Source organism: Aestuariivirga litoralis (genome assembly GCF_003234965.1).
Classification (GTDB): Bacteria; Pseudomonadota; Alphaproteobacteria; order Rhizobiales; family Aestuariivirgaceae; genus Aestuariivirga; species Aestuariivirga litoralis.
The window spans coordinates 1-51,385 of record NZ_QKVK01000014.1 but is presented as its reverse complement, the minus strand read 5'-3'; the positions used below and the strand labels follow the sequence as shown (position 1 = coordinate 51,385).

At 66.0% G+C, this 51,385-nt stretch carries 45 protein-coding genes and 1 pseudogene; 21 read left to right on the top strand and 25 right to left on the bottom strand.

Annotated elements, in window-relative coordinates:
- The 4 genes and pseudogenes from DK847_RS19625 to DK847_RS19610 all read right to left on the bottom strand — a co-directional run.
- Positions 1-327: pseudogene (locus DK847_RS19625) on the bottom strand (transporter); the annotation flags it as partial.
- 52 nt (positions 328-379) lie between these two features.
- Positions 380-2,170 carry an amidohydrolase gene (locus DK847_RS19620; RefSeq protein WP_161957397.1) on the bottom strand — a complete coding sequence of 597 codons (1,791 nt, stop codon included), beginning with the start codon at positions 2,168-2,170 and terminating at the stop codon, positions 380-382.
- 106 nt (positions 2,171-2,276) lie between these two features.
- A complete protein-coding gene (locus DK847_RS19615) occupies positions 2,277-3,818 on the bottom strand; it encodes a trimethylamine methyltransferase family protein (protein WP_111200243.1) in 1,542 nt (513 codons plus the stop codon).
- Positions 3,815-5,851, bottom strand: coding sequence for an oxidoreductase (locus tag DK847_RS19610; protein ID WP_111200242.1), 2,037 nt, complete (start codon positions 5,849-5,851; stop codon positions 3,815-3,817). The genes DK847_RS19615 and DK847_RS19610 overlap by 4 nt, the downstream gene beginning before the upstream one ends.
- A gap of 308 nt (positions 5,852-6,159) precedes the next feature.
- Between DK847_RS19610 and DK847_RS19605 the strand changes: the two genes are divergently transcribed.
- The 7 genes from DK847_RS19605 to DK847_RS19575 are packed head-to-tail and all read left to right on the top strand — an operon-like array spanning position 6,160 to position 14,184.
- Entirely contained in the window at positions 6,160-8,178 is a 2,019-nt protein-coding gene (locus DK847_RS19605) for a CocE/NonD family hydrolase (RefSeq protein WP_111200241.1), read from the top strand.
- 37 nt (positions 8,179-8,215) lie between these two features.
- Entirely contained in the window at positions 8,216-9,166 is a 951-nt protein-coding gene (locus DK847_RS19600) for an ABC transporter permease (RefSeq protein ID WP_111200240.1), read from the top strand.
- Complete coding sequence (locus DK847_RS19595; RefSeq protein ID WP_111200239.1) at positions 9,159-10,013, top strand: ABC transporter permease; 855 nt, start codon at positions 9,159-9,161, stop codon at positions 10,011-10,013. Before DK847_RS19600 ends, DK847_RS19595 begins: the two co-directional genes overlap by 8 nt.
- On the top strand, positions 10,010-10,981 hold the full coding sequence (locus DK847_RS19590; RefSeq protein WP_111200238.1) for an ABC transporter ATP-binding protein: 972 nt from the start codon (positions 10,010-10,012) through the stop codon (positions 10,979-10,981). The genes DK847_RS19595 and DK847_RS19590 overlap by 4 nt, the downstream gene beginning before the upstream one ends.
- On the top strand, positions 10,978-11,985 hold the full coding sequence (locus DK847_RS19585) for an oligopeptide/dipeptide ABC transporter ATP-binding protein (RefSeq protein WP_111200237.1): 1,008 nt from the start codon (positions 10,978-10,980) through the stop codon (positions 11,983-11,985). Before DK847_RS19590 ends, DK847_RS19585 begins: the two co-directional genes overlap by 4 nt.
- Positions 11,975-13,531: an ABC transporter substrate-binding protein gene (locus tag DK847_RS19580; protein ID WP_111200236.1), complete on the top strand. Its 1,557-nt coding sequence runs from the start codon at positions 11,975-11,977 to the stop codon at positions 13,529-13,531. The genes DK847_RS19585 and DK847_RS19580 overlap by 11 nt, the downstream gene beginning before the upstream one ends.
- Positions 13,532-13,581: 50 nt before the next feature.
- Positions 13,582-14,184 carry a TetR/AcrR family transcriptional regulator gene (locus DK847_RS19575; protein ID WP_161957396.1) on the top strand — a complete coding sequence of 201 codons (603 nt, stop codon included), beginning with the start codon at positions 13,582-13,584 and terminating at the stop codon, positions 14,182-14,184.
- Here DK847_RS19575 and DK847_RS19570 read toward each other — a convergent pair.
- From DK847_RS19570 to DK847_RS19535, 8 genes are all read right to left on the bottom strand, one after another.
- Positions 14,181-15,191 (bottom strand): phosphotransferase enzyme family protein, encoded by a 1,011-nt coding sequence (locus DK847_RS19570; protein ID WP_111200234.1) that lies wholly within the window; start codon positions 15,189-15,191, stop codon positions 14,181-14,183. The genes DK847_RS19575 and DK847_RS19570 overlap by 4 nt on opposite strands.
- A 70-nt stretch (positions 15,192-15,261) precedes the next feature.
- On the bottom strand, positions 15,262-15,795 hold the full coding sequence (locus tag DK847_RS19565; protein WP_111200233.1) for a hypothetical protein: 534 nt from the start codon (positions 15,793-15,795) through the stop codon (positions 15,262-15,264).
- Between the two features lie 65 nt (positions 15,796-15,860).
- Entirely contained in the window at positions 15,861-16,613 is a 753-nt protein-coding gene (locus DK847_RS19560) for a sulfotransferase-like domain-containing protein (protein WP_111200232.1), read from the bottom strand.
- The gene (locus DK847_RS19555; protein WP_111200231.1) at positions 16,610-17,920 is read right to left on the bottom strand and encodes an aspartate aminotransferase family protein; all 1,311 of its coding nucleotides are present in this window, start codon (positions 17,918-17,920) and stop codon (positions 16,610-16,612) included. Before DK847_RS19555 ends, DK847_RS19560 begins: the two co-directional genes overlap by 4 nt.
- A 13-nt stretch (positions 17,921-17,933) precedes the next feature.
- The gene (locus tag DK847_RS19550; RefSeq protein WP_111200230.1) at positions 17,934-20,330 is read right to left on the bottom strand and encodes a GcvT family protein; all 2,397 of its coding nucleotides are present in this window, start codon (positions 20,328-20,330) and stop codon (positions 17,934-17,936) included.
- On the bottom strand, positions 20,327-22,723 hold the full coding sequence (locus tag DK847_RS19545) for a GcvT family protein (RefSeq protein WP_111200229.1): 2,397 nt from the start codon (positions 22,721-22,723) through the stop codon (positions 20,327-20,329). The genes DK847_RS19550 and DK847_RS19545 overlap by 4 nt, the downstream gene beginning before the upstream one ends.
- Entirely contained in the window at positions 22,723-24,258 is a 1,536-nt protein-coding gene (locus DK847_RS19540; protein WP_111200228.1) for a trimethylamine methyltransferase family protein, read from the bottom strand. The genes DK847_RS19545 and DK847_RS19540 overlap by 1 nt, the downstream gene beginning before the upstream one ends.
- 52 nt (positions 24,259-24,310) lie before the next feature.
- Complete coding sequence (locus DK847_RS19535) at positions 24,311-25,507, bottom strand: serine hydrolase domain-containing protein (protein WP_146256199.1); 1,197 nt, start codon at positions 25,505-25,507, stop codon at positions 24,311-24,313.
- A 150-nt stretch (positions 25,508-25,657) separates the two neighbouring features.
- On the opposite strand from DK847_RS19535, the gene DK847_RS19530 reads away from it, so the two are divergent.
- On the top strand, positions 25,658-26,356 hold the full coding sequence (locus tag DK847_RS19530; protein ID WP_111200226.1) for a Crp/Fnr family transcriptional regulator: 699 nt from the start codon (positions 25,658-25,660) through the stop codon (positions 26,354-26,356).
- A 4-nt stretch (positions 26,357-26,360) separates the two neighbouring features.
- Here the strand turns inward: DK847_RS19530 and DK847_RS19525 are convergent, their stop codons facing one another.
- Positions 26,361-26,573 carry a DUF1858 domain-containing protein gene (locus DK847_RS19525; protein ID WP_111200249.1) on the bottom strand — a complete coding sequence of 71 codons (213 nt, stop codon included), beginning with the start codon at positions 26,571-26,573 and terminating at the stop codon, positions 26,361-26,363.
- Between the two features lie 168 nt (positions 26,574-26,741).
- On the opposite strand from DK847_RS19525, the gene DK847_RS19520 reads away from it, so the two are divergent.
- Together DK847_RS19520 and DK847_RS19515 are read left to right on the top strand one after the other, a co-directional pair.
- Positions 26,742-27,257, top strand: a complete 516-nt coding sequence (locus DK847_RS19520; RefSeq protein WP_111200225.1) for a hemerythrin domain-containing protein — start codon at positions 26,742-26,744, stop codon at positions 27,255-27,257.
- A 17-nt stretch (positions 27,258-27,274) separates the two neighbouring features.
- On the top strand, positions 27,275-28,468 hold the full coding sequence (locus DK847_RS19515) for an NnrS family protein (RefSeq protein ID WP_111200224.1): 1,194 nt from the start codon (positions 27,275-27,277) through the stop codon (positions 28,466-28,468).
- Here DK847_RS19515 and DK847_RS19510 read toward each other — a convergent pair.
- From DK847_RS19510 to DK847_RS19480, 7 genes are all read right to left on the bottom strand, one after another.
- Complete coding sequence (locus tag DK847_RS19510; RefSeq protein ID WP_111200223.1) at positions 28,465-29,418, bottom strand: ABC transporter ATP-binding protein; 954 nt, start codon at positions 29,416-29,418, stop codon at positions 28,465-28,467. The two genes, DK847_RS19515 and DK847_RS19510, sit on opposite strands and share 4 nt — an antisense overlap.
- Positions 29,415-30,386, bottom strand: coding sequence for an ABC transporter ATP-binding protein (locus tag DK847_RS19505; RefSeq protein WP_111200222.1), 972 nt, complete (start codon positions 30,384-30,386; stop codon positions 29,415-29,417). The genes DK847_RS19510 and DK847_RS19505 overlap by 4 nt, the downstream gene beginning before the upstream one ends.
- On the bottom strand, positions 30,383-31,330 hold the full coding sequence (locus DK847_RS19500) for an acetamidase/formamidase family protein (protein ID WP_111200221.1): 948 nt from the start codon (positions 31,328-31,330) through the stop codon (positions 30,383-30,385). The genes DK847_RS19505 and DK847_RS19500 overlap by 4 nt, the downstream gene beginning before the upstream one ends.
- Positions 31,331-31,392: 62 nt before the next feature.
- A complete protein-coding gene (locus tag DK847_RS19495; RefSeq protein WP_111200220.1) occupies positions 31,393-33,009 on the bottom strand; it encodes an ABC transporter substrate-binding protein in 1,617 nt (538 codons plus the stop codon).
- A 43-nt stretch (positions 33,010-33,052) separates the two neighbouring features.
- Positions 33,053-33,973: an ABC transporter permease gene (locus DK847_RS19490; protein WP_111200219.1), complete on the bottom strand. Its 921-nt coding sequence runs from the start codon at positions 33,971-33,973 to the stop codon at positions 33,053-33,055.
- Complete coding sequence (locus DK847_RS19485) at positions 33,973-34,824, bottom strand: ABC transporter permease (RefSeq protein WP_111200218.1); 852 nt, start codon at positions 34,822-34,824, stop codon at positions 33,973-33,975. Before DK847_RS19485 ends, DK847_RS19490 begins: the two co-directional genes overlap by 1 nt.
- 86 nt (positions 34,825-34,910) lie before the next feature.
- Positions 34,911-35,447, bottom strand: coding sequence for an A24 family peptidase (locus DK847_RS19480; RefSeq protein WP_111200217.1), 537 nt, complete (start codon positions 35,445-35,447; stop codon positions 34,911-34,913).
- Between the two features lie 553 nt (positions 35,448-36,000).
- Here DK847_RS19480 and DK847_RS19475 point away from each other — a divergent pair.
- From DK847_RS19475 to clcA, 11 genes are all read left to right on the top strand, one after another.
- Positions 36,001-36,198: a Flp family type IVb pilin gene (locus DK847_RS19475; RefSeq protein ID WP_111200216.1), complete on the top strand. Its 198-nt coding sequence runs from the start codon at positions 36,001-36,003 to the stop codon at positions 36,196-36,198.
- 127 nt (positions 36,199-36,325) lie between these two features.
- Complete coding sequence (cpaB, locus tag DK847_RS19470) at positions 36,326-37,276, top strand: Flp pilus assembly protein CpaB (RefSeq protein ID WP_161957395.1); 951 nt, start codon at positions 36,326-36,328, stop codon at positions 37,274-37,276.
- Positions 37,273-38,718, top strand: coding sequence for a type II and III secretion system protein family protein (locus DK847_RS19465; RefSeq protein ID WP_111200214.1), 1,446 nt, complete (start codon positions 37,273-37,275; stop codon positions 38,716-38,718). The genes cpaB and DK847_RS19465 overlap by 4 nt, the downstream gene beginning before the upstream one ends.
- Positions 38,699-39,124, top strand: a complete 426-nt coding sequence (locus tag DK847_RS19460) for a hypothetical protein (protein WP_146256198.1) — start codon at positions 38,699-38,701, stop codon at positions 39,122-39,124. Before DK847_RS19465 ends, DK847_RS19460 begins: the two co-directional genes overlap by 20 nt.
- A 211-nt stretch (positions 39,125-39,335) precedes the next feature.
- Positions 39,336-40,490, top strand: a complete 1,155-nt coding sequence (locus tag DK847_RS19455) for a CpaE/TadZ family protein (protein ID WP_111200212.1) — start codon at positions 39,336-39,338, stop codon at positions 40,488-40,490.
- A gap of 2 nt (positions 40,491-40,492) precedes the next feature.
- Positions 40,493-41,911, top strand: coding sequence for a TadA family conjugal transfer-associated ATPase (locus DK847_RS19450; RefSeq protein ID WP_111200211.1), 1,419 nt, complete (start codon positions 40,493-40,495; stop codon positions 41,909-41,911).
- Position 41,912: 1 nt separating this feature from the next.
- Positions 41,913-42,875 (top strand): type II secretion system F family protein, encoded by a 963-nt coding sequence (locus tag DK847_RS19445; protein ID WP_111200210.1) that lies wholly within the window; start codon positions 41,913-41,915, stop codon positions 42,873-42,875.
- Positions 42,876-42,882: 7 nt separating this feature from the next.
- Entirely contained in the window at positions 42,883-43,842 is a 960-nt protein-coding gene (locus DK847_RS19440) for a type II secretion system F family protein (RefSeq protein ID WP_111200209.1), read from the top strand.
- Between the two features lie 93 nt (positions 43,843-43,935).
- Entirely contained in the window at positions 43,936-44,376 is a 441-nt protein-coding gene (locus tag DK847_RS19435) for a tetratricopeptide repeat protein (RefSeq protein ID WP_111200248.1), read from the top strand.
- Complete coding sequence (locus tag DK847_RS19430) at positions 44,376-45,170, top strand: hypothetical protein (RefSeq protein ID WP_111200208.1); 795 nt, start codon at positions 44,376-44,378, stop codon at positions 45,168-45,170. The genes DK847_RS19435 and DK847_RS19430 overlap by 1 nt, the downstream gene beginning before the upstream one ends.
- Before the next feature lie 105 nt (positions 45,171-45,275).
- Entirely contained in the window at positions 45,276-46,589 is a 1,314-nt protein-coding gene (gene clcA / locus DK847_RS19425; protein WP_111200247.1) for a H(+)/Cl(-) exchange transporter ClcA, read from the top strand.
- Between the two features lie 149 nt (positions 46,590-46,738).
- On the opposite strand, the gene cysK is transcribed toward clcA, so the two are convergent.
- The 5 genes from cysK to DK847_RS19400 all read right to left on the bottom strand — a co-directional run.
- Complete coding sequence (gene cysK / locus DK847_RS19420) at positions 46,739-47,695, bottom strand: cysteine synthase A (protein WP_111200246.1); 957 nt, start codon at positions 47,693-47,695, stop codon at positions 46,739-46,741.
- A 62-nt stretch (positions 47,696-47,757) separates the two neighbouring features.
- Entirely contained in the window at positions 47,758-48,645 is an 888-nt protein-coding gene (locus tag DK847_RS19415; RefSeq protein WP_111200207.1) for a polysaccharide deacetylase family protein, read from the bottom strand.
- Between the two features lie 5 nt (positions 48,646-48,650).
- Positions 48,651-49,712, bottom strand: coding sequence for an ABC transporter ATP-binding protein (locus DK847_RS19410; RefSeq protein ID WP_111200206.1), 1,062 nt, complete (start codon positions 49,710-49,712; stop codon positions 48,651-48,653).
- Positions 49,712-50,512, bottom strand: coding sequence for an ABC transporter permease (locus tag DK847_RS19405; protein ID WP_111200205.1), 801 nt, complete (start codon positions 50,510-50,512; stop codon positions 49,712-49,714). The genes DK847_RS19410 and DK847_RS19405 overlap by 1 nt, the downstream gene beginning before the upstream one ends.
- Positions 50,509-51,385 (bottom strand): ABC transporter permease (locus DK847_RS19400; RefSeq protein ID WP_342634768.1); only part of this gene is annotated, 877 nt, incomplete at its 5' end. The genes DK847_RS19405 and DK847_RS19400, both read right to left, overlap by 4 nt.

Here is a 51,385-nt window from a genome sequence, read left to right as displayed (position 1 = left end):
GCCGTGGGTGGGCTTCGACGGCGAGAGGAACAGGCTCTGCTGGGTGTTGCCGAGGCCCCACTGGTTGCCGGATGGGCCCGCAATGTCGTTCTGCGAGGTGACCGGCAGGATGGTGCGCGAGATGAGGTTCCAGTCGTCGTTCAGCTTGATGGGAATGACCGGCTGGACGTTGAGATAATACTGGTCGCCGTCATCGGGTCCGATGCCGTGGTTCCAGTTGCCCTGGAAGGGCACGCTGATCAGGTTCGCCACCGGGTTGGTCAGTTCCTGGGCCAGGTCAGCGGTGTCGTCGGCCTGGGCCGGTGTCGCCAGCGCCAGCCCGAGCATCGCCCCCGCGACCAGTGTCGTCTTCATCATCTCGTCCCGTCCTTTTCGATCTTCAGCCAAACTTCTTGTCGCCCGCCACCCAGGTCTCGCTGACCTTGATGGTGTCGATCTTGGCCGGGTCGACGGTGAAGGGGTTGTCCTCGAGGATGGTGAAGTCGGCCTCCTTGCCGGCCTCCAGCGAGCCCAGCCGGTCGGGCTGGCCCACCTGGCGCGCGGCGTCGATGGTGATGGCTTCCAACGCGCGCTGCACGCTCACCGCCTGGTCGGCACCGATCACCGAATTGTCGATCTGGCAGAGACGGGTCACCGCGGTCTTGACCAGGCGCAGCGGCCCGATGGGCGAGCAGGGCGAGTCGGTGTGCAGCGTGAAGCGCAGGCCCGCCTTGTCGCAGGCGCCCGCCGGATCCATGAAATTCGCCCGCTCCGGGCCGAAGATCTGGTCGCGGTAGGCCGCACCGTAGAGCGTCACGTGGTTCATCAGGAAGCTCGGCTCGACATTGAGCTTCTTCATCCGGTCGATCTGGTCCTGGCGGGCCATGGTGGCGTGCTCGATCCGGTTGATGCCGAGTTCCGTCGAGCCCGCATAGGCCCCCTCCAGCGCATCGAGGGCGATGTCGATGGCGAGGTCGCCATTGCAGTGGATGAGGCTGGGCAGGCCCGCCGCCTTCACATTGGCCACCATTTCCTTCATCGCCGCCGCATCGAAGTTCGGCTTTCCGGAGGAGGTGCTGTTGAGATAGGGCTTGGTCTGGGCGCCGGTCTCGGTCTGGTTCGACCCGTCGCCGATCAGCTTCACGCCATAGAGCGTGAACAGCGTATCGGGAAGCTGTGTGGCCTTGGCGCCCACACCGTATTTCCGGTAGTCGTCATAGCCCTTCATGTCCTCATACATCAGGCTCGCCGAGGTGCGCAGCGGCGCCTGGGCGGCAAGCTTCATGAAGGGCGCGATCCAATCGGCCTTCAGTGTGCCGGGCTCATGCAGAAGCGTGTTGCCGGCGGCGGCGCAGGCAGCCACGAACTTGTTCACCGCGCTGATGGCGATGGCTGGCGTGATCGTCGGCAGGCCGGGCTTGATCGTCTTCAGGAGGGCGGCTTCCTCATAGACGAGGCCGTTCAGCTTGCCATCGGGGCCACGGCCGAAATGGCCGCCGCCCGGCAGTTCGCCGATGTCCTCGGTGATGCCCGCGGCCTTGAGTGCCGGGCTGTTCACGCAGGCGTCATGGCCATTGGTGTACCAGACGAAGATCGGCGTGGTGGACGAGATCTTGTCCAGCTCATCGCGCGAAAGATCGCCGCCCTGCAGCAGGTTGTCGAAGTTCGAGGCCAGCACCCATGAGCCTTCCGGCGTGATGGAGACGAGCAGCTTGAGATTGGCGATCAGGTCCTCGCGCGTCTTGTTCTTGAGGTATCCCACATCGGTGAGAAGCTCGAGATAAATCGACGACAGAACCGTGTGATTGTGGGGGTCGATGAGGCCCGGCAGCAGCGTGCGGCCCTGGAGGTCGATCACCTGGGTCTTGGCGGTGGCCATCGACATGATGTCGGAGGCAGCGCCCAGCTTCACGATCTTGCCGCCGCTCACCGCAATGGCTTCGGCCGAAGCGGGGCCGACGATCGGGATGATGTTGCCGCCCTTGAAAATGGTGTCGATCGAGCCATCACTCGTCGCGGCGCGCGCCGAACCGCCGCCGACGGCAGGCAGGCCTGCACCCAGAAGGGCCGCGGTCGACAGGGCCATGAAACCGCGGCGGTTCGGCGTGACGGCGCCCAGGGGGGTAAAGGCGACCGGGCTTTCAAACAGCGAAGGGTGGTTCAGGACGGGGCTGACACAGGCGCGGCACATGGGACGGTTCTCCAATTGATAACGCATTCAATAGTGCGCCGGGACGACAAGTCGACAGCGTAAAAATACGTGGTTCGGGAAATGTGATCAGGCCACGGATGCCCGCTCAATTCAAGGGTGCGCCGCCCTCTAACTTGCGCCGCGCGATGAAGGCGTCGATCGCCTCCAGCCGGCCGGCATCGATCGCCGGCTGTTCGTAGTCGCGCAGCAGCTGCTTCCAGATGGTGTTGGCCCGCATGCGCGCATCCACCGATCCGCGCTCCAGCCAGTTGGGATGGTTGTCCCAGTTGGAGAGCAGCGGCGAATAGAAGGCCGTCTGGTAGCGCTCCATGGTGTGCGGCGTGCCGAAGAAATGCCCGCCCGGCCCCACGTCGCGGATCGCCTCCAGCGCCAGGCTCTCGGTGTCGACCACCACGGGGTCGCAATAGGCCGCCATCATCTGCAGGAGTTCGGCATCGAGGATCAGCTTCTCGAAGCTGGCGGTGAGTCCGCCATGCATCCAGCCCGCCGCATGCTCGATCAGGTGCGCACCTCCCATGACGGAGCCCCACAGCGACATCTGGCTCTCATAGGCCGCCTGCGCGTCGACCTCGTTCGCCGCATTCACGTTGGAGGAGCGAAACGGCACGCCGATGTGTCGCGCCAGCTGGCCCGAGGCCTGCGCCGCCTTGGCATATTCGGGCGTGCCGAAGGCGGGGGCGCCCGAGCGCATGTCGACGTTCGAGGTGAAGCCGCCATACATCACCGGCACGCCGGGGCGCACGATCTGGGTCAGCACGATCCCCAGCAAGGCCTCCGCATGCTGCTGGACGAGGGCGCCGGCCAGCGTCACCGGGCTCATGGCGCCTGCCAGCGTGAAGGGCGTGATCACGTTCACCTGGCCATGCTCGGCCATGGCGATCAGCCCCTCGCCCATGGGAATGTCCAGCTGCAGCGGCGAATTGGTGTTGATGATGCCGAGCAGTGCCGGGGTGCGTGTCAGTTCATCCATCGAAAGCCCCAGCGACAGCGCGCCGAGCACGAGGCCGTCCATGGTGCGCGCCCGGCCCAGCGTCTGCGTCTGCCAGCTCTTGTCGAGCATGGTGATCTGCGCACGGTAGAGGTCGAGGTGGCGGGTATTGGCCGGCAGGTCCATCGGCTCGAAGGGCCCGCCACCTTCCTGGTGGATGATGTCGAGCGACTGGATCACCCGCAGGTAATCGCACATCTCGGCATGGGTGCCGTCGCGCCGCCCGCCGTCATTGTCCATCACATAGGCAGGCCCGCCGACCGAGGCGAAGATCACGTCGTCACCGCCGATGAAGAGAGAGCGGGCCGGGTTGCGCGCCGCCAGCGTGAAGCTCTGCGGCACGGTGGAGAGCCGCTCCATCACCAGGGCGGGGTCGAGCTTCACCGTGTCGCCCTCGATCACCGCACCCGCCCGGCGGAAGTGATCGCGCGCGCTGTCCTCCAGCACACGCATGCCGATGTCGCGCAGCACCTTCAGCGCCGTCTCGTGCAGGGATGCCACATTGTCCGCGCTCAGCACCTCGATGGGCTTGTAGGGCCGCGTGACGCGGCCGAAGGGCCGCTGGTGCAACTCGCCCGTCACCCGCGCGGCGCGTGCGGGGCGGCGGCGCTGGCGGGTGTCTCCTGGCTCGATGCTCATGCAATGTCCTTTACGGGCGGGCGTTCACGGCGCGGCACGGCAACGGAGGCTTCGCCGAATTCCCTTGCGAAGCGGTGGGCGGAATAGACGGCATCGGCGATGGAGGAGGGCTGCAGGCAATCGCCCACGCGGCTCACGGTGAAGGGCCGCGCCGTGGACGTCAGCTCATGGAACAGCCGGTCGTCCGGCACCCGGCCAGTGGCCACGATCAACGTATCGCAGGCCAGTTCGCTCGCCTTGCCCGAGGCGCTGCAGGCAAGCCGCAGCCTGCCTTTCTCCTGCCCCTGCAGCAGGCGGCCGGTCTGCATCGGAAGTTCGATCTCATGCAGCCGCGCCTGCAGGAAGCCTTGTTCGTCGGTCATCGCGGTCCAGCTCGACACGGTGGGATTTGGCGTCACCAGCGTCACGCTATGCCCGGCGCGCGCCAGTTTTTCCGCCAGTGCACCAGCCATGAAGTAATGCTCGTCGTCATAGATCACGATGTGGCCCGCGAGCTGCGCACCGGCGAACACGTCATCGGGCGTCAGTGCATGGGGCAGGTCGAGCACGTCCATGCCGTTCACCCCCACCCCGTCGCGCCGCCATTTGGCACCCGTCGCCAGCACCACGTGGTCGGCGCCGAAACCTGCAATGTCATCCGCCGTCATCTCGCTGCCGGGGAAGACCTCGATAGTCGGCAGCTTCGCGATCATCTGCTGGCGCCAGTCGCGCACCCGGATCCAGGTCGCGAGTCCGGGGAGCGTCGACTCATTCAGGATGCGCCCGCCCAGCTTGGCCCTGCGCTCCGCCAGCGTCACGTCCAGCCCGCGGCGGCCGAGGCTCAGCGCCGCTTCGAGGCCTGAGGGGCCTGCACCCACCACCAGCACCTTCTCGCGCTTCGTATAGGTGGCGATCTTCTCCGGGTGCCAGCCGCGCCGCCATTCTTCCGAGATCGTCGGGTTCTGCGTGCAGCGCAGGTGAACGCCCTCATTGTTCGCCGCGCGGCAGATGTTGCAGCCGATGCATTCGCGGATCTCGTCCAGCCGCCCGTCGCGGATCTTGTTGGGTAGGAAAGGGTCGGCGATCGAGGGCCTGGCCGCGCCGATGAAGTCCTGGATGCCGCGCCTGATCTGACTCACCATCACGTCGGGCGAGGTGAAGCGGCCCACCGAGACGACGGGCTTCGTCGTCAGCTGCTTCACGAAGGCCACCTGCGGCTCCTGGTAGCCTTCCTGGCTGAAGCGCGCCGACTTCGAATCATTGCCCAGCGAACCTGCCACGTTCACGTCCCACAGGTCGGGAAGCTCGGCCAGCATCGCCACGATCTCGCGCCCCTCGCCATCGGACGTGATGCCGCCGGGCCCATGGAGCTCGTCGACGGCAAGCCGCACGGCGACCGCGCAGGTGTCGCCCACGGCCTCCCTGGTGTCCTCGATCATCTCGCGCAGCAGGCGCACGCGGTTCACGAGGCTGCCGCCATATTCATCCGTGCGCCGGTTGTGGCGCGGCGACAGGAACTGGAAGGGCAGGTAGTCGTGCCCGGCATAGACATAGACGATGTCGAAGCCGGCGCGCTTGGCCCTCTTCGCCGCGTCGCGCTGCCAGCCGCGGAAGGCGCGGATGTCGGCAAGGTCCATGCCGCGCGCCGTGGTGGGAAGGTGATACATGGCGGGGATCGTCGAGGGCGCGATGCCCGGCACGCGCGTCATGCGGTTCGAGGCATGCGAGCCGCCATGCCAGAGCTCGACGCCCGCCAGGCTGCCATGGGCGTGGATGGCATCCGCCGTCAGCGCCAGCGTCGCCACGTCGTCGTCGTCCCACAGCGTGAGGAAGCCATAGGGCGAATCGTCCGATGTCGGATGAATGGAACAATATTCGGTGCAGACCACGCCCCAGCCGCCCTCGGCCTTGATGCCGCGGAGTGCGGCACCCGCCTTCGGCCGCTGCCAGCCCATGCCGATGGCATGCGGCGTCTGGTAGAAACGGTTGGGCGCGGTCACGGGACCGATCTTCACGGGCTCGAAGAGAATGTCGTAGCGGCAGTCTCGCAGCATCGGTTCGCCCACTGTTATACGGTTGTATAGTAAAACGATGTTTCGGGTACGGTCAAGGGAGGGTACTCTCCCCGCCCGTTTCCGCCGTACACGCGGCGTCCGAGAGTTGAACGCAAGCGCAGCAAAACAGGCGCGGCTTGCGCTGCACCTGCGAAATTCCATGCCCAATTCGGAAGAATGCGCCTTTATAGCACACAGAGCGCGCGCTGTCAAGGATTTTTATCCCTCGATAGGAACGCCCTGCGAAAGAAGCCTGTTGACCGTCTTCCAAGACCAATTATACATGCGTACAACAACAGAGGCTATCGATGGTCGCCGTGCGGTCCGATTTTCCTTTTGCCGTCCGGGTGGTGGAGAACATCTTCATCCCCCTGCCGGACGGTACGCGGCTCGCGGCCCGTTGCTGGTTTCCCGAAACGGCGGAGCCGGTACCAGCCATTCTCGAATATCTCCCCTACCGCAAGCGTGACGGCACAAGGCCGCGCGACCAGGGGCTCCATCACTATCTCGCCGGCCACGGCTATGCCTGTCTTCGTCTCGACATTCGCGGCACGGGCGACAGCGAGGGGCTGATCGACGACGAATATACCGTGCAGGAACAGCTGGACGGCTGCGAGGCCATCGCCTGGATCGCCTCGCAAGGCTGGTGCGACGGCCAGGTCGCGATGATCGGCATCTCCTGGGGCGGCTTCAACGGGCTGCAGATCGCGGCGCGCCAGCCGCCCGCGCTCAAGACCATCATCACGGTGGGCTCCACCGACGACCGTTATGCCACCGACATCCACTGGGTCGGCGGCTGCCTGTCGAAGGACAATTTCGACTGGTCCTCCACCATGTTCGCCCACAATGACCTGCCGCCCGACCCGGAGATCGTGGGCGAGGCCTGGCGGGCCATGTGGCAGCAGCGCATGGCGCAGAACACGCCCTGGATCCTCACCTGGCTCAGGCACCAGCGCCGCGACGATTACTGGAAGCAGGGCTCGGTCTGCGAGGATTTCGCGAAGATCAGGATTCCCGTCTATGCCGTCTCCGGCTGGGCCGACAATTATTCGGAAGCCGTGCCGCGCCTGCTGGCCGGCCTCGACGTGCCGCGCCGCGGCCTCATCGGCCCATGGGCGCATTCCTATCCGCATGACGTGGCGGTGGAGCCCGCCATCGGCTGGCTGCAGGAGGTGCTGCGCTGGTGCGACCACTGGCTGAAGGGCCGCGACACCGGCATCATGGACGAGCCCATGCTGCGCGCCTGGATGCAGGAGAGCGTGCCGCCCCGGACCTGCTATGACGCGCGTCCCGGCCGCTGGGTGGGCGAGGCGCAGTGGCCGAGCCCGCGCATCCGCGAGCAGGCGTTCTTCCTCGATGCCGGCGGCAGCCTCTCGGCAAAATCCTCCGTCGGCGGATCAAGATCGATCTGCTCGCCGCTCTGGGTCGGCGTCGCGGCGGGTGAGATCGGCCGCTATGGCGGGGATGCCGAATGGCCGCCCGACCAGCGCGAGGATGATGGCGGCTCGCTGGTCTTCGTCTCCGAGCCGCTCACCGGGCAGCTGGAAATCCTCGGCGCCCCCACCCTCACCCTCGCCTTCGCCAGCGACAAGCCGCAGGCGCTGGTCTGCGTCCGCCTCAACGACGTGGCGCCCGATGGCCGCTCGACGCGCGTCACCTATGGCCTCCTCAACCTCACCCACCGCAACAGCCACGAGTTCCCCGAGCCGCTGGTGCCCGGCCAGCAGACGACGGCGGTGGTGGAGATGGACGACATCGCCCATGCCTTCCCCGCGGGCCATCGCATCGCGGTCTCGCTCTCGACCACCTACTGGCCCGTGGCCTGGCCCTCGCCGGAGCTCGCAACCCTCACCGTCGCGCTGGGTGACACGGTGCTGAAGCTCCCCGTCCGCCCGCCGGACCCGGCGGATGACAAGCTCCGCGAATTCGACCCGCCGGAAATGGCGCCGCTCCCGCCGGTCACGCGTGACCCGGTGGAGCAGACCCACCCGCGCCGCGTGGTGCGCGACCTCCTCTCGGGCAAGATCAGGGTGGACTTCCCGCGCTGGACCTATTCGAAGCACATGCACGACATCGGCCAGACCCAGCGCTCCTCCGCCTTCGCACGCTACGAGATCATCGACGGCGACCCGCTCTCGGCCACCCTCGTCACCGATTATGATGTCGAGATGGTCCGGCCCGACGCCACCATCACCCACCGCAGCACGGGCAGGATGACCTGCACGGCGACGCATTTCATCATCGAGATGGATCTCTCCATCGGCGAGAACGGCAAGACGGTCTTCGAACGGCACTGGCATGAGAACATCGCGCGTGACATGGTCTGAGCCACGAAGTCCAGGGCGGGGAGGCTGACGGGACGCCGTGCTGACCTATGCCATCAAGCGCATCGGCCTTGCCCTGCTGATCATCTGCGTGGTCATGCTGGCGATGTATGCGATGGTCTTCCTGGTGCCGGGCGACCCGGCCTCGCTGGCGCTCGGCCCCCGCGCCACGCCGCAGCTCAAGGCCGAGCTGATGCAGCGCATGGGCCTCGACCAGCCGATCTATGTTCAGGTCTGGAATTTCTTCAGCAACGTGCTGAGGGGCGACCTCGGCTATGACGTTTGGTCCAAGCGCCCGGTGGCGCAGATGATCGCCGAGGTTTTCCCCAACACGCTGTTCCTTGGCGCCGTGGCGATGTCGATCGCGCTGGTCGCGGGGATCGGGCTTGGCTGCCTCGCGGTGGTGTGGCAGGGCCGCAGCATCGACCGGGTGCTGGCGGTGCTCTCCGTCTCGATGATCTCGATCCCGTCCTTCGTGGTCGGCATCTATCTCCTCCTCGTCTTCGCCGTCTGGCTCGGCTGGTTCCCCGCCATCGGCGCGGGGGATCCCGGTGACTGGGGCAGCCAGATCCGCGCCGTGGTGCTGCCCGCCGCAGCGATCGCCATCACCTGGGTCGGCTATCTCGCCCGCCTGGTGCGCGCCTCCATGCTGGAGGTGATGTCGGCGAACCATGTGCGCACGGCGCGCGCCTTCGGCCTCACCGATGCGAAGATCGTGCTGCGCTATGCGCTGCGCGTCGCCATTGTGCCGGTCATCGCCATCGTGGCGGTTGGCTTCGGGTCCATCCTGTCCAGTGCGGTCTTCGTCGAGACGGTTTTCTCGCGCCCCGGCATCGGCACGCTCATCACCTCGGCGGTGCAGAAGCGCAACTTTCCCGTCGTCATGGGCTCGGTCCTCTTCATGACGGCCTTCTACCTCACCGTGGTCACGCTCGCCGACCTGCTGATGGCGAAGCTCGACCCGCGCGTGCGGGACACGCTCCGTGGCTAGCGGCAAGCGCAATGTGTGGCGTGCCCTGCTCAGCGAGCCGCTGGGCGTGATGGGTGGCATCATCGTGCTGGCCTTCGTGCTGATGGCGCTCTTCGCGCCCTGGCTCGCACCCTATGACCCGCTGAAGATCGACGTGATGCACAAGTTCTCCGCGCCCAGCCTCGCCCACTGGGCTGGCACCGACCAGCTGGGCCGCGACCTCCTCTCGCGCATCATCTATGGCGCGCGCACCGCGCTGGGCGTCGCCATCACCGCCACGGGCATCGCGGGGCTCGCCGGCATCCTGCTTGGCCTCGTTGCCGGCTATGGTCCGCGCTGGCTCGACTCGCTCCTGATCCTCTGCTTCGACTCGATGACCTCGCTGCCGATGATCATGTTCGCCCTCGCCGTCATCACCGTGCTGGGGCCCTCCACCGCCACGCTGATCCTCGTCATCATTCTGGTCTCGATCCCCGGCTATGCCCGTTTCATCCGTGCACAGACATTGAGCCTCGTGCGCAGCGACTTCATCATGGCGGAGCAGGCGATGAACGCGTCGAACGCCCGCATCATCCTGCTCCATCTGCTGCCCAACGTGGCGGGGCAGCTGCTGGTGGTGCTGTCGATGGACATTCCGGTGGTCATCATGCTCGAGGCGGGGCTCAGCTATCTCAGCCTCGGCGTCAAGCCGCCCACGCCCTCCTGGGGCAACATCGTCTATGACGGCTATGTCTCGCTCCGCCAGTCGCCGGGCATGGTGATCATCGCGGGCATTCCGCTGATCCTCGCCACGCTCGGCTTCACCTTCCTCGGCGAGGCGCTCCGCGATGCGCTGGACCCCCGCCTGCAGTTGAGGACGCTGCGATGAGCGAGCCGCTCCTCAAGGTCGATGATCTCTCCATCGCCTATGCCAGCGAGGAAGGCGCCCTGCAGGCGCTGCGCCACGCCACGCTGGAAGCCCGCGCCGGCGAGGCCATCGGCATCGTGGGCGAGTCGGGCTGCGGAAAGTCGACGCTCGCCTCGGCCCTGATCACCTTGCTCGCCCGCAATGCGCGGGTCACCTCCGGCGGGGTGCGGTTCGGCGGCAAGGACATTCTCGCGGTTTCGGACGAAGAGCAGCGCCGGATCCGCGGCCGGCACATCGCGATGATCTTCCAGGACCCGATGACTTCCTTCAACCCGGTGCTGACCATCGGCGAGCAGCTCGTCGATTTCCAGGACCAGCGCGAAGGCCTGTCGAAATCGGACAAGCGGCGCGCGGCCGCCGCCATGCTGAAGCGTGTCGGCATCCCGGACCCCGAACGCTGCCTCGGCCGCTACGTGCACGAACTCTCGGGCGGCATGCGCCAGCGCGCGGCCATTGCGGCAGCCCTGCTCATGGCGCCGCAGGTGCTGGTGGCGGACGAGCCGACGACCGCGCTCGACGTCACCATGGAGGCCCAGATCATCCACCTGCTGCGCGCGCTGCGGCAGGATTACAATGGCGCCATCGTCATCATCACCCATCACCTGGGCCTCGTCGGCGAGCTCTGCGACCGGGTCTATGTGATGTATGCGGGCGAGGTGGTGGAGGAGGGCTCGACGGACGACGTCTATCACAGCCCGCGCCACCCCTATACCCAGGCGCTCATCGCCTGCGACCCCGCGAATATCCATGACCAGACGCCGGTGCTGCCCACCATTCCGGGCCGGTTGCCGGATCTGGTGAACCCGCCTCAGGGCTGCAGCTTCGCCGCCCGGTGCGCGCGCGCCACGGACCACTGCCGCAGCGTGGCGCCGCCGCATGTCGAGGTCGGCTCCCGCCACTTCGCGCGCTGCCACGAGGCGCTGCCATGAGCGCCCTCTACGAGGTGGAGAATGTCTCGCTCGACCTGGCCGCACCTTCAGCCGGGCTGCAGCGCCTGCTGCCCGGCCCTGCGCCGCGCATGACGATCCTCAGCAACCTGTCCCTCAGCGTGGGGCAGGGCGAGATGCTGGGCCTCGTGGGTGAGTCCGGTTCGGGCAAGAGCACGCTGGCACGCGCCATGATGGGGCTCGTCAAGATCACCGAAGGCAACCTGCGCTTCGAGGGGCAGCCTGTCCGGAGCCGCGCCGACTTCGTGAAGGTGCGGCAGGGCGCGGCGCTGATGTTCCAGGATGCGGTGGCCTCGCTCAGCCCGCGCCGCAAGGTGGCGGCGCAGATCATCGAGCCCTTCCAGATCAACGGCGTGCCGCTGCCTGACGGCGAGAAGACGCCGCTCGCCATGCTGGAGCGCGTCGGCCTGCCCCCGGCGCTGGCCCAGCGCTATCCGCATGAGCTCTCGGGCGGGCAGGCGCGGCGCGTCTCCGTCGCCCGTGCGCTGGCGCTGAAGCCGAAGCTCGTCATCGCGGATGAGCCGACGGCGGGGCTCGATGTCTCCGTCCAGGCCGAGATCCTGAACCTGATGACGGGGCTCCGCCGCGACATGGGTCTGAGCTTCCTCATCATCACCCACAATCTCGCGGTGGTGCGCCACGTGACCGACCGGGTGGCGGTGCTCTATCTCGGCCGCATGGCGGAGTGGGGGCCGACGCGCGAGGTCTTCAGCCGGCCCTATCACCCCTATACGCGGAGCCTCATCGCGGCGGAGCCGCAGGCCGACCCGCGCAAGCGCCGCGCCGACCTCGCGCTCAAGGGCGAGATTCCCAGCGTGCTGGCAAGACCCACCGGCTGCGAATTCCACACCCGCTGCCCGCTCGCCCGCCCGCGTTGCGCATCGGAGGAGCCGCGGCCCCAGATGATCACACCGGAGCGCATGGTGCGCTGCCATTTTGCCGAAGAAACCAGGATAGAAACGCAAGGAGGAAACCATGGGACTTGACTGGAGCACGGATCGCCGCGGCCTGCTGAAAGCGGGCGGGGCCTTGTTTGCAGGACTCGCGGCGCGGCCGCATTTCGCCTGGGCGGCGGACGGCGACACGCTCAGGCTGCGCGCCACGGCGGACCTGCAGGTGCTGGACCCCAAGGGCATCATCGGCGAGCTCGATGACGTCATCCCCCGCTGCACGCAGGTGACGCTGGTGCGGCTGGGCGACATGCGCGACGGCAACAAGATCACGCCCTATGCCGCGAAGGTCTTCGAGTGGAAGGACCCCAAGACCATCGCCTTCACGCTGCATGACTACCTCACCTGGAACAACGGCTTCGGCCCGGTGACGGCGGAGGACGTGAAGTTCTCCTTCGAGCGCATCAAGGGCTCCGACTCGGCCTGGGCCTACCAGTTCGAGAAGCTCGACAAGGTGGAGGTCATCGACCAGCGCTCGGGCCTCATTCACCTGACCGAGCCATTCAAGCCGTTTCTGTACATCACGCTGCCCTATTATGGCGGCCACATCGTGTGCAAGGCGGCGGTGGAGAAGGCAGGCGGCAGCTACACGACATCGATCCCCGCCGAGTGCGGCCCTTACCTCCTGGACAAGTGGGAGCAGAACCAGAAGGTGACGCTTGTGGCCAACCCCGACTGGAAGGGCGAGAAGCCGGCCTTCAGCAAGGTCGAATACTTCATCGTCACCGACGACCAGGCGGCCCTGCTGGCCTATGAGGCGGATTCCTTCGACTATACCAAGCTGGCGCAGAGCTCCGCCAAGCAGATCAAGGCCAATGTGCCGGCGGACTCGAAGCTCATCGAGGCGCGGTCCACGCGCTATGTCTGGCTCACCATCAACATGAATGCCGAGAAGCTGAAGGACCCGCGCGTGCGCCAGGCGATCCAGTATGCCTATGACGGCGACGCGGTGCTGCAGGGCGCCTATGACGGGCTCACCACCCGCGCCACGGGCGTCGTGCAGGCCGACAGCCAGTTCTCGCGCGCCGCCAACAAGATCGCCACGCGCGACATCGAGAAGGCCAAGGCACTGCTTGCCGAGGCCGGCGTCTCGGCTCTGGAACTCAATCTCTACTGCCTCACCGACTCGGTCTCGCAGTCCACCGCGCAGATCATCCAGTCAAGCCTTGGCGAGGCGGGCATCACGGTGAACATCCAGCCCACAGAGGATGCCGCCTACTGGGCTCTGGGCGACAAGACGCAGGGCGACGGCTACAAGAACATCGAGATGGTGCTGATGGATTTCGCCGGCGGCATCGACCCCACCGAGAATCTCGTCTGGTTCCGGCCGGACCAGATCGGCGTCTACAACTGGTCCTTCTTCGACTCGAAGGAGTACGAGGACCTCTACCAGAAGGGCCTGGTCGAGCAGGACGATGCCAAGCGCAAGGAAATCTTCAACCGGATGGAAGACCTGATGGAAGACTCGGGCGGCTTCATCTTCATCTGCTTCCGGCCCTTCCTTGCGATCTACAGGTCCGATATCAACCCGGTGATCCTGGCGGACGGTCATCCGGACCCGACGCAGTTCACCAAGGCCTGACCTCAACCCGGAGGCGCGGGAATGACCCGCGCCTCCTCTTCATGACGACGATGACCAAGAAAGCAGCGGCACCCAAGTTCGAACGCATCGCTCCCGACGAGCGCCGGGCACGGCTGATCGCGGCGTCGATCGCCTGCCTCGCCAAGGGCGGCATCCAGGGCTTCACGGTTGATAACATCTGCCATGAGGCCGGCACCTCGCGCGGGCTCATCACGCACCACTTCGGTTCGAAGAATGCGCTGCTCGCGGCCGCCTACGCCTCGATCTACGGCAAGGTGCTGGACAACCTCGACCGGGCCGAAACCACGCCGCAGAGCATCGACGAACTCGTCGACATGATGTTCGCCGACAGTTTCCTCAGCCGCGACTATCTCAATGTCTGGCTCGCGCTGTGGGGCGAGATCGCGGTGAACCCGGTGCTGCAGGTGGAGCACCGCAAGAACTATGCGCTCTACCGCGAGCGCATTGCGCGGGCGATCTCCGCCTTCGCCCGCGGCCAGGGCGTGACGGTGGACAGCTATGACGTCGCCACCATCGTCATTTCGCTGGTCGATGGGCTGTGGCTCGAACAATGCATCGACCAGAGCCTGCTGTCGCTCGACCGCGCCAAGGACCTGTGCCGGCGCACGCTCACTGCCGTACTGAGCGCCTAACCGAAGCGGCGCATATAATCCTCGCACAGCGGCAGGGTGCCATCGGTGTAGCCGGCCCCCAGCGACTTCGGGAATTCCGCCTCGATGTGGGAGGCGATCCACGCCACGAGCAGGATGCGGCGGAGCATCACGAAGGTGGGGATCTCCGCCTCGTCTTCCTGCGACAAGGGCAGCACCTTGCGGTAGCCCGCCTTCCAGTGCTCGATCAGTTCCGGCACCTGGGGCTCATGCTCATAAAAGGAGACGGGTGTTGCAGCGTCATACATGTACCAGCTGAAGCCGCAATCGTCGAAGTCGATGACCTTCACGGTGCTGCCGTCAATCAGCAGGTTGGCGAGGCGCAGGTCGGAATGGATGAGACCGAAGCGCTCACGGCCCATGCCATAGGCGGCGAGCCGCCGTCCGATGAGGTCAACAGTTCGCTGGAAAAGTCGCCGCTTCTCGCCGTCCATGCCGATGCCGTCACGCCAGCGGCCCCAGTGGGGCCGGTCTTCCCCCAGCGCCGTGTCAAAGTTCCAGGTATGGCGCGTGAACCATTGGGGCCGCTGCCACCGCCGGGCATGGACATGCATGCGGGCCGCGATCTCGCCCAGGGCTGCGAAGGAATGGGTGAGATTATCGGTGATCCCCGGCTCGGCGCCGGTTTCCCAGTCGAAGAGGACGACGCGCCGCGGCGAGGCCATGCGCGCGTCCGGCACGGACTGGACCAGTGCGCCGTCACGCCCGTGGATGGGATTGGGCGTCACGGCGATGCCACTGCGCCGCAAGTCAACGGCCCAGGCAAGCTCGGAGGCGATGGCCATGTCCGACTGGTAGCCGTCGCGGTGAACGCGCAGCGCCCAGCGGCGGCCATCGGGCGCATCGATGCGGTAGGTTGCGTTTTCCGAGAGGTTCAGGAGTTTCGCTGTGGTGCCGGGCGGAAGCGGGTAAAGGGCCAGTGCACGCAGGGCGAGATCGTGGAGGATCCGCATCTGTTCGTCATGCGCCAGCAGGTTGAAGGCTGTCATTCCCGTTCCGTACATCGCTCAGGCGCGTCCTGCCGGATTGTCGAGGCTTCCGCAAGCCGCAGGTTCCCCCCTAGCGGCTTCTCCCGCCGAAATGTTTCCGGAGCGAGGCGAGATATCTCAGAAATGCGACATGATCGGCAATGCACATCACCAGGACGAAGAGGGTGAGGGCCAGCAGGACATAGCCGGCGAGGCCAGGATGAAGCGTGGCCAGTTCCTCCGGCAGGTCCAGCGTGGCCAGCGCCAGGTTACCCCTGCTGAACACGGAATATGTGATGACGACGAGGCCGCCCAGCAGCACGTGCCCGGCAAGCGCGGTGGCGAACCAGTAGCGCGTCCACCAGGCGAGCAGCGGGATGACCACGCCCGCCGCCAGCCCCAGCATGAGCCTGTCGGGATCCGGCAACAGCTGCTCGCAGTAGCGCAGCACCGGCATCACCGTGCGGTTTGCCAGGGTCGAGAATTGCCAGAGAAGCTCTGACTGGGGGTGGTGATAAAGCAGGCGGCGCACCGTCTCGGCGCCCAGCAGCGCCAGGAACAGCAGCGAGGCAAGCCCGTTCTGCAGGGCTATGAAGATGGAAGGACGGATCTGCGGGCGAGCCATGGTGGAGCGTCTTTTCTCCACCCAGCATGGCGCAAATTCGGCGTGGCGTCACCCGCCGCAGCGCTTCAGGCGAAGGCGAGGAGGCGCTGGTAGAAAGGCAGGTGGTGGTCGAGATAGGCCCTGAACCTGGGCTGCCCCTCGGCCAATGACTCGAATTCCGCTTCGCTTCGGGCCTGCTGTTCAGGCGTGATGGGGCGGATGGTGCTGCTCGCCATGACCTCGCCGTGCCAGCCCTGCACCTGCTGCCAGTCGGCCGGGGCAGGATCGTCCCAGTGCAGGGCCTCCGGCCTGGGGGCAAGGCCCACTGCCGCCCAGTAGTGCGCCATCTGCCCCTGCGGGTCGGCCTGTACCGCCTCGCTGCGCACCACCACGGGCGGCCTGCAGGTCTGCGCCATCACCGCCTCGGCATGGCGCCACTGCGCCTCGAGGCCGATTTCCTCGCACAGCATGTCCGGGTCGAGCTTGGCATAGGACAGGATCGATGCGCGCGGGTCGCGGACGAGGAAGCTGTGGGTGATGCGGTTGAAGAAAATCTCGTCCGCAAGCAGGTGCGGCACGACATAGTAGCTCATGTCCTTGAAGAAAACGGGGCCGCGCTTGGCCTTGGCCAGGATCATGGCGCGGATGGCGTCATAGCTGCGCGGGTGATCGTCCTTCGCATCGAAGTGCGGCATCTGCCGGGTGGAGCGGTTGACGTAGTAATCATACATGAAGGGTTCATGCAGGCAGTCGAGGTCGCCACGCGAGCGCATGATGCGCTCGAAGGCGGTGGACATCGAGCGCGGGTGCGACCACAGCGCGATGATGGGGTGACTCACGCCGTGACCTCCGTGAAGGCGCGGTCGATGCCTTCGGCAACCACCTCGACATCCGCCATCGACAGGCACATCGGCGGCACCATGCGCAATACCGAGCGGTGCGGCCCGGATTTCGACAGGATGAGGCCCTGGGCACGGCAGTTTTCGAACACCGCGGCGGTGACGCCCGCATCGGGCTCCCTGGTGCGGCGGTCCTTCACCATCTCGATCGCCAGCATCAGGCCGCGGCCGCGCACGTCGCCGATGGACGCGTGCTTCTGCTGCAGGTCCTTGAGGCGGGCCAGCAGCGCGCCGCCGACTTGGCGGGCATTCTCCTGCGTCTTTTCCTCGCGGATCACCTGAAGCACGGCGCGGCCTGCCGCGCAGCTCGTCGGGTTGGCGCCATAGGTGTGGAACATGAACTTCTCCGCCATCACGTCGCCGATGGCCTTCTTCGCCACCACCGCGCCCAGCGGGAAGCCATTGCCGATGCCCTTGGCCATCACCACGATGTCCGGCACCACGCCATCGGCCTCGAAGCCCCACATGTTGTCGCCGGTGCGGCCGAAGCCGGACTGCACTTCGTCGGCTATGTAAAGCCCGCCTGCGGCGCGCACCCGCTCGGCCGCGCCCGACATGTAGCCCCTGGGCATTTCCACGATGCCGCCATAGCCCTGCACGCTTTCGACGAAGATGCCCGCCACCCTGCCGGTGGTGGCGCTGGCGATGGTGCGCTCGATCTCGTCGAGATAGGGCTCGGTGCCCGGCCCGAAGATGCCGCGATACTGGTTGGGCTCCGCCACGAAGGCGACGTTGCCCGGCATGCCGGGGTGGCGGAAGCCGGCAATGCCGGTCAGCGACTGCGCGGCGGAAGTGGGGCCGTGATAGGCGGTGCGCAGCGCCAGGAGATCGAGATTGCCGGTATAGGTGCGCGCCATCACCATGGCGAGGTCGATCGCTTCCGAGCCCGAGTTTGTGAAGTGCACCACCCACTCTTCGCCCTGCGGCATGGTGGCGGCGAGTTCCTCGGCGAAATGGGCCGGAACGGGGTGGTAGAACATGGTGGTGCAGTGGGTGAGTTCCTGCGCCTGGGCCATGGCCGCATTGACCACGGTGGGGTGCGAATGGCCCACCGAGATGCAGACATTCATGCCCAGGAGGTCGGTGTATTTCTTGCCTTCCGCATCCCACAGGTACTGCATGGAACCCTTGCGGAAGACCAGCGGGTCCTTGAAGGGCACGAATTTGCGCTGCGAGGCGGCGTAGTAGGTGTTGCGGCGGCGGGCCGTCTCTTCAACCGTCCAGTCGATGTCGAGGGCGTCTTTCATGCGAACTCCTCCGTCAGGCCTTGAGCTTGAGGTTCTGCGGGTCGTGGGGCGGCTGGGCGAGGATGCGGGCCGGCCGCTCGATTCCCAGCAACTTCACCGTGAGCCCTTCCCGCATATCCCGCTCGCGCAGAAAGGAAAGGGCCAGAGACTTGCGAACGCGGTGGCCAAAGGCCCCCGAGGTGACGACGCCGACGGGGCGGCCCGCGGCGAAGACGGTGTGGGAATAGAAGGGCTCCACCTCGCCCTCCGTGTCGATCTCGAGCAGCACCATGTCCCAGCCGGGCTGGCGCTTCAGCAAGGCATCGCGGCCGATGAAATCGCGGCCGTCAGGCTTCACCAGGAAGGCGAGGCCGGTCTCCAGCGGCGTTCGCTCCGTCGTCAGGTCCATGCCCCAGCCGCGATAGCCCTTTTCCAGCCGCATGGAATTGGCGGCATAGGCCCCGTAATGACCGATGCCGAAAGCGTTGCCGGCTTCCTCGAGCGCCAGGAAGAGTTGCGCAGCATGGGCGCGGTCGAGATGGAGCTCATAGCCCTTCTCGCCCACATAGGACACTCGTAGAACGCGGACAGGGAGTCCGGCCACGTCCATCTCGCGTGCCGAGAGCCATGACAGGCCGGTGACATCGGCCAGCTTCCCCAGCACGTCACCCGAACGCGGACCCATGAGGCCGATCACCGCGAGTTCATCGGTGCGGTTGCGAATGCGCACGTCGAAGCCCTGGGCGCGGGTCCTGAGCAGGTCGAGGTCCATCTCCTCCGCCGCGGCGGCGGAGTTGAGATAGGCCCGCTCCGGCGCGAAGACGGTGACGGTGAATTCGGAAGCGACACCCCCTGCGGGCGTCAATGCGTGGGTGAGTCCGATGCGGCCTGGCCTCGGAGGCGTGTTGGCGCCCAGCGCATCGAGGAAACGCAGCGTGTCGGGCCCGGTGACGTCGAACTTGGAGAAGACGCTGAGGTCGGCCAGTGCCACGCGGTTCGTCACGCAGTCCACTTCACGCGCTACCGCCTCGAACCAGTTGGTGCGGCGGAAGCTGTCGCGGGTTTCGTCATGCGGCCGGGAGGAGAACCAGTTCGGCCGCTCGGCGCCGTGGGCCGCACCCATCACCGCACCGCGCTCCAGCATCAGCTCATGCAAGGCTGAGGTGCGCAGGTTGCGGGCGGCGGGGCGCTCCTCGAAGGGATAGTGCACGCCGAACTGCAGGCCGAAGCATTCGATGGCCTTGTCGACGCGATAGCGCCGATCGGCCCAGGGGCCGAAGCGCCGGCTGTCGACGGCGAGCGCATCCATGGGCGGTGCGCCATGGGTCATCCAGTGCGCCAGGAACTTGCCCGCGCCGCCGCCTTCCATCACGCCCATGGAGGAGCCGGTGAGCAGCCAGGCGTTCGGCACGCCATGGGCGGGGCCGATCAGCGGGTTGGCATCGGGCGTGAAGGTGATGGGGCCGTTGACCACCGTCTTGACGCCAGCCGTGGCGAGTGCGGGCACGCGGGCCATGGCGGCCTCGATGATGTGCTCCACCCGGTCGAGATCCGGCGCCATCAGCTCGGCGCCGAACTCTGGCGGCACGCCATCGACCGACCAGACCTGCGCCTGCTTCTCATAAGGGCCGAGGATGAAGCCGTCGCGCTCCTGCCGGCAGTACCAGCTTTCTTCCGGATCGCGGATGATGGGCAGCTCGGCCAGGCCCTTCTTCTGGCGTTCGGCGATGGCTGGCACGGTGTCGGTGACAAGATACTGGTGCAGGACCGGCACCGAGGGCACGTTGACGCCCATCATGCGGCCGACCTCGAAGCCCCAGGTGCCCGCAGCATTGACGATGTGCAGCGCGCGGAGCGTGTCGTTCTTCGTTTCCACCACCCAGCGGCCATTCTCGTGATGGATGGAATGCACGGGGTTATAGCGCTGGATCACCGCGCCATGGCGCTGGGCCACCTTGGCCATGGCGTTGGTGGCAAGCGAGGGATCGACATGGCCGTCGTCGGGTTCATAGATGCCGCCCAGCAGGCCATCGCGCACGGCGAGCGGATGCAGCTCCGCGATGCGCTCCTGGTCGATGATCTCGAGCGGATAGCCGGTGAACTCCGAGAGGCCCGCGACGTGGCGGAACTCGTCCATGCGGTCCGGATTACGGGTGACGCGCATGGCGCCGGAGCGGTGGAAGCCGCAGCTCTCGCCCGTCTCCTCAGGCAGGATGTCGCGGTAGAGCCGCACCGAGGTGGCGCGCAGTTCCTGAATCGTGGGGTTGTGGGCGAAGTGCGTGCACAGGCCCGCGGCATGCCAGGTGGAACCGTGGGTGAGGTCGTTCTTCTCGACCAGCACGATGTCCTGCCAGCCCGCCTTGGCGAGGTGATAGAGCAGCGAGCAGCCCATGGCGCCGCCGCCGATGATCACCACATTCACGTCCGTCATGCCGTCATCCTTTCACCGCGCGGATCATGTGGCGGCCGCGCAAGCACGGCTGCCTTGTATCTTGATCCGGCGATCTCGACTTCGAAGTTGCGCTGGGCGGTTTGGGCGGCGGTCTCGCCCGGTGCCACCTTCACCAGTGCAAGGGCGAGCGTCAGCCCGGTGCGAGCACCCCGCGCACCCGATGTGGTGAGGCCCACGACGGCGCCATGTTCCATAACCGGCTCGTCATGCACCACCAGCGGGCTGCCCTCGACCGAGAGCAGCACCATCCGTTGCGTGAGGCCCTGCTGCCTCTGCCTTTCGAGTGCGGGCTTGCCGCGGAAGTCCTTGGCCCAGTCGATGGTGAAGCCGAGGCCCGCCTCCAACGGCGTGATCTCCGGGCCGAGATCATGGCCCCAGTGGCGATAGCCCTTTTCGATGCGGCAGCCATTGAGCGCATGGTGCCCCATGGGCTTTGCGCCCGCGGCGATGAGGGCATCGAAGACCTGAGGCGCCTCTCCGTTCGCGATGGTGATCTCCCAGCCGAGTTCGCCCACATAGGAAATGCGCGTGGCAAGGCAGGTGGCGCCGGCGATGGTGGCGGCGCGTGAGGTGGAGAAGGGAAAATCCGTCCAGTCCTCCCCGGCGAGCCGCGCAAGCATGGAGCGTGACCCGGCACCCATCACGCCGATGACGCAGAAGTCCTCGGTGCGATCCGTGATGGTGACGTCGCGGTCCTTCGCGGCCCGGCGCAGCAGCGCCAGGTCGCGGCGGCGCGTGGCAGCACCGGAGACGAGGCGGAACTGGTCCGCCGCAAGCCGCGTGACGGTGACGTCCGCCTCGATGCCGCCCCTGGAGTTGAGCAGCGGCGTGTAGACGGCGCGCCCGATGCCCACGTCCATCTGCGCGGCGGCGAGGTGGTTGAGGAGCACCAGGGCGTCGGGGCCTGCTACATCGATCTTGGTGAAGGGCGTCAGGTCGAGCAGCGCGGCGCCGTGCTGCATGACCGCGGCCTCGCGTTCGGCAAGCGCCTGCCAGGGCTGCGCGCCGTCCACCGAATAGGGAAGGTCGCGCTCGGCCTCGTTCCGCGCATACCACAGGCCGCGTTCCCAGCCCACGGTGAGGCCAAAGACGGCGCCCTGCGCGGCCCAGCGATCATGCAGGGGAGACTTGCGCAGGCCGCGCCCGGCACGCGGCTGCTTGAAGGGCCAGTGCACCGCGAAGAGGTCCGATACCGCCTCGCGCATGCGCTCGCGCATGTGCGCGCCAGAGGCCGTCCTCGGGTCGGCACGCGCGATGTCGACGCCCCACAGGTCGCGCGGCTCTTCGCCGGTAATGATCCAGTCGGCCAGCACGTCGCCGATGCCGGCGGAACTCATGATGCCCACCGAATTCATGCCGGCGGCGACATAGAGGCCATCGACCTCCGGCGTCTCGCCGATATAGGGGCGGGTGTCGGCGGTGAAGCTCTCGGGGCCGTTCATGAAGCGCTGGATGCCGGTCTCCGCCAGCTGCGGGATCAAGGCGAGCGCCGCTTCCATGAAGGGGGCGAACTGGTCCCAGTCCTCCGGCATCTCGAGGAAGGCGCGGTCGCCTTCCGGGCCCTGGGGGTCCCATGGCTTAGCATCCGGCTCGAAGCCGCCGATGACGAGCCGGCCGGCATCACCCTTCACATAGATGCCGCGGTCGAGGTCGCGCACCACGGGGAAGGGGTTGGGAAACCCGGGCATGGGCTCTGTGACGATGTACATGTGTTCCACCGCCTGCAGCGGCAGTGCCACGCCTGCCGCATCCGCCAGCGTCTTCGACCAGGCACCGGCGCAGAGCACCACCTTGTCGGCGGCTAGCGTGCTGCCGTCGGTAAGTTCGACGCCGGTGGCGCGCCCGTGCTGGGTGAGGATGCGGCGCACGCCGGTGTTCTCGCGGATCATGACGCCATGGTTCTTCGCCGCCCTGGCATAGGCCATGCAGAGATCGACCGGGTTGACGTTGGCATCCTCCGGCACCATCAGCGCGCCGACGTGATCGGCGAGGGCAAGCTGCGGAATGGCAACGTCCTGCGGCGCGATGATCGAGGGCGTCAGGCCCATGTGGCGGCCGACGCTGCAGATGCGCGTCAGCTCGTCCATGCGCTCAGGCACGCGGGCCAGCCAATAGCCGCCGGTGCGGCGATAGCCGGTGCTCATGCCGGTCTCTTCCTCGAGGCGCGGGAAGAGGGTGAGGGCATGAGAAGCGAGTCGTGTCATGCTGGCGGTGGCGCGCAGCGGGCCCACGATGCCGGCCGCGTGCCAGCTGGTGCCGGAGGTGAGCTGGTTGCGCTCCAGCAGCACCACGTCCGTGGCGCCGCGCTGGCCCAGGTGATAGGCCACGCTCAGCCCCACTGCGCCGCCGCCGATGATGATGACGCTGGGCATCAGAAATAATTCACATCCGGCATAGAGGATTTCACCTTCGCAACGTAGTCCTTCAGCGCCTCGTCGATGGCCGGGTCGAGACCGGGATCTTCATAGCGCTCGAGCTGCTTCTTCCACAGGGCGTTGGCCCGCGTCGCGGCATCCTTGCCGCCCTCGGCCTGCCACTGCTCGAAGGAGTTGTTGTCGGCCGTCCAGGGGCGGAACAGGGCCGACATGAAGTTGAGCCGCGTGTGATCGCTGCCGAGGAAATGCTGGCCGGGGCCGGTGAGTGCGATCGCATCCATCGCCTGGGCGTTCTCGCTCAGGTCGATGCCGTCGAAGAAGCGCGCCACCTTGCCGCAGATGTCGTGGTCGATCAGCGTCTTCTCGTAGGAGGTGACGAGGCCGCCCTCGAGCCAGCCGGTGGCGTGGTTGATGAGGTTGGCGCCGGCGAACATCGACATGAGCAGGCCCCAGGCCGCCTCCTGCTGGCTCTGCGCATCGGGGAGCTTGGAGGCCGAGAGCGTTCCCACCGTGTGCAGCGGCACGCCAAGGCGGCGGGCGAGCTGGCCGGCGGCCAGCACCATCAGCCCCGCCTCCGGCGTGCCGAAGGTGGGGGCGCCCGACTGCATCGACATGGTGGAGGCGAAGCTGCCCATGAGGCAGGGGGCACCGGGATTGATCAGCTGCACGAGGGCGAGGCAGGCGGTGGCCTCGGCCAGCACCTGGGCCAGCGTGCCGGCCACGGTGGTGGGGCTCATCGCGCCGGTGAGAACCCAGGGCGTGCAGGCCACAGGCTGGTTGGCGCGGGCATAGGTCTTGAGCGCGCCCGACATGTGCGAATCGAGCACCAACGGCGCATTGGTGTTGGACACGCAATAGAGCACGGGGTGTTCGGCCACGTAATCGGCGCCGAACAGAATGCGCGCCATGTCGATGGCGTGGCCGGCGCGCTCCGCCCCGATGAAGGCGCCCATGAAGGCCCGGTCCGACCAGCGGATATGGGCATAGAGCATGTCGAGGTGGCGCTTGTTGGCGGGAAGGTCCACGGGCTCGCAGACGACGCCTCCCGAATGGTGCAGCCAGGGCAGGCTCTGGTGCAGCTTCACCAGTTCGACGAAATCGGCGTGGGAGGCATAGCGGCGGCCGCGGTCGAGATCATGCACGAAGGGCGGCCCCCAGGAGGGGCAGAGAACGGTGGCATTGCCGCCGAGCTGCACGCTGTTGGCCGCATTGCGCGCATGCTGGGTGAACTGGCGGGGTGCTGTGGCCTGAATGGTCCTGCGGCAGAAGCCGGGATCGAAGCGCACGCGCGCGCCTTCGACGGTGCAGCCGGCCATTCGGAAGATGTCGAGGATTTCGGGATCGCCGTGAAACTCCATCCCGGTGTCCTGCAGGATGCGGTCGGCATTGCGTTCGATGAGTTCGAGGCCCTCCTGCGACAGCACGCTGAAGGTGTCGAGCTGGCGCGAGATGAAGGGCGCGCGGGCTGGCGCGGATCTTCCGTCTTCGGCGGGGGTGTGGCGGCTGCGGCGCTTCTGGGTCAGTCGGGTCATTGCCGCGGGACTATTGTCCAGCGCCACGGCAGCGGCAAGCGTGCCTGCAGGACTAGTCGGCCCCCTGGCCCTTCGCGATCTGCTGCAGGGCCTCTGCCGCGACCTCGTCCATCCAGCCCAGTTGCCCGCGCAGGTCGTCGAAGTCGATGAGCGACGAGACCAGCACATAGCCCATGTCATTGGCCGGGTTGTAGGCGAGGTCGGTGAGGAAACCCGGCGTGCCGCCATTGTGGCCATAGCCCAGATCGTAGGTGCCGGCCGACTTGGTGGAGAGGCCGAGCCCGTAATGCGAGTCCGGCAAAACCTCGGTCATGCGCGCGACCTGCGGCTTCGAGACGCCCGCCTCGCCGCGCACCAGCAGCCTGATCCAGCGCACCAGATCGGCCGGCGTGGTGAAGACGTTGCCGGAGCCGGGATCATAGGAATAATTATAGTCATCCATGGGAATGGCTTTTCCCTGCTCCAGCGAGAAGGCGCCGATGGCGGGCGGCGGCAGCTTCGAGGTATGGCCATCGATGATGAACTGCGTATCGTCCAACCCGTTGGGCGTCAGCAGTTCGGTGCGCTTGAACTGGTCGAGTGGTAGGCCTGAGACACGTTCAACGATTTCGCCGAGCAGCGTGTAGTGGGTGTCGGAATAGCCGTAGCCCGCACCCGGCGCGGCGTTCGACACCTGGGTTTCCGCCACCACGCCGATCAGCTCCGGCTTGGTGAAGCTGTGCTGCGCGTCCTGCTCCACCGCCCAGTCGACATAGCGCTTGCCGGCATAGGGCACGGGCTTGTCCGCCGGAATGTCCTGGTTGGCGAGGTCGAAGACGCCGGCACGGTGGCTGAGGAGCTGGCGGATGGTGATGTCTGCCTTGTGAGGGATGGCGAAGGCGGGTGTGTCCGGCAGGTAGGGTTCGCTCTTGCCCGGCATGGTGGCGGTCAGCACGTCATCGATCTTCAGCAGCCCGCGCTGGTCCAGCAGCATGATGGCCGCGGCGGTGAAGGTCTTGGTCGTGCTGGCGCCACGGAAATGGCTCTTCGCCGTGACGCCCTCCAGCGTCGTTGCGAAGAAATCGCCCCTCGGCGTGAGTGCCAGCAGCGTGAGGCCTCCGGGCTTGCCGCCGTAGCGCGCGGTCCAGCGCTCCGCCAGCAGCCGCGACAGCTCATCTGCGGCGGCGCCCATGGCCAGCGGAGCGGGCAGCACCGTCGCCGCAGCAAGGGCAAGAAGATGACGGCGTGTGAGGTGGGGAGCGTGATGCATGATGTGGCCTCCGGCAGGCGGCTGCGATTCTGCACGTTTGCGGCGAAGCGGCAATGGTACTCGTCACACGCGGCGGAAAGAGTTGAGGGAAGCGGCGCATCGCGCCTATTCTGCCGTCATGGTTCTGCTGCATCGCGCGCGGAGGTTGCCTTGCCTGCACTCGACAGATCGCTGATCGCCAGCCTTGACGCCTTCCAGGGCCTGACGCCGGAGCAGCAGCAGGACGTGCTGAGCGAGGCGCAGTCGGTGCGGTATGCCAAGGGCAGCGAAGTCTTCCAGCAGGATCGCGAGGCGGCGTTCTTCTATCTCCTGCTGCATGGCCACCTGCGTGTCTTCCGCCTGACGCCGGACGGCCAGCAGGTGGTGGTGCGTTATATTTCGCCGGGTGAAATCTTCGGGGTGGCAATGGCGCTGGGCCGTTCCACCTACCCTGCCACCGCCCTGGCCGTGGTGGACAGCGTGGCGCTCGTCTGGCCCAACGCCGTGTGGCCGCGCCTGTCGGAGCGCTATCCCGCCCTTCTCGCCAATACGCTGCGCACCGTGGGCAGCAGGCTTCAGGATGCGCAGACGCGCGTGGTCGAGATGTCCACCGAGCAGGTGGAGCGCCGTATTGCCCATGCGCTGTTGCGGCTGGCCCAGCAGTCCGGCCGCAAGGTCGAGGCGGGAATCCAGATCGACTTCCCGATCTCGCGCCAGGACGTGGCGGAGATGACGGGTGCGACGCTCCACACCGTGAGCCGCGTGCTGAGCGCCTGGGAGGAGCGCGGCCTCGTCGAGAGCGGGCGCCAGAAGATCACGCTCAGGGATCCGCACCGCATCTTCATGCTGGCCGAAGGCCACGGCGGCTGAGGCGCTAGGCGGCCTCGGCCGTGCGGATACGCAGGCCAGCGAGGAAGGCCTCGGCGTCCACATGGTGCTCGCGGCAGGCGTCGGCCACCGAGTGGAAGCAGGCGATCGGGCAGCCGGGGCAGTTCATGCGGTGGTCGAGGAAGGACCTGATGGTGGCGGGCCACCGGCGCATGATGCCATCCACCGGCGTGGCCAGCGTGATGTTCGGTTCCGTCATGTTCAACTCCATGGGCAGGCCGCCCGATGATGGTGTCTAGCGCCGAAGCCGGTCCGCGGCATTGCGCGACCGCAAACTCCGGGGCGGTCGTGGGCGGGTTTGCGCCAGCACAAACACCATTCCCGGCCCTTGCCCTAGTGAAGGGGCAGAGCAGCGCAGGAGCGACCCATGACCAGCCTCACCCCCCGTTCGGCCCATGCCATGAGCACCGATGACCTTCTCGCCCTCATCGCCGGGCGCTACCAGGCGGCGCACCGGCGGGTGCTGCCGGAGCTGATCGCGCTCGCACGCAAGGTCGAGCACGTGCACCACGACGTCCCGGCCGCCCCGCTTGGCCTCGCCGATGCACTGGAACACGTGGCGCTGGAACTCGACATGCACATGCAGGTCGAGGAGGCGGTCGTTTTCCGGGCAATGCAGCAGGAGATCGGCAGCGCGCTCGTCCATCCCATCGGCGTGATGCGGACCGAGCACCAGGATTATGCGGCGGAACTCGACAGGGTGCAGGAGCTCGCCCATGACTTCGTGCCGCCGGTGGCGGCCTGCGGATCCTGGCGGCGGCTCTACCAGGGCGTGGCGGAACTCTGCGCCGCGTTGCGTGAACAGATGCGGCTCGAGAACGAGGTCCTCTTTCCGCGCTTCGAACACGGCCCTGCGCCACGCTGCACCAGCGCCCAGGCGTGAGCCGGGGGTGAGTTGAGATGACGACATCGGCACAGCGCATACGGGCCTGGACCGGACCACAGATCCTCGGCTACGGCTTCCGGCCTTTCTTCCTCGGCGCGGCGCTGTTCGCCGCCTTGGCCATGCTGGCCTGGATCGGGGCGCTGTCCGGCCTCTGGTCCATCCCCTCGGCCTTTGGCGCCGTGGAGTGGCATGCGCATGAATTCCTGTGGGGCTATCTGAGCGCCGTGGTGGCGGGTTTCATGCTTACGGCCGTGCCGAACTGGACGGGGCGGCTGCCCATCACCGGCCTGCCGCTTGCCGTGCTGTGGTGCAGCTGGGCGGCGGGGCGCATCGCGGTGTTCCTTTCCGCCCATCTTCCGCCGTTGCCGACCGCCGCCATCGACCTCGGCTTTCTCGTGCTCCTGATCTTCATGCTGGGGCGTGAGATCGTGGCCGGCCGCAACTGGCGCAACCTCAAGGTTCTGCTGATGGTGGGCCTGCTCCTGGCCGGCAATGCCGTCTATCATGCGGAGATGATGAGCGGCGGAAGCGCGCATGACAGCCTCGGGCTGCGCATCGGCCTTGCCAGCGCCGTGCTGCTGATCGCGGTGATCGGCGGACGCATCATCCCCAGCTTCACCCGCAACTGGCTGGTGCGCCGTGCGCCCGGTGTGTTGCCGATGCCGTTCGACGGCGACGACAAGGTGATCATCGCCGTCACCGCCCTTGCCCTTCTGCTGTGGCTCGTCATGCCGCTTTCGATCGCCACGGCGCTGGCCATGCTGGCTGCTGGCATCGGCAATCTCTGGCGGTTGTCGCGCTGGGCCGGCTGGCGCAGCCTTGCCGAACCGCTGGTGGCCATCCTGCACCTGGCTTACCTTTTCCTGCCGCTCGGCTTCTTCGCCGTGGCAGCCTCCGTGCTGTTTCCGGAGGCCGTGCCGCAATCCGCGGGGCTCCATACCTGGACGGTGGGGGCGATCGTGCTGATGACCCTCGCCGTGATGACGCGCGCCAGCCTCGGCCACAGCGGCCTGCCGCTGCATGCCGACTGGCGGATCACGGGGATCTATGTGCTGGCGGCGACCGCGGCCCTGGCGCGGGTGGGAGCTGGACTGCTGCCGCAGGCGGACTGGCTCCTCCACCTCGCCGCCACCTGCTGGGTGCTGGCCTTCCTGCTCTTCGCCGTGGTCTATGCGCCGCTCTTCGTAAGGCGGCGGGCGCGACCTTAAGTCTCGCCCGCGAAATGGCAGCGCGCGCGGGATGCGCCTGCCGTGCGGAAGGCGGGTGGTTCCGTGCGGCAAATGTCCTGCGCGATGGGGCAGCGCGGGTGGAAGGGGCAGCCCGACGGAATGTTCTCGGGGTTGGGCGGGTCACCCGGCAGAAGCTGGTGTGACTTGCGCCTGGTGGGGTCGATTTCCGGAATGGCGGACATCAGCGCCTGCGTATAGGGGTGGCGCGGCGCGCCGAGCACGGCCTCGGCCGGACCTTCCTCGACGATGCGCCCCAGATACATCACCGCCACGCGGTCGCTCACATGCTGCACCACCGAGAGATCATGCGAGATGAAGATATAGGAGAGCCGCAGCCTGGACTTGAGGTCGTCGAGCAGGTTGAGGATCTGCGACTGGATCGACACGTCGAGGGCGGAGACCGGCTCGTCCAGAACCACCAGCTTCGGTTCAAGCGCGATGGCCCGCGCGATGCCGATGCGCTGGCGCTGGCCGCCCGAGAATTCATGCGGGTAGCGCGAGGCGGCGGATGGATCGAGACCGACGAGGTCGATCAGGTCCTTCACCTTTGCGGCCCGCTCCGCCTTCGTGCCGATGCCGTGGATGTCGAGCGGCTCCGCGATGATCTGGGCGATCGACATGCGCGGGTCGAGCGAGGCATAGGGGTCCTGGAACACGATCTGAATATCCCTGCGGCGCTGGCGCATGGCGCCCTTCGCAAGCGACAGCAGGTCCTCGCCCTCCAGCAGCACCTTGCCCTCGGATGGCTCGATCAGCCGCATCAGCATGCGGGCCAGCGTGGACTTGCCGCAGCCGGATTCACCGACGATGCCCAGCGTCTCGCCGGGGGCCAATGACAGGCTCACGTCGTTGACGGCGCGGACGAGGCCCTTGCCGTCCCGCGCGGGAAAGAATTTCGAGAGGCCCCGTGCTTCGAGCAGCGCCGTCATGGCATGGGGTTCCAGCAGGCGGCGGCATCATTGCCCTGCGGGATCAGCGGCGGCGCTTCGGCCCGGCAGCGCTCCAGCACATTGGGGCAGCGCGCGGCGAAGCTGCAGCCAGTTCCGCGCGCGCCGGGCGGTGGCACGAGTCCGGGGATCGAGGGCAGGCGCTCGCCCTTCTTCGCACGGCGCGGCGAGGAGTTCAGCAGGCCATGGGTGTAGGGATGATGCGGCCTGGCGAAGACATCCGCCGTGCGCCCGGTCTCGACGATGCGGCCGGCATACATGACGGCGATGGTCTCGCACATCTCGGCCACCATGCCGAGGTCATGGGTGATCAGCAGCACGGCGAGGCCCAGCTCCTTCTGCAGTGCCTTCAGGAGTTCCATGATCTGCGCCTGGATGGTTACGTCCAGCGCCGTGGTCGGCTCGTCGGCGATCAGCAGCTGCGGCTTGCAGATGATGGCGATCGCGATCATCACGCGCTGGCGCAGGCCGCCCGACAGCTCATGCGGATATTGCAGCAGCCGGCGTTCGGCATTGCCGATGCCGACCTGCTTCAGGACCTTGACCACCTCTTCATCTGCCTTTGCCCGCGTCATGCCACGATGCAGCATCAACGGCTCGGCGATCTGCTCGCCGATGCGGAGCGTGGGGTTCAGGCTGGTCATCGGTTCCTGGAACACCATGCCGATGCGGTCGCCGCGGATCTTCTGCATCTCGCGCTGCGAGGCGGTGGCGAGGTCCTTGCCCTCGAACAGGATGCGCCCTGCATCGATGCGCGAAGGGGGGCTCGGCAGCAGGCGCATGATGGTCTGCGCCGTGACGCTCTTGCCGCAGCCCGACTCGCCCACGAGGCCCAGCGTGTGGCCGGCCTTCAGTTCGAAGGAGACATCCTCGGTGACCCGGACGGGTCCCTGCTCCGTGTTGAAGCCGACCGTCAGGCCTTCGACGCGGAGCAGGGCGTGGTCGCTCATTCAAACACGACACGCGGGAAGTAGAAGGAGACGACCCAGTTCGGCATGTCCACCACCTCGCTGATGCGCAGGTCGCCGCAGACCGAGCACAGCATGTAGGCGTCGACCGCATTCATGTTGTAGCGCCTGGACAGGAGGTCGATCATCCCGGAGACGGCGGCCTTCGCCCCTTCCATCAGGTCCGGGCCGATGCCGGTGGTCACCTCGTATCCCTTCACGTCGAGATGGCGCGACACAGGCCCCGGCGTGGTGAAACGCGGGAAGGGCAGGTTGGCGTTCTTGACGAGTTCGAACTTCGCCTGCACCGAGCAGGGGCTTTCGATGGCGGTGCCGCAGACTTCGCCGTCACCCTGGCAAGCGTGCGTGTCGCCGACGCTGAACAGCCCGCCCGCCACTTCGACGGGGAGATAGAGCTCGGTGCCCGCCGCCATGTCGCGGATGTCCATGTTGCCACCCATGCGGCGCGGCGGCACGACGGAATGCTGCCCGGCCTCCGCCGGTGCGAGACCGATGGTGCCGCAGAAGGGCTTCAGCGGCACGCGGCCGCCGGGGCCGAACATGGCGGGCGCGAGGCTCGTTGCGTCATATTTCCAGATGTGGAGCGCGGGGTCCTTGAACTGGTCCGCCAGCAGGCCGAAGCCCGGGATGTTCGCCGTCCAGCCCCAGCCCGAGGGCGCGAAGTCGAGCAGCGTCACCTTGATGGCATCGCCGGGCTCAGCGCCCTCGATGTAGACGGGGCCCGCAACGGGGTTGACCTTGCCGAAGTCCAGCGCATTGAGATCGGCGAGCGTCGACCTGGCATTGAGCTGGCCGCCGGAGGAATCGACGGGGTGGAATTCCACCGTCTCGCCGGGGGCAATGCGGATGACCGGCGGGTTGTCGCGGTTCCAGCCGAAATGGCACTGGTGGTCGTGGATCGTGTGGTTGCAGACGTGCTTGTGCATGGTGCCCTCAATGACAATGCTCCCTTCCCGACAAGGAAGGGAGCATGTCCGGTTTGATCAGCCTACTGAGCGTCTTTGGCGTAGATGTAGTCGTAGTTCACCGGAATGTGGATCGGGTCGGTGAAGAGCGCCGGGTCGCCGCCCAGTCGCTCTGAGTGGTAGGTGAAGCGCTTCTCGTTGAAGATGGGCGCCCACGGCGCATCCTTCAGCACGTCGTCGAAGACGGCCTTCCACTCGGCGATGCGGGCGTCCTTCTGGTCGTCCTTCACCATGGCGTCGGCCTTGGTGGCGCGCTCGTCCAGTGCCTTGTTGCAGTAGCGCGACCAGTTCCAGCCGCCTTCCACCGCACCCGCGCAGCCAAGGATGCCGTAGTAGAAGTTGGCAGGATCCGGGAAGTCGGCGATCCAGGCCATGCCGCCCGACCAGATCATCGGCGCCTTGCCCGCACCACCGGCGGCGATGACTTCCGCCTGGGCCAGCGAGCGGATCTCGGCCTTGATGCCGACGGCCGCGAGGTCCTGCTGGATCGCCTGCGCGATGCGCGGGTTGGGATCGACGTTCATCACGTAGAGCTCGGTCGTGATCTCGCCCACGCCCGCTTCGGCGAGAAGCTTCTTGGCGCCTTCGGGATCATAGGCATAGCCCTTGTTGTCGGGGTTGTAGCCGGGCATGGCGGGCGGGAGTGCCTGGGAAGCCGGAGCCGCGCGGTTGTTGATGAGCCGCACGATGCGGTCCTTGTTGATCGCCATGTTCACCGCCTGGCGCACCTTCACGTTGTCGAAGGGCGGCTGGGTGACATTCATGGTGACGTAGCCGGTGTGCAGCTGGTCGCCCTCGGCGATCAGGTCCTTGTTGGCGGCGTCCGCCATCAGTTCGGCGAACTGCGCGGGCGGGATGCCGTCGCCCACGATGTCGATCTCGCCCTTCTTGAGGCGCAGCACCGCGACGGTGGGGTCCTGGCCGAACTCGAAGGTGATGCCATCGAGATAGGGCGTGTTCGCCTTGTAGTAGTCCTTGTTGCGCTCGAGCTTGATCGACTGGCCCGGCACCCATTCGACGAACTTGAAGGCGCCCGTGCCCACCGGCTTCTTGCCCCAGTCGGCACCCGCCTTCTCGACTTCCTCCTTCGGCACGACATAGCCGAAGTTGATGGCCATCAGGTGCAGGAAGGTGGCATCCGGCCGGGTGAGCTTGAAGATCACCGTCTTGTCGTCGGGCGTCTCGATCCCTGACAGCGTGGTGGCCTTGCCGCCCGCCACGTCGTCATAGCCGGCGATCATGCCGAAATAGCCGCCGCCCGGGCTCTGCGTCGCGGGGTTCACCGCGCGCTCGAAGGAATACTTGACGTCGGCGGAGGTCATCGGCCGGCCGTTGTGGAATTTGACACCGTCCCGCAGCTTGAAGGTGTAGGTGAGGCCGTCATCCGAGACGGTGTAGCTCTCGGCCAGGTCCGGCTCGAGCTCGGTGGTGCCGGGCTTGTAGTCCATCAGCCCGTCGAAGATCGACTTGATGACCGACCAGTTCTGCCAGTCATAGCCCACCTGCGGGTCCAGCGTGGTCAGGTCGTTGTTGAAGGTGATGGTGGCCTGGCCGCCCTGCTTGGGGGCGTCCGCCATGGCGAGCGGGGCGGCTGCCATGAGGGCAATGGCCGCAACGGCCGAAATCAGCAGTTTCTTCATCGAGCTTCTCCCTGTTTTGTTCTAATCGTTTGTGTACGTCATTTCAGCGCAAGCGGATGCGCGGGTCAATCAGCGGCGAGACGAGGTCGGCGATGAGGTTGCCGAGCACGATGAAGCAGGCCGCCACGATGGTGACGCCCATGATGACGGGAATGTCCAGCGACTGGATGGCCTGCCACATCAGCTGGCCGATGCCGGGCCAGCCGAAGACATTCTCCACCACCACCACGCCCGACATGAAGATGCCGACGTCGAGGCCGATCATCGCCACGATCGGCAGGATGGCGTTACGGAAGCCATGCTTCATGACCACCCGCCATTCGCTCATGCCCTTGGCGCGGGCCGTGCGGATATAGTCATTGCGCAAGACCTCGATCATCGAGGAGCGCATCATGCGCGAATACCAGCCGCCGCCGGCGAGACCCAGCGTGAGCGCTGGCAGCACGAGGTTCGAAAGCTTGCCGTAGCCGCCGAGCGGGAACCAGTTCCACAAGTAAGCGAAGAGATAGAGCAGGGTGAGCCCCAGCACGAATTGCGGAGTGGAGACGGAAAGGAAGGACAGCGTCATCGCCGCCTTGTCGCCGAAGCGGCCGCGGCGCGTGGCGGCATAGATGCCGGCGGGAATGCCGATCAGCAGTTCCGCGATGATGGCACCGAGCATGAGCAGCAGCGTGGGTGGCAGTCGCGAGGCGATGAGCGGCGCCACTTCCGACTTGCGCGCATAGGAGATGCCGAGATCGCCGGTGACAAGGCGGCCGAGGTAGCGCGCATATTGTTCTGGCACTGGCTTGTTCATGCCAAGCTGCTCGCGGATCTGCTCGCGCATCTGCGGGGTGGAGTTGCGGCCGGCGATCATCGCCACGGGATCGGCCGGGATCATGAAGGTGAGGCCGAAGGTGACGATCGAGACGCCAAGCAGGATCAGCACGGAGGCAGCGAGGCGCCTGGCGAGATAGCCCAGCATCAGCCCCTCCCGCGCTGGGTGGGGTCCAGCGCGTCGCGCAACCCGTCGCCCACCAGGTTGAATGCCAGCGCGAGAATGAGGATCGCGGCGCCGGGAATGAAGACGAGCCAGGGCGCGTTGAGGAAATAGGACTGGCTCTCGAAGATCATCATGCCCCAGGCAGGTGTCGGCGGCTGCACGCCGCGGCCGAGGAAGGAGAGCATCGCCTCCAGCAGCACCGTGGTGGCGATCCCGAGTGTGGCATAGACGATCACCGTCGGGATCAGGTGCGGCAGCAGGTGGCGCAGCAGGATGCGCGCGTTGCCCGCACCCAGCGCGCGCGCCGCCTCAATGTATTCACGCTCCGAGAGCGAGACCGTTTCGGTGTAGATCACGCGCGCGATCTGCACCCAGTTCACGAGCGCGATGACGAGGATGACGATGTTGAGGCCGGGCTTGAGGATGGCGGCGAGCGCGATCGCCAGCAACAGCGGCGGGAAGGCCATCATCAGGTCGGTGAGGCGCATGATGGCGGCCCCGGACCAGCCGCGCAGGTAGCCGGCGACGAGGCCAAGGGCGGTCCCCACCGCAACGGCGATCCCGTTGGCGACGATGCCGATCAACAGAGAGGTCTGGGCGCCATAGACGAGACGCGAGAACTGGTCACGGCCATTGGTGTCGGTGCCGAACCAGAAGCGCCAGCCGGGCGGCAGGGGCGAGCCTTCCAGGGTCAACCCGTCGAAGAACTGTTCAGAAGGATTGTAGGGTGCGATCACCGGGGCGAAGAGGGCGGCCGCGGCGAAGATGAAGATGACCACCAACCCCGCCAACGCCAGCCTGTCGCGGCGGAATCGCCTCCATGTGTCGCCCATCGGCCTGCCGGAACCCGCTCTTGCAATGAAGGCCGAAATCTATCGAGCAATTCCCGGCGTCTTGCAAGTACGGCAGCATTGCGCCCTCAGAGCTTGAAGATTTCGGGGATCATGATCAGTGCCGCCACGCCGATGGGGAAACCATAGGGCAGCTGGTTGTCCTCGAACTTGGCATAGAGGCGCTTCACGAAAGCCGGCAAGCCCCCGGCATGCACCAGGAACCCCCAGCTTGCCGAGATCTTCAGGATGAGCGCCATGATCAGCGCCAGGGCCGAAAGGATGACCATGAACTGGACGACGCCGACCGGCCCCATCCACAATGAGGTGGCAGCGAGGTACTTGGCGTCGCCACCGCCGATATAGCCACGCCGCCAGAAGATGATGGAGACGACGAGGACGGCGAAACCGATTGCAAAATTGTAGGCAGAAGCCGGCACCCGGAAGGACATGGTGGGCATGTAGGGCTCGGTCAGCCAGAGAAGGAAGGCGTGGATGCAGAACAGCAATACGAGCCCGTAGGATACCCAATTGGGGATCCGGAACGTGGACAGATCGCTCAAGGCGCCGAAAATGACGAGAAAGGCAAAGGCGAAGGGCAGAATGGAAATCACCGGCGCGAGCATGTCACCATCATCGTCTGACTGGGGTGGAACTAGCTAGCGGGTCTGGCCCGACTTCGCCAGTGACAGACGCAGCGGGACGTCGTGGCCCGGGATGTCGCACCCTCCAGGGTTGCATAAAACGCAGAAACAAATTCAAGGCATTTTCGCAAGTAATCCTATGCAAGCGCAGGATGCCCAATGTGATGGTTTTCCGGTGCTGCTTGGGCGGCGCGCCGTATTAATCATTTATTTGCATTATTTGCTTCGGAAAACCGAGAGATTACTCATTCGGCGCGCTCAGATTGTGAAGTAATCGGAAGTTCTTGTTGTCACGACTTGGTATTATTACTGACTATTGTGCCCGTTAACGATTTGCCCCGGCAATCTTCGGTAATTCGTTGATTGGACAAGGACCTAGGGGGGTGGTAGTCTAAACTCAGTAGAAACCCCGGTTTTCGCTTCGGCAATCGTTATTTGCCTCAGTGGAAACCGGGTCTACCAAGGGACTAACCCTTGATTGCGAGCTGAACTGCAACAAACTTGCGTATGTGAACCACTAGTAGGGACTGCAAAAATGAAATCGATTGTTTCTCTCTTCCGCGCCCTTCACGCTGATGAAAACGGCGCGGCCTTCATCGAATACACCGCGCTTCTCGGTGTTATTCTTGCCGTCGGTCTGGCCGTTCTCGCAGCGGTCGGTGGCTGGGCGACCGGTGTGTGGAACGCTCTCTGCAGCAATCTCTCCACGTCGACCGTCGGCTGCACGCCGTAAGCAAACGATTGCTAATAGCTGCCGCGATTCGGGTCGCGGCAGCTGTTTTGTACCGTCATTCCGCGCTGCAGCGGACTTCGAGATCGAGTGAAAGCGAATGCTCCCTGTGCGGACCGGCACACTTGTAATGCTTCTCGTGGCGTTGTTGTTCGGCGCGCTCGCCGTATTCATCGCCAAGGTCTGGCTTGCCAACCAGCAGGTGCAGGTCGCGCAGCAGCAGCAGACCGTGGTCCAGACGGTGAAAGTCGACACCCAGACTGTCGTGGTGGCCAAGAAGGAATTGCACTTCGGCGAACCGCTGACGCCTGAAGTGCTGACCGAGATCGAATGGCCCAAGGAAGCGCTTCCCGACGGGTCCTTCAAGACAATTGCCGACATCGACAAGGACGGGCGTCGCGTGGTGCTGACGCCGATTGCCCCCAACGAGCCCATCCTCGCGTGGAAGATTTCGGGCCCTGGCGCCCGGGCGAGCCTGTCTGCCCTCGTCAAGGAAGGCATGCGGGCCGTGACCATCCGCGTCAACGATACGTCGGGCGTGGCCGGCTTCGTGCTGCCGGGCGATCGGGTCGACGTGCTCTATACCCGCAGCGGTGATCAGGCCAGCATCGACGTGCTGTTCCAGAACGTGCGTGTCCTCGCCATCAACCAGAATGCCGACGAGAAGAACGGCGCCCCCATCGACGGCCGCGTCGCCACACTCGAACTGACTCCGGTGGATGCCCAGAAGCTGGCGCTGGCGGAATCGACCGGCGGCCTTACCTTCACGCTCCGCTCCGCAGGCTCGCTCGACGTGGCACCGGCGCGCCGCGTGGTGGAGAACGAACTCGTCTCCGATCCCTCGATGTATCAGCCCCCCAAGGATGCCCTTGCCGAGGGGCAGGCCGAACTCTCGAACCGCATCGCCGAGCTTGAAGCCCGGCTGAAGCAGAGCGAGCAGAACCGGGCCGTGCAGGTGGTGACGGATGCGAAGCCCGCCGATACGGCCGCCGAAGACGTGCTGCCGACCACGGCGCAGGTGCAGATCTTCCGTGGGCTGCAGGGCACCTCCTACACCGTTCCGCTGGATGCCAATCAATGACCCGTTTCGCCCGCCCCAGGAGCCAGCTGAGACCACTGTTCGCCGCCGCGCTGGCGCTGCTGCTGCTGTCAGCCGGGCAGATGGCCGCTCCGGCGTCGGCCGCGACGCTGGTCAAGATCTCCTCGGATGACCGGGTGGCGCGGCTGAAGGTCGTCAGCGGCCGGTCCGAAACCTTCCGCCTCACCGTTCCCTTCGGCGAGATCGTGGTGGGCGATCCCGAGACGGCCGACGTCAATGCCCTGAGCGACCGCACCCTTTATGTGCTGGGCCGTAAGCTCGGCACCACCAACATCACGCTGTTCGACGAGAACAAGAACCTGCTCGCCGTGCTCGACGTCGAGGTGACGCATGATCTCAGCGGCCTGCGCGAGGCGCTGAAGCAGGCATTGCCCGGTTCCAATCTGCGCGTGAAGAGCCTCAACGGCCGCGTCATGCTCGAAGGCGTGGTGCCAAGTGCGCCGGCCGCCGAAAAGGCGATGAACATCGCCCGCGACTTTGCCGGTGACAACGTCACCAACTCCTTCGCCATCGCCGCCAACCAGCAGGTGAACCTCGAGGTCCGCGTCATCGAGGTGGCGCGATCGGTGGGCAAGGAACTGGGGTTCAACTGGAACCTGACCAATGATGGCAACGGCTATGCCCAGGGCACCGGTGTTCAGCCAAACGCGCTGGGAATGGCCGCCGCGGCCGGGGCGCTCTCCGGCATGCTGCCCTTCGGCACCGTCATCGCTAACATTCTCGAAAACGGCACCTCGCCCGACCTGATCATCACCGCGCTGGAAGCCCGCCGCCTTGCCCGGCGCCTTGCGGAACCCAACCTCACCGCGCTCTCCGGCCAGGCCGCCAGCTTCCATGCCGGTGGCGAAGTGCCGGTGCAGACCTGCGACGGCTCGCTGGCGGACCAGACCTGCTCCGTCACCTACAAGGACTTCGGCGTCAAGCTGCGGTTCACCCCCACGGTGCTCGATGACGGGCTGATCAATCTCCAGATCAACCCTGAAGTCTCCGAAATCGATCCCTCGATCAGCGTCGACGGCAACCCGGGCTTCGTCGTGCGCCGCGCCAATACCAGCGTGGAACTTCGCGATGGCCAGAGCTTCGCCATCGCCGGCCTGCTGCAGTCGCTCAATGCCAAGGATGCGAGCAGCGTGCCGTGGATCGGCAACGTGCCGGTCATCGGCACGGTGTTCCGGTCATCCGCCTTCCAGAAGAAGGAATCGGATCTCGTCATCATCGTGACGCCGCGCCTGGTGCGCCCGGTTGGCACGCAGCAGCAGCTGAAGGATCCGCTCAACGACGGGCTGGTCTCGGCCAATGAGCCCGAGTTCTTCCTGATGGGCAAGCAGGAGGTTTCCCGCCGGAGCCTCGATAGGACCTACAACGGTGTCTACGGACACATCATCGATCTTCCACAGGTGAATTATGGCGCTCCGCAGAAGTAGTCTCCTCGCCGGCTTCCTCGTCGCTGCAGCAGTGACTGCCGTGCCCGCGCTTGCGGATGACGACACCATCAGCGGCCGCAACGACAACCGCAGCAGCTATCTCGACGACAACTACATCTACGACTACATGAACCACCGCGACTCGGTGACGATCGGGCTCGGAGATGCGCCGACCTCGAACATCATCATCATGAACCCCACGCCGTGGCCGTCCTATGTCAACAACACCGACATCAGGACACCGTCGATGCAGGGCATCAGCGCGCTCGACAACATGATCCAGCAATACCTGCCGGGCGGCGCCCGCACGCAGTACTCCGAATGGGCCAATACCGGCGCGGGCTCGTCGGCCGAAGGCGTGGGCTCGTCGACCGCGGGTGTCTCGACCGGGACAGGCGGCAACTGAGGTGAGGTGGCCGGGATGCGCCTTGTGCAGGAGACAGGTGCCGAAGCCGGGGCGCTGCCGGGGGCAGCGGCCCGCCGCAGGTGCGCCGCTGCATGCGCGCGATCACGGAATGCAATGACGCGGCTTTCCGGCGACAGCGCAGCTCTTGCCGTCTCATTCTGCCAGCGCCGTCTGACCGTTGCCTTCGGGGCAGCGTGGAGCAGCCGCTGACATGTTGCAGATCTTCAGCCGTTCGGTCCGCTCCGCCAACCCCATCATGGGGATCGGCTTCGTCACGCAGAACGAGGAAGTGGGGCGCCAGCTCAAGGAATACGTCGCCCAGCGCGAGGGTGTGGACCTGACCCTCATCGCCTCGGCGAAGGTGACGCAGGGCTTCGATCCGCGCGGCGTCAGCATCTTCGTCTATGACCTCGAATCTTCCACCGAGGCCGCCCAGCGCGAATTCGAACGCTTCATGGCGCAGCGGCCGCCGCAGTTGCCGGTGATCGTCCTGTCGCCTGCACTGGGCGACGACCTCGTCCGCTGGCTGCTGCGTCTCAGGGTGGCGGACTGGCTGAAGGCGCCGCTCAGCGCCGGAGAGCTCATTGCCGCCTGCGGCCGTGTGCTGAGCCAAAGCACGGGCGCCAAGTCCGACCTCAAGTGCATGACGTTCCTCGGCGCGCGCGGCGGCGTGGGCGCCACCGCGGTTGCCGTCCATGCCGCCCTGCTCGCGGCCGGGCGCAGCAAGTCGGCAACACCCACGACCTGCATCGTGGACCTCGACCTCACCGGCGGGGCCTGCGCGGAATATCTCGATCTCCGCCCGGCCTGGGCGCTGGACGAGATCATCGCCAATCCGGCGCGTCTCGACCCGCACATGCTTGAACTCATGACCTCGACCTACAAGAACAAGCTCGATGTGCTGTCGGCGCAGCGCAAGTTCGGCGAGGCCTTCACCTTCGCGCCGGAGGTCATCACCCGCACCCTCGACATCATCTCGCAGACCCACCAGACACTGGTGGTCGACCTGCCGCGCCACGTCGAGAACTGGACGGACGCGGTGGTGCTCGGCTCCACCGACATCTATGTCGTCACCGATTTCTCGGTCCCGGGCCTCAAGGCTGCCCGCCGCATGGTGAATGACCTGACGGGCCAGTTCGGTGAACTGGTGAAGCCGAAGGTGATCGTCAACAAGTTCAACCGTCCCCTGTTCGGAACCGGCATTTCGTCAAGCGAGGTGAAGGAACTGCTCGGCGACGTGCTGGCCGGCACCCTTCCCGCCGACGAGCGCCTGATCCGCGAGGCGATGGACCGCGGCGTGCCGACGACCGATATCAAGCCGCGCAACAGCTTCAATTCCGACCTGTCCAAGATCCTGGGGTATTGAGTATGGCCATTGGACGTTTCTCGCTCCTGAACCGCGGCAGCGCCCATCCGCAGGAACCACCTCCGGCCGCCGCCGCCGGCCCGGCCATTGCCGAACCCGTCGTCAAGGCGCCGGAAGTGACGCTTCCGGATTCCGACCCCGCCGTTCTCCGCCAGCGCCTGCTCGATGCAAAGCTGCGCATCCACGGCCGCATCATCGACGAGATCAACCTCGCCACCATCGAGAAGATTCCCCTCAAGGAGCTGCGCCCGCAGATCCATGCCCTCGTCGCCCAGCACGTGGCCACCGAGCGCCTGGTGCTGAACGCCAACGAATTCGAGCAGTTCGTCGACGACGTCCTGAACGAGATGACCGGCCTCGGCCCCATCGAACCGCTGCTGAAGGACGACACCGTCAACGACATCCTGATCAACACCCACAAGCAGATCTACGTCGAACGCCGCGGCGTGCTCGAACTGTCGGATGCGCGCTTCAAGGACGAGGGGCACCTGCTGCGCATCATCAACAAGATCGTGTCGACGGTGGGCCGCCGCGTCGACGAGAGCCAGCCGATGTGCGATGCGCGCCTTCTCGACGGCTCGCGCGTCAACGTGGCGATCAAGCCCGTTGCGGTGGACGGGCCGCTGGTGTCCATCCGCAAGTTCTCCAAGCGTCCCTATTCGATGGAAAAGCTGGTCGAGAACAACGCGCTTTCGCGCGAGATGGCGGCCGTGCTCGCGGCCGCCGTCAAGGGCCGCGTCACGGTTCTGGTGTCGGGCGGCACGGGCTCCGGCAAGACCACGATGCTGAACGCGCTGTCGAGCTACATCAGCCCCAAGGAACGCCTGATCACCATCGAGGACGCCGCCGAGCTTCAGCTGCAGCAGCCGCATGTCGGCCGCATGGAAACCCGGCCGCCGAACATCGAGGGCAAGGGCGAGATCCGCCAGCGCGAGCTCGTCAAGAACGCGCTCCGCATGCGGCCTGACCGCATCGTGGTCGGCGAGTGCCGCGGCGAGGAGGCCTTCGACATGCTGCAGGCCATGAACACCGGCCACGAAGGCTCGATGACCACCATCCACGCCAATACCACGCGCGATGCACTCGGCCGCCTGGAAACGATGATCGGCATGGCGGGCTTTCCGATGACCATCCAGAGCCTGCGCACCCAGATTGCCTCGGCCATCCGCATGGTCGTGCAGCTGCAGCGCATGAGCGACGGCAAGCGCAAGGTGGTGACGGTGAGCGAGGTGACCGGCATCGAGGGCGACGTGATCCAGATGCAGGAGATCTTCCGCTTCAACCGGCTGGGCACCACCGAGGACGGCACGGTGCAGGGGAATTTCCAGGCCACGGGTGTTCGCCCGAAGTTCCTTGCCGACCTGGCGAGCCGCGGCATCACCATTCCGTCGGCCTATTTCGATCCTTCGAAGGCGCAGTGAGATGGATACCGGCTTTTTCATCAGGATGACATTCTACGTCTGCTCGGCGCTGGCGCTGATCTTCCTCGCCGAGGCCCTTTATCTCGGCGTGCTGGCGCCGATGCGCTCGCGCCGGGCCATCAACCGCCGCCTGAAGGTGCAGAACGACGTATCCGGCGGCGAGCAGGCGATGCTGCGCCTCAAGGCGGAGCGCGGCATCAAGGGCGACGTGGCCGTCATGGGCGGCCTTCGCAAGATGCTGATCCAGTCCGGCCTGTCGCTGACGCTGGCGCGCTTCCTGACGATCATGGTACTCGCCAGCACGGCGCTGGTGACCGGACTTCTGGTGCTGACGACGCTGCCGGCTGCCGGCAGCATCGCGATCGGCCTCCTCGTCGGCATGGGCCTGCCGTTTCTGGTCGTCCGTCACATCCGCAATCGACGCCGCACCGAATTCCAGACGCAGCTGCCGGACGCACTGGACGTCGTGGTGCGCAGCCTGCGCAGCGGCCACCCGGTGCCTACGGCGCTGATGCTGGTAGGCCGCGAGATGGCCGATCCCATCGGCACGGAATTCGGCCTCACCACCGACGAACTGACCTATGGGCTGGACCTTCCCAGTGCGCTCCAGAACCTGTCGAACCGCGTCGGCGTGGCGGACATGTCGCTGCTGGTGACGGCCGTGTCGCTGCAGTCGAGCGCCGGCGGCAATCTTGGCGAGGTTCTCGAAAATCTGTCGCGCGTGCTGCGCGAGCGCTTCCAGCTGAAGCGCAAGGTGCGCTCGCTCTCGGCGGAAGGGCGGTTCTCCGCCTATGGCCTGACCATCCTTCCGGTGGCCATCGCGCTCGCGATCTATTTTCCCAACCCCAAGTACTACACGGATGTCTGGCACCTGCCGATCTTCCAGCTGGTGATGGGTGCGCTCATTGTCTGGAAGATCATCGGCGACATCATGATCTACAAGATGATCAACTTCAAATACTGACAGGTCCATGGAGCAGATCACGGCATTTTTCGCAGCCCGGGGAGATCTTCTTCTCCTTGCAGCCGTGTTTCTGGCCGTCGCCTCGCTGACCTTTGCCTTCGGTACCATCACGGCCTCATGGTCGGGCGTCAGGCGCCGCGTCAACGCGGGCACAGCATCCACCGGCGCAGCTGCCGTGACGGCGCCGGCGGCCTCGGTGCAGCGCAGTTCCGGCCCGGATTACCTGAAGGGCCTGATGCCGACGGACGAGACGAAGAAGTCCGAACTCGTCAAGTTCCTGAACTCCGCCGGCTACTATGGCGACCGGGCGCTGGTGTTGTTCCAGGCCAGTCGTATCGGCGTCGCGCTGCTGTGCGGCATGGCGACCGCGGCGCTGTTCGGCAGGCTCTATCCGGGCAAGCCCCTCATCTTCACGATAGCGGCAGCCGTGGTTCTTACTGCAATCGGATACATGCTGCCGAGGGCCGTGGTCAGCGTGCGGCGCGACAAGCTCTTCGAGGAGCACCGCCAGGGCTTTCCGGATTTCCTCGACCTTCTCGTGATCTGCGTCGAAGCCGGTATCGGTGTCGATTCCGCCATGGAGCGGATCAGCCGCGACCTGGCACGGGACTATCCCTCGCTGGCGCGCAATCTGGGTTTCATGTCACTCGAGATGAGAGCCGGCAAGTCGACCCGCGAGGCGCTGGATAATCTGGGCGTGCGGCTCGGCATTCCGGAGGCGAAGTCCTTCTCCACGCTCATCCGCCAGTCCGAGGAGCTGGGCACCAGCCTGGTCCAGTCGCTGCGGGTGTACAGCGAGGAAATGCGCCAGAAGCGCCTGGCGAGGGCCGAGGAAAAGGCCTTCGCATTGCCGGTGAAGCTGGTGCTTCCACTCGGGTTTTTCATTTTCCCGGTGGTGCTGGGGGTGACGCTGGTGCCGGTCGTGATCAAGCTTTTCACCGCGTTGGGGATATCGAAGGGGCAGTAGATGGGGTCGAGGGGAACAACCGGGTGGGCGGCACGATCAATCGTGCTGATCCTGCTTTGCACGGGGGTCACGGCATGCGCCTCGCAGGAGAACATGCTTCTGGCCGGGCCGAATGCCAAGGAGCCGACCCCGAAGGTGGAGGACGCGGCGTTCTTCGCATCGGACGACTACCTTCGCATGGGCAAGGTCTACTTCCGCAACGAGAGCTATGGGCTTGCGGCCCAGAGCTTCCGCAAGGCGGTGGAACTTACCCCCAAGGATGCCGAGGCCTGGCTCGGCCTTGCCGCCAGCTATGACCATCTGCGGCGCTTCGACCTTGCCGACCAGGCCTATGAAAAGGTGCTGCAGCTCGGCGCGCAGAACGCCACCATCCTCAACAACGCCGGCTATTCGCAGCTCTTGCGCGGCAACCTGGCAAGCGCCCGGCGCTTCCTCCTGCGCGCCTATGAGCTCGAGCCCGACAACCCCTATATCCAGAACAATCTCAAGCTGCTCGGCGAGTCCGAGAAGAGCGTGAAGCGCCCGGGCAACTGATGGCCAACGACAGCGATCGCCGCCTCGTCAGCGACCTCATGGACCTGGTCCAGAAGCGCCCGGATGATCCTGTCGCGACAGAATGGAAACGTGCAGTGCCTTCCCCCAGCCGCCGCATCCTCGACATCGTGCTGTGGAGCAGCATCACCAACCTGATCCTGCTCGGGGTATTCGTCGCCGGCTGGAACTTCGATGGCGTCCGTGCCTATGTCATCGAAAGGCTTGATCCTGCAGGCATCGGGCTGGCGGGCGGCGACGACTCGCTGCGCCTGGCCCGCCCGGAGCTTCAGGACAACGAACTCCTCACCAGCGGCCCGCAGCGGCAGCTCAAGGGATCGCTGCAGATGACCCTCGTGCCATCCTCCGCGCCGGAGGGCAGCGTGGAGCCCGCCGCCGTTACCGAACCGGTCGACGTGGCGATGGACGAAGGGACTGGGGTGGAACCCGATCAGGGCGATGGCTCGGGAGACATGACCGTGGGGCCGGAAGATCCGGCTGCGCAACTGGTCAAGAGCCCGGTCCTGCGCCGGGCGCAGTCTGGCGGTGGGGTCGAAATCGGCAGCTTCGCCACGGTCTCGCTCCCCGGGCCATCGTCGGAGTGCCTCGATACCGTCTATGGCCTGCTCGATGATGCCGGTGCCCCGCGTGACAAGCTCAAGGTGCTGGCCGACAGCCCAGCCATCAAGGTCGCCCGCTTCTGCGCGGCGAATGGCTCCATCGTCGTGACCTGCCGCATGGACCAGATCACCATCAGCCCGCGGCGGCTGAAGCCGAACGAGAGCTGCACGGGCTGACGCCCCCTGTTGTGGCTGCTCCGCGCATCGCCTAGACATCGGCGCACCATGGAACCAGCCGAGCCTTCCGACGCAAGCGCCCCGCCACGCGATGACACGCCCGACATGCGTGACGGTGGCCTGATCATGCTGGCAGGGCTGACCTTGCTGGCCGGGGCCCTGACGGGACTCGTGGCGACGCTGTTCCGGGTGCTGCTCGAACAGGCCGAGCAGCTGCGGGTCGTGCTGATCGGCCACGCCCAGGCCATGGGGGCCGCTGGTTTCGGCCTGGTTGTCGTCGTGCCGGCCGTGATGGCGCTGCTGGCGGCCTGGCTGGTACGGCGCTTTCAGCCGCATGCCACGGGCAGCGGCATTCCGCATGTCGAGGCGGTGCTGCACGGCAAGATCAGCCCGTCCGGTTCGGGACTGGCGGTGGTGAAATTCATCGGCGGCCTGCTGGCGATCGGCGGTGGCCTGGTGCTGGGCCGCGAGGGCCCCAGCGTGCAGATGGGAGCGGCCATTTCATTCGATATCGGCCGGCTCTTCCGGCGCAAGTGGGCGGATTGCCGGGTGCTGCTGGCGGCCGGCGCCGGCGCCGGCCTGGCCACGGCCTTCAACGCGCCCATTGCCGGCGCGGTCTTCGTGCTGGAGGAACTGGTGCAGCGCTTCGAGCATCGAATCGCCATCGCCGCACTCGGGGCAGCCGCCAGTGCGGTGACGGTGGGCCATCTGCTGACCGGCAATGCGCCGGATTTCCAGGTGATGCACTTCGCTGAGCCCGGCGTGGAAAGCTGGCCGCTGTTCATGATCCTCGGCGGTGTCGCCGGGGCTCTGGCGGTGGCCTATAACCGCAGCATTCTCGGGGCCCTGGCGCTGGCCGACCGGGCCAGGCGGCTGCCGGTCGAGGGCCGCGCGGCGCTGGTCGGCGCGGTGATCGGCGCGGTGGCCTGGTTCGCCCCCGGGCTAGTGGGCGGGGGCGATCCGATCACGCAGTCGATCCTGTCGGGGGGTGCGGTGCTCGCCGTGATGCCCGCCGTCTTCGCGCTGCGCTTCCTTCTGGGCGCGGCCTCCTACGCGGCAGGAACGCCGGGCGGCCTGTTTGCGCCGCTGCTGGTGCTGGGTGCGCAGATCGGCTTCCTGTTCGGCGCGGCCTGCGGCGCCATTCCCTTCATTTCCCTTCCGCCAGAAGGCTTTGCGGTGATCGGCATGGCGGCCTTCTTCGCCGGTGTGGTGCGGGCGCCGCTGACCGGGATCGTGCTGGTGGGCGAGATGACCGGCAGTTCCTCGCTGCTGCTGCCGGCGGTCTTCGCCAGTTTCACCGCGATGATGGTGGCGGAACTGCTGCGCGAGCGCCCGATCTATGATGCCTTGCGCGACCGCACGATCCGCCTGGACGCGCGGCTGCGGAATAATGACGCAGTGCAGCATTTTTTGCGTTAGCGCAATTCTCTCGCACCTGCAGCATTGGTAGAAGGGGGCGAACTCCAGTTGATCGGGACCCCTGTCATGATGCTTTTTGCCAGCCTTGCCGTTCTCACCGCCGCCGGAATGGCCCTCATCCTCTCCGCTTGGAAGAGCGGCCTCGTCGACTAGGCGAGACCGTCGAACAGCGCCGTCGAGAGATAGCGCTCGGCGAAGGAGGGGATGATGACGACGATGTTTTTCCCCTTGTTTTCCGGATGTTTGGCAATTTCCAGGGCGGCGGCGGTGGCCGCCCCGGAACTGATGCCGCCGGGCAGGCCCTCGGTGCGCGCAAGCTCGCGCGCGGTGGCCAGGGCCACGTCGTTTGACACCTTGACGATCTCGTCGATCAGCCCGGTGTCGAGGATGGGCGGCACGAAGCCTGCACCGATGCCCTGAATCTTGTGCGGCCCCGGCTGCCCGCCCGAAAGGACCGGCGAATCGGCCGGTTCGACGGCGACGACACGCAGTGTGGGGATGCGCGGCTTGAGCACGCTGCCCACCCCGGTGAGGGTGCCGCCGGTCCCGACGCCCGACACCAGAAAATCCACCAACCCATCGGTATCGTTCCAGATTTCCTCCGCCGTCGTGCGCCTGTGGATGGCCGGATTGGCGGGGTTCTCGAATTGCTGGGGGATGATGGCGCCGGGCGTCACGGCCTTCAGCTCCTCCGCCTTCGCAATGGCTCCCTTCATGCCCTTGGCGGCCTCGGTGAGGACCAGTTCGGCGCCGAGCAGCGCCAGCATCTTGCGCCGCTCGACCGACATCGACTCCGGCATGACGAGAATGAGGCGGATGCCCTTGGCGGCGGCGACGAAGGCGAGCGCAATGCCGGTATTGCCGGAGGTGGGCTCGATCAGCACTGTATCCGGCCCGATTTTACCTTCCTGCTCAAGGGTTTCGATCATCGAGACGCCGATGCGGTCCTTGACGCTGGCAAGCGGGTTGAAGAACTCGAGCTTGGCGAGGATGTTGGCCACGGCGCCGTGCTTCTTCGCCAGCCGGTCGAGCCGGACAATGGGCGTGTCGCCGATGGTTTCGGTGATCGAGCTGTAAATCCTTCCGCGGCCGGGCTTTTTGGTCATGTCACTGGTCTCCACTCGCGCCAGCCTGTCAGCCGGCGCGCCGTCTGACAAGTGAGGAATGTTCAGCCGAGCTGGCTCCGCGTGTAATAGGGCAGCTGCTCCACGCGCGGCGAATAGCTGCCGTCAGCCGTCACTTTCGCGACATGCGCGATGATGTCCTCGAGCGGTGCGAACCACACGTTCTTGGTCTTCAAAGTCTGCTCAAGCCATTGATCCACAAGGCGCCAGCGGGCCAGGCGGCCGGTGAGGAAGGGATGCCAGATGCCGATCCAGAATCCGCCGGCCTCATATTGCGCGTCGAACTCCTCCCAGAAGGCCTTGAGGCCTTCGGAGGGGGCCTTCACCGGCATCATGTAGTCGATCTCGGCGTAGTGGGCGAAGGGCGGCCAGTCATCGGTGCCCCAGTGGACGGGGGCTTCCCAGAGCGTGCCTGAGGGTGTCTTCATCAGGTAGGGAATGTCGTCCGCCATGAGGGACGAGTCATACTGGAAGCCGTTGGCGACGAGCAGGTCGATGACCTGCTGGGTGACGTTGTAGACGGGTGCACGGTAGCCGCGCGGCTTGCGGCCGATGCGTTTCTGATGAATTTCGGTTGCGGTTTCGAATGCTTTTTGTTGCCGTTCGCCACGCGTCTCGACGGGATCCTCGTGCAACAATCCGTGGTGCCCGATCTCATGCCCGTCACGCAGGATGGACTCGACCGCAGCGGGGTACTGCTCGATGCACCAGGCGGGGATGAAGAAGGACTGCTTCAGGCCATATTTGCGGTAGGTGTCGAGGATGCGCGGCACGGCGACGGTGGGGCCGTAGCGGCCCATGGAGATCGGATAGAGCCGGTCGTGCCCATCTTTTGGGCGGGAAATGTGGATGAGCGAATCCGCATCCATGTCGAAGGTGATGGCGCAGGCGCAGCGCGCGCCATTGGGCCAGGGGATGGGATTGGCGATCATGGCGCTCAGCCCTTGAGGACGTGGGCGTGGGAGGGGTCGAAGGACAGCCAGAGGGTTTCGCCCGCCTCGCGCGGGATGCCCTCGAGCAGGCGCTCCTGCACCTGGACCTTGACCTCGGTGCCGCCGGGCGCCTCGAAGAACAGGGTGACCATCGAGCCCACGAATTCCTCCGAGATGAGCTGCGCGGTGAAGCTGTTGGTGGCCGTGGGCCTGGTCGTGGACAGCGAGACCACGTCGGCGGCGACGACGAAGCTGACCTGCTCGCCGGGCTTCGCCTTGCCGTCGAGGGTGAAGGTGCCTGCCGCCGTCTCGACGTTGCCGGCCGCGTTCACGCTGCCGGCGAAGATGTTGTTGCGGCCGACGAACTCGGCGACGAAGCGCGAGGCCGGGGTGCGGTAGATGTCGCGCGCCGAGCCGATCTGCGCGATCTCGCCCTTGGACATGATGACCACGCGGTCGGCCATGGCGAAGGCCTCCGACTGGGAATGCGTGACATAGACGAAGGTGATGCCGAGCTCGCGCTGGAGCTTCGTCAGCACGCCTTGCATGCGGATGACGAGATGCGCATCCAGCGCCGAGAGCGGTTCGTCGAGCAGCAGGATCTTGGGCTCGGTGACGAGGGCGCGGGCGAGCGCCACGCGCTGGCGCTGGCCGCCCGACAGCGCGTTCACGTCGCGCTCGGCGAATTCGCCGATCCCCATGCGCTCCAGCCAGTCGAGCGCCTTCTTGCGGCGCGTCGGCTTGTCGAGCCCGCGCATCTTGAGGCCGAACTCGACGTTCTCGCGGGCATTGAGGAAGGGGAAGAGGGCGAGTGACTGCCAGACCATGGGCGTGTCGCGCTCATGCGGCTTGACGTCGACGAGGGACTTGCCGGCAAGGCGGATGTCGCCCTCGGTGGGCTGTTCGAGGCCCGCCAGCATGCGCAGTGTCGTCGTCTTGCCGCAGCCCGAGGGACCCATGAAGGCGAGGAACTCGCCCTCGCGGATCTCGAAATTCATGCGCTTCACCGCTTCGAAGGTGCCGAAGCGCTTCACGACATTGTCGAAGACGACGAGGGGTTCGGCCATCAGGCGGATTCCGGCTTTCTGGCAGGCCTCAGGGCGAGGACCTGTGCAATGACGACGAGGGTGATGGAAACGAGGAAGACGGCGGTGCCGATGGCATTGACCTGCGGGTCGATGTTGCCGGTAAGGATCTCGAGGATGACGACGGGCACCGTCTTGTTGAGGCCCGAGACGAACCAGGCGACCGCGAATTCATCGAAGGAGACCGCCGCGGTGAGGCAGAGGCTGGCGATGATGGAGGGGAGTGCAAAGGGGATGACGACGGACTTCATGGTCACCCATTCAGACGCGCCCAGGTTCCATGCGGCCGGCTCCAGATTGGGGTCCATCTGGTTGAGCCTCAGCCTGATCACCGCCATGGCGAAGGGCGCGCAGAGCACGGTGTGGGCGATGATGATGGAGAGGGTGAGCCCCGAGGCATTGAACATGGAGAGCCAGCCCAGCATGGCCAGCGCCAGGATGATGAGCGGGATCGTGGGCGGCAGCAGGGCCAGCACGAGGAAGGCCTTCTTGCCGAAGAAGTCGTAGCGGTAATCGGTATAGGCCGCCGAGAAGCCGATGGCGGTGGAGAGGATGGCGGTGACGGTGGAGACGATGAGGCTCCGCAACGCGGCATCCCAGACTTCCGGATTGCTGAAGGCCTTCACGTACCATTCGGTGGTGAAGGAGCCCAGGGGGATCGTGGGGAAGCGGTCGGAATTGAACGAGAAGACGAGGCTCGCCACGATGGGCGCGAAGACGAAGATGAAGATGAGTGCGGTGTAGAGCGCCAGCACCCAGCGGAGGAGACGGTCGTCCTTCATTTTCCGCGCTTCCTGTAGGCGAAGCCGATGGCGCTGAAGGCCACGACCAGCAGGGTGACGATCATCATGATGGCGACCACCGCTGCGCGCGGCCATTGCTGGCCCGATTTCGAAGTGTCGACGATCATGATCGACAGGGTGGGGGGCTTCGAGCCGCCGAGATAATAGGGCGCCACGAAATCGCCGAAGGACAGGATGAAGCAGAAGACGGCGGCGACCACGAGGCCGGTCTTGGCCAGCGGCACGACGACGGTGAAGACGGTGCGCAGGCGCCCGCAGCCAAGGTTATGCGCCGCCTCGACGAGGCGCTTGTCGATGTTGGCGAGCGAGAAGGTCTGGAGGATGACGGCGAGCGGCAGGCAGAGCACGAGATAGCCCACCATGGTGCCGAATTGGCTGTTGAGCATCTGCCAGGGGCCGAGGCCCAGCCAGGAAATGGCGGCATTGATGACGCCCTGCTGGGCGAGGATCACCTGCCAGGCGAAGATGCGCACCAGGTAGCTGGTGAAGAAGGGAATGATGAGGAAGAACACCGCCCAGCGGCGTGCGGCATCGCTGGCCTTGAAGGCGAGGAAATAGCTCGCAGGGAAGGCAATGGCGCTGGTGATGACGGTGGCCAGCAGGGCGAGCCAGAGCGTGTAGAAATAGGCGTCCCAGAAGAAGCCCTTGGAGAGCATGCGCGTCCAGTTCGAGAACTGGAAGGCCCACTCCATGCGGTAGTTCTTCACCAGGAAGAAGGACATGGCCACCATGAAGAGCAGGGGGCCCACGAAGAACAGCCCCTGCCACACGATCAGCGGCAGGCGCCAGGCGATGGCGTAGAGGTCGGGCTTGGTGGCGGGCTTGGTGGTCATGTCAGGGCGCGTGCAGAGA

Excerpts from the sequence above, each read along its gene's own strand:
- DK847_RS19570 (WP_111200234.1), bottom strand. The coding sequence starts at position 15,191 with ATGACAGCCTTCAACCTGCTGGCGCATGACGAACAGATGCGGATCCTC.
- DK847_RS19450 (WP_111200211.1), top strand. The coding sequence starts at position 40,493 with ATGGCCATTGGACGTTTCTCGCTCCTGAACCGCGGCAGCGCCCATCCG.
- clcA (WP_111200247.1), top strand. The coding sequence starts at position 45,276 with ATGCGTGACGGTGGCCTGATCATGCTGGCAGGGCTGACCTTGCTGGCC.
- DK847_RS19435 (WP_111200248.1), top strand. The coding sequence starts at position 43,936 with ATGCTTCTGGCCGGGCCGAATGCCAAGGAGCCGACCCCGAAGGTGGAG.
- DK847_RS19555 (WP_111200231.1), bottom strand. The coding sequence starts at position 17,920 with ATGAAAGACGCCCTCGACATCGACTGGACGGTTGAAGAGACGGCCCGC.
- DK847_RS19430 (WP_111200208.1), top strand. The coding sequence starts at position 44,376 with ATGGCCAACGACAGCGATCGCCGCCTCGTCAGCGACCTCATGGACCTG.
- DK847_RS19500 (WP_111200221.1), bottom strand. The coding sequence starts at position 31,330 with ATGCACAAGCACGTCTGCAACCACACGATCCACGACCACCAGTGCCAT.
- DK847_RS19525 (WP_111200249.1), bottom strand. The coding sequence starts at position 26,573 with ATGACGGAACCGAACATCACGCTGGCCACGCCGGTGGATGGCATCATG.
- DK847_RS19445 (WP_111200210.1), top strand. The coding sequence starts at position 41,913 with ATGGATACCGGCTTTTTCATCAGGATGACATTCTACGTCTGCTCGGCG.
- cysK (WP_111200246.1), bottom strand. The coding sequence starts at position 47,695 with ATGACCAAAAAGCCCGGCCGCGGAAGGATTTACAGCTCGATCACCGAA.
- DK847_RS19465 (WP_111200214.1), top strand. The coding sequence starts at position 37,273 with ATGACCCGTTTCGCCCGCCCCAGGAGCCAGCTGAGACCACTGTTCGCC.
- DK847_RS19415 (WP_111200207.1), bottom strand. The coding sequence starts at position 48,645 with ATGATCGCCAATCCCATCCCCTGGCCCAATGGCGCGCGCTGCGCCTGC.
- DK847_RS19510 (WP_111200223.1), bottom strand. The coding sequence starts at position 29,418 with ATGACGGCGCTGCTCGAAGCACGGGGCCTCTCGAAATTCTTTCCCGCG.
- cpaB (WP_161957395.1), top strand. The coding sequence starts at position 36,326 with ATGCTTCTCGTGGCGTTGTTGTTCGGCGCGCTCGCCGTATTCATCGCC.
- DK847_RS19550 (WP_111200230.1), bottom strand. The coding sequence starts at position 20,330 with ATGACGGACGTGAATGTGGTGATCATCGGCGGCGGCGCCATGGGCTGC.
- DK847_RS19455 (WP_111200212.1), top strand. The coding sequence starts at position 39,336 with ATGTTGCAGATCTTCAGCCGTTCGGTCCGCTCCGCCAACCCCATCATG.
- DK847_RS19620 (WP_161957397.1), bottom strand. The coding sequence starts at position 2,170 with ATGTGCCGCGCCTGTGTCAGCCCCGTCCTGAACCACCCTTCGCTGTTT.
- DK847_RS19480 (WP_111200217.1), bottom strand. The coding sequence starts at position 35,447 with ATGCTCGCGCCGGTGATTTCCATTCTGCCCTTCGCCTTTGCCTTTCTC.
- DK847_RS19585 (WP_111200237.1), top strand. The coding sequence starts at position 10,978 with ATGAGCGCCCTCTACGAGGTGGAGAATGTCTCGCTCGACCTGGCCGCA.
- DK847_RS19490 (WP_111200219.1), bottom strand. The coding sequence starts at position 33,973 with ATGCTGGGCTATCTCGCCAGGCGCCTCGCTGCCTCCGTGCTGATCCTG.
- DK847_RS19565 (WP_111200233.1), bottom strand. The coding sequence starts at position 15,795 with ATGGCTCGCCCGCAGATCCGTCCTTCCATCTTCATAGCCCTGCAGAAC.
- DK847_RS19475 (WP_111200216.1), top strand. The coding sequence starts at position 36,001 with ATGAAATCGATTGTTTCTCTCTTCCGCGCCCTTCACGCTGATGAAAAC.
- DK847_RS19505 (WP_111200222.1), bottom strand. The coding sequence starts at position 30,386 with ATGAGCGACCACGCCCTGCTCCGCGTCGAAGGCCTGACGGTCGGCTTC.
- DK847_RS19615 (WP_111200243.1), bottom strand. The coding sequence starts at position 3,818 with ATGAGCATCGAGCCAGGAGACACCCGCCAGCGCCGCCGCCCCGCACGC.
- DK847_RS19580 (WP_111200236.1), top strand. The coding sequence starts at position 11,975 with ATGGGACTTGACTGGAGCACGGATCGCCGCGGCCTGCTGAAAGCGGGC.
- DK847_RS19520 (WP_111200225.1), top strand. The coding sequence starts at position 26,742 with ATGACCAGCCTCACCCCCCGTTCGGCCCATGCCATGAGCACCGATGAC.
- DK847_RS19610 (WP_111200242.1), bottom strand. The coding sequence starts at position 5,851 with ATGCTGCGAGACTGCCGCTACGACATTCTCTTCGAGCCCGTGAAGATC.
- DK847_RS19515 (WP_111200224.1), top strand. The coding sequence starts at position 27,275 with ATGACGACATCGGCACAGCGCATACGGGCCTGGACCGGACCACAGATC.
- DK847_RS19590 (WP_111200238.1), top strand. The coding sequence starts at position 10,010 with ATGAGCGAGCCGCTCCTCAAGGTCGATGATCTCTCCATCGCCTATGCC.
- DK847_RS19540 (WP_111200228.1), bottom strand. The coding sequence starts at position 24,258 with ATGACCCGACTGACCCAGAAGCGCCGCAGCCGCCACACCCCCGCCGAA.
- DK847_RS19535 (WP_146256199.1), bottom strand. The coding sequence starts at position 25,507 with ATGCATCACGCTCCCCACCTCACACGCCGTCATCTTCTTGCCCTTGCT.
- DK847_RS19495 (WP_111200220.1), bottom strand. The coding sequence starts at position 33,009 with ATGAAGAAACTGCTGATTTCGGCCGTTGCGGCCATTGCCCTCATGGCA.
- DK847_RS19410 (WP_111200206.1), bottom strand. The coding sequence starts at position 49,712 with ATGGCCGAACCCCTCGTCGTCTTCGACAATGTCGTGAAGCGCTTCGGC.
- DK847_RS19460 (WP_146256198.1), top strand. The coding sequence starts at position 38,699 with ATGGCGCTCCGCAGAAGTAGTCTCCTCGCCGGCTTCCTCGTCGCTGCA.
- DK847_RS19440 (WP_111200209.1), top strand. The coding sequence starts at position 42,883 with ATGGAGCAGATCACGGCATTTTTCGCAGCCCGGGGAGATCTTCTTCTC.
- DK847_RS19485 (WP_111200218.1), bottom strand. The coding sequence starts at position 34,824 with ATGGGCGACACATGGAGGCGATTCCGCCGCGACAGGCTGGCGTTGGCG.
- DK847_RS19575 (WP_161957396.1), top strand. The coding sequence starts at position 13,582 with ATGACCAAGAAAGCAGCGGCACCCAAGTTCGAACGCATCGCTCCCGAC.
- DK847_RS19545 (WP_111200229.1), bottom strand. The coding sequence starts at position 22,723 with ATGCCCAGCGTCATCATCATCGGCGGCGGCGCAGTGGGGCTGAGCGTG.
- DK847_RS19405 (WP_111200205.1), bottom strand. The coding sequence starts at position 50,512 with ATGAAGGACGACCGTCTCCTCCGCTGGGTGCTGGCGCTCTACACCGCA.
- DK847_RS19605 (WP_111200241.1), top strand. The coding sequence starts at position 6,160 with ATGGTCGCCGTGCGGTCCGATTTTCCTTTTGCCGTCCGGGTGGTGGAG.